The organism is Vibrio sp. (assembly GCF_047973365.1).
Lineage (GTDB): Bacteria > Pseudomonadota > Gammaproteobacteria > Enterobacterales > Vibrionaceae > Vibrio.
This window is the reverse complement of the sequence record NZ_JBKEBW010000078.1, coordinates 57672-114203: the sequence shown is the minus strand read 5'-3', so window position 1 is coordinate 114203 and position 56532 is coordinate 57672. Positions and strand designations below refer to the sequence as shown.

At 44.3% G+C, this 56532-nt stretch carries 67 protein-coding genes and 1 riboswitch (2 of these 68 running past the window's edge); of the genes, 31 read left to right on the top strand and 36 right to left on the bottom strand.

The features are described from left to right. The 6 genes from ACK5MF_RS10590 to ACK5MF_RS10565 form a co-directional block, all read right to left on the bottom strand. On the bottom strand, positions 1–1686 hold the 5' portion of the coding sequence (locus ACK5MF_RS10590) for a propionyl-CoA synthetase (protein WP_416921995.1). It extends 192 nt beyond the left edge of the window; the window shows 1686 of its 1878 coding nt (coding positions 1–1686); it begins with the start codon at positions 1684–1686; its stop codon lies off the left edge, out of view. A 62-nt stretch (positions 1687–1748) separates the two neighbouring features. Continuing rightward, entirely contained in the window at positions 1749–2933 is a 1185-nt protein-coding gene (gene prpF / locus ACK5MF_RS10585; protein ID WP_416921993.1) for a 2-methylaconitate cis-trans isomerase PrpF, read from the bottom strand. A gap of 10 nt (positions 2934–2943) precedes the next feature. After that, entirely contained in the window at positions 2944–5523 is a 2580-nt protein-coding gene (gene acnD, locus ACK5MF_RS10580) for a Fe/S-dependent 2-methylisocitrate dehydratase AcnD (RefSeq protein WP_416921991.1), read from the bottom strand. 80 nt (positions 5524–5603) lie between these two features. Further along, positions 5604–6743 carry a bifunctional 2-methylcitrate synthase/citrate synthase gene (gene prpC / locus ACK5MF_RS10575; protein ID WP_416921989.1) on the bottom strand — a complete coding sequence of 380 codons (1140 nt, stop codon included), beginning with the start codon at positions 6741–6743 and terminating at the stop codon, positions 5604–5606. Positions 6744–6977: 234 nt separating this feature from the next. Beyond that, positions 6978–7865, bottom strand: a complete 888-nt coding sequence (gene prpB, locus ACK5MF_RS10570) for a methylisocitrate lyase (RefSeq protein ID WP_416921988.1) — start codon at positions 7863–7865, stop codon at positions 6978–6980. Positions 7866–7875: 10 nt separating this feature from the next. Continuing rightward, positions 7876–8577, bottom strand: a complete 702-nt coding sequence (locus ACK5MF_RS10565) for a GntR family transcriptional regulator (RefSeq protein ID WP_416921987.1) — start codon at positions 8575–8577, stop codon at positions 7876–7878. A 546-nt stretch (positions 8578–9123) separates the two neighbouring features. Between ACK5MF_RS10565 and ACK5MF_RS10560 the strand changes: the two genes are divergently transcribed. Then, the gene (locus tag ACK5MF_RS10560) at positions 9124–9321 is read left to right on the top strand and encodes a hypothetical protein (protein ID WP_416921985.1); all 198 of its coding nucleotides are present in this window, start codon (positions 9124–9126) and stop codon (positions 9319–9321) included. Between the two features lie 363 nt (positions 9322–9684). On the opposite strand, the gene cobT is transcribed toward ACK5MF_RS10560, so the two are convergent. The 22 genes from cobT to ACK5MF_RS10450 all read right to left on the bottom strand — a co-directional run bounded on the left by cobT (position 9685) and on the right by ACK5MF_RS10450 (position 29920). Next, entirely contained in the window at positions 9685–10746 is a 1062-nt protein-coding gene (gene cobT / locus ACK5MF_RS10555) for a nicotinate-nucleotide--dimethylbenzimidazole phosphoribosyltransferase (RefSeq protein ID WP_416921983.1), read from the bottom strand. A 180-nt stretch (positions 10747–10926) separates the two neighbouring features. Then, complete coding sequence (cobS, locus tag ACK5MF_RS10550) at positions 10927–11694, bottom strand: adenosylcobinamide-GDP ribazoletransferase (RefSeq protein WP_416921982.1); 768 nt, start codon at positions 11692–11694, stop codon at positions 10927–10929. Then, the gene (locus tag ACK5MF_RS10545) at positions 11691–13265 is read right to left on the bottom strand and encodes a cobyric acid synthase (protein WP_416921980.1); all 1575 of its coding nucleotides are present in this window, start codon (positions 13263–13265) and stop codon (positions 11691–11693) included. The genes cobS and ACK5MF_RS10545 overlap by 4 nt, the downstream gene beginning before the upstream one ends. Beyond that, complete coding sequence (locus ACK5MF_RS10540) at positions 13262–14077, bottom strand: ATP-binding cassette domain-containing protein (RefSeq protein WP_416921978.1); 816 nt, start codon at positions 14075–14077, stop codon at positions 13262–13264. The genes ACK5MF_RS10545 and ACK5MF_RS10540 overlap by 4 nt, the downstream gene beginning before the upstream one ends. Further along, the gene (gene cbiQ, locus ACK5MF_RS10535; protein WP_416921976.1) at positions 14074–14751 is read right to left on the bottom strand and encodes a cobalt ECF transporter T component CbiQ; all 678 of its coding nucleotides are present in this window, start codon (positions 14749–14751) and stop codon (positions 14074–14076) included. Before cbiQ ends, ACK5MF_RS10540 begins: the two co-directional genes overlap by 4 nt. Next, the gene (locus ACK5MF_RS10530; RefSeq protein WP_416921974.1) at positions 14735–15019 is read right to left on the bottom strand and encodes an energy-coupling factor ABC transporter substrate-binding protein; all 285 of its coding nucleotides are present in this window, start codon (positions 15017–15019) and stop codon (positions 14735–14737) included. Before ACK5MF_RS10530 ends, cbiQ begins: the two co-directional genes overlap by 17 nt. Then, positions 15016–15720 (bottom strand): energy-coupling factor ABC transporter permease, encoded by a 705-nt coding sequence (locus ACK5MF_RS10525; RefSeq protein ID WP_416922023.1) that lies wholly within the window; start codon positions 15718–15720, stop codon positions 15016–15018. Before ACK5MF_RS10525 ends, ACK5MF_RS10530 begins: the two co-directional genes overlap by 4 nt. Positions 15721–15781: 61 nt before the next feature. Next, a complete protein-coding gene (locus ACK5MF_RS10520) occupies positions 15782–16483 on the bottom strand; it encodes a cobalt-factor II C(20)-methyltransferase (RefSeq protein WP_416921972.1) in 702 nt (233 codons plus the stop codon). Continuing rightward, positions 16480–17286, bottom strand: a complete 807-nt coding sequence (gene cbiK, locus ACK5MF_RS10515) for a sirohydrochlorin cobaltochelatase (RefSeq protein WP_416921970.1) — start codon at positions 17284–17286, stop codon at positions 16480–16482. The genes ACK5MF_RS10520 and cbiK overlap by 4 nt, the downstream gene beginning before the upstream one ends. After that, positions 17283–18107 (bottom strand): precorrin-6A reductase, encoded by an 825-nt coding sequence (gene cobK, locus ACK5MF_RS10510; RefSeq protein WP_416921968.1) that lies wholly within the window; start codon positions 18105–18107, stop codon positions 17283–17285. The genes cbiK and cobK overlap by 4 nt, the downstream gene beginning before the upstream one ends. Beyond that, positions 18104–18829 carry a precorrin-3B C(17)-methyltransferase gene (locus ACK5MF_RS10505; protein WP_416921967.1) on the bottom strand — a complete coding sequence of 242 codons (726 nt, stop codon included), beginning with the start codon at positions 18827–18829 and terminating at the stop codon, positions 18104–18106. Before ACK5MF_RS10505 ends, cobK begins: the two co-directional genes overlap by 4 nt. Beyond that, the gene (locus tag ACK5MF_RS10500; protein WP_416921965.1) at positions 18829–19899 is read right to left on the bottom strand and encodes a cobalt-precorrin 5A hydrolase; all 1071 of its coding nucleotides are present in this window, start codon (positions 19897–19899) and stop codon (positions 18829–18831) included. The genes ACK5MF_RS10505 and ACK5MF_RS10500 overlap by 1 nt, the downstream gene beginning before the upstream one ends. Further along, positions 19886–20650 (bottom strand): cobalt-precorrin-4 methyltransferase, encoded by a 765-nt coding sequence (locus tag ACK5MF_RS10495; protein WP_416921963.1) that lies wholly within the window; start codon positions 20648–20650, stop codon positions 19886–19888. The genes ACK5MF_RS10500 and ACK5MF_RS10495 overlap by 14 nt, the downstream gene beginning before the upstream one ends. Further along, entirely contained in the window at positions 20643–21215 is a 573-nt protein-coding gene (locus ACK5MF_RS10490) for a decarboxylating cobalt-precorrin-6B (C(15))-methyltransferase (RefSeq protein WP_416921961.1), read from the bottom strand. Before ACK5MF_RS10490 ends, ACK5MF_RS10495 begins: the two co-directional genes overlap by 8 nt. Beyond that, positions 21202–21807 carry a cobalt-precorrin-7 (C(5))-methyltransferase gene (locus ACK5MF_RS10485; RefSeq protein ID WP_416921959.1) on the bottom strand — a complete coding sequence of 202 codons (606 nt, stop codon included), beginning with the start codon at positions 21805–21807 and terminating at the stop codon, positions 21202–21204. Before ACK5MF_RS10485 ends, ACK5MF_RS10490 begins: the two co-directional genes overlap by 14 nt. Further along, the gene (gene cbiD, locus ACK5MF_RS10480) at positions 21804–22940 is read right to left on the bottom strand and encodes a cobalt-precorrin-5B (C(1))-methyltransferase CbiD (protein WP_416921957.1); all 1137 of its coding nucleotides are present in this window, start codon (positions 22938–22940) and stop codon (positions 21804–21806) included. Before cbiD ends, ACK5MF_RS10485 begins: the two co-directional genes overlap by 4 nt. Beyond that, complete coding sequence (locus tag ACK5MF_RS10475) at positions 22937–23572, bottom strand: cobalt-precorrin-8 methylmutase (protein WP_416921956.1); 636 nt, start codon at positions 23570–23572, stop codon at positions 22937–22939. Before ACK5MF_RS10475 ends, cbiD begins: the two co-directional genes overlap by 4 nt. A gap of 10 nt (positions 23573–23582) precedes the next feature. Further along, positions 23583–24536 (bottom strand): adenosylcobinamide-phosphate synthase CbiB, encoded by a 954-nt coding sequence (cbiB, locus tag ACK5MF_RS10470; RefSeq protein ID WP_416921954.1) that lies wholly within the window; start codon positions 24534–24536, stop codon positions 23583–23585. After that, positions 24533–25900, bottom strand: coding sequence for a cobyrinate a,c-diamide synthase (locus ACK5MF_RS10465; protein ID WP_416921952.1), 1368 nt, complete (start codon positions 25898–25900; stop codon positions 24533–24535). Before ACK5MF_RS10465 ends, cbiB begins: the two co-directional genes overlap by 4 nt. Positions 25901–26001: 101 nt before the next feature. Next, positions 26002–26191, bottom strand: a riboswitch (cobalamin riboswitch). A 411-nt stretch (positions 26192–26602) separates the two neighbouring features. Next, positions 26603–27508, bottom strand: a complete 906-nt coding sequence (gene pocR / locus ACK5MF_RS10460) for a transcriptional regulator PocR (protein ID WP_416921950.1) — start codon at positions 27506–27508, stop codon at positions 26603–26605. Positions 27509–27823: 315 nt separating this feature from the next. Continuing rightward, entirely contained in the window at positions 27824–28906 is a 1083-nt protein-coding gene (locus ACK5MF_RS10455) for a glycerol dehydrogenase (RefSeq protein WP_416921948.1), read from the bottom strand. Positions 28907–29101: 195 nt separating this feature from the next. Continuing rightward, complete coding sequence (locus ACK5MF_RS10450) at positions 29102–29920, bottom strand: MIP/aquaporin family protein (RefSeq protein WP_416921946.1); 819 nt, start codon at positions 29918–29920, stop codon at positions 29102–29104. A gap of 585 nt (positions 29921–30505) precedes the next feature. Between ACK5MF_RS10450 and pduA the strand changes: the two genes are divergently transcribed. The 24 genes from pduA to ACK5MF_RS10330 all read left to right on the top strand — a co-directional run bounded on the left by pduA (position 30506) and on the right by ACK5MF_RS10330 (position 49857). Beyond that, positions 30506–30790 carry a propanediol utilization microcompartment protein PduA gene (gene pduA, locus ACK5MF_RS10445; RefSeq protein WP_102941963.1) on the top strand — a complete coding sequence of 95 codons (285 nt, stop codon included), beginning with the start codon at positions 30506–30508 and terminating at the stop codon, positions 30788–30790. Next, a complete protein-coding gene (gene pduB / locus ACK5MF_RS10440) occupies positions 30787–31596 on the top strand; it encodes a propanediol utilization microcompartment protein PduB (RefSeq protein WP_416921945.1) in 810 nt (269 codons plus the stop codon). Before pduA ends, pduB begins: the two co-directional genes overlap by 4 nt. 21 nt (positions 31597–31617) lie before the next feature. After that, positions 31618–33282 (top strand): propanediol dehydratase large subunit PduC, encoded by a 1665-nt coding sequence (pduC, locus tag ACK5MF_RS10435; protein ID WP_416921942.1) that lies wholly within the window; start codon positions 31618–31620, stop codon positions 33280–33282. Positions 33283–33294: 12 nt separating this feature from the next. After that, complete coding sequence (locus tag ACK5MF_RS10430) at positions 33295–33951, top strand: propanediol/glycerol family dehydratase medium subunit (RefSeq protein ID WP_416921940.1); 657 nt, start codon at positions 33295–33297, stop codon at positions 33949–33951. Between the two features lie 14 nt (positions 33952–33965). After that, positions 33966–34481, top strand: a complete 516-nt coding sequence (gene pduE / locus ACK5MF_RS10425) for a propanediol dehydratase small subunit PduE (RefSeq protein WP_102941959.1) — start codon at positions 33966–33968, stop codon at positions 34479–34481. Positions 34482–34522: 41 nt separating this feature from the next. Then, on the top strand, positions 34523–36355 hold the full coding sequence (locus ACK5MF_RS10420) for a diol dehydratase reactivase subunit alpha (RefSeq protein WP_416921938.1): 1833 nt from the start codon (positions 34523–34525) through the stop codon (positions 36353–36355). Further along, the gene (locus ACK5MF_RS10415) at positions 36348–36728 is read left to right on the top strand and encodes a glycerol dehydratase reactivase beta/small subunit family protein (protein ID WP_416921936.1); all 381 of its coding nucleotides are present in this window, start codon (positions 36348–36350) and stop codon (positions 36726–36728) included. Before ACK5MF_RS10420 ends, ACK5MF_RS10415 begins: the two co-directional genes overlap by 8 nt. Before the next feature lie 27 nt (positions 36729–36755). Further along, positions 36756–37385: a BMC domain-containing protein gene (locus ACK5MF_RS10410; RefSeq protein WP_416921934.1), complete on the top strand. Its 630-nt coding sequence runs from the start codon at positions 36756–36758 to the stop codon at positions 37383–37385. 1 nt (position 37386) lies between these two features. Beyond that, positions 37387–38022 (top strand): phosphate propanoyltransferase, encoded by a 636-nt coding sequence (locus tag ACK5MF_RS10405; protein ID WP_416921932.1) that lies wholly within the window; start codon positions 37387–37389, stop codon positions 38020–38022. Next, positions 38019–38534, top strand: a complete 516-nt coding sequence (pduM, locus tag ACK5MF_RS10400; RefSeq protein WP_416921930.1) for a PduM family microcompartment protein — start codon at positions 38019–38021, stop codon at positions 38532–38534. The genes ACK5MF_RS10405 and pduM overlap by 4 nt, the downstream gene beginning before the upstream one ends. Further along, positions 38525–38809: a EutN/CcmL family microcompartment protein gene (locus ACK5MF_RS10395; protein ID WP_416921929.1), complete on the top strand. Its 285-nt coding sequence runs from the start codon at positions 38525–38527 to the stop codon at positions 38807–38809. The genes pduM and ACK5MF_RS10395 overlap by 10 nt, the downstream gene beginning before the upstream one ends. 11 nt (positions 38810–38820) lie before the next feature. Next, positions 38821–39831: a cob(I)yrinic acid a,c-diamide adenosyltransferase gene (locus ACK5MF_RS10390; protein ID WP_416921927.1), complete on the top strand. Its 1011-nt coding sequence runs from the start codon at positions 38821–38823 to the stop codon at positions 39829–39831. A 9-nt stretch (positions 39832–39840) separates the two neighbouring features. Continuing rightward, complete coding sequence (locus tag ACK5MF_RS10385) at positions 39841–41247, top strand: aldehyde dehydrogenase family protein (RefSeq protein ID WP_416921925.1); 1407 nt, start codon at positions 39841–39843, stop codon at positions 41245–41247. A 17-nt stretch (positions 41248–41264) separates the two neighbouring features. After that, positions 41265–42377, top strand: coding sequence for a 1-propanol dehydrogenase PduQ (locus tag ACK5MF_RS10380; RefSeq protein WP_416921923.1), 1113 nt, complete (start codon positions 41265–41267; stop codon positions 42375–42377). Further along, positions 42374–43762: a 4Fe-4S dicluster domain-containing protein gene (locus ACK5MF_RS10375; protein ID WP_416921921.1), complete on the top strand. Its 1389-nt coding sequence runs from the start codon at positions 42374–42376 to the stop codon at positions 43760–43762. The genes ACK5MF_RS10380 and ACK5MF_RS10375 overlap by 4 nt, the downstream gene beginning before the upstream one ends. Before the next feature lie 3 nt (positions 43763–43765). Beyond that, a complete protein-coding gene (locus ACK5MF_RS10370) occupies positions 43766–44314 on the top strand; it encodes a BMC domain-containing protein (protein ID WP_416921919.1) in 549 nt (182 codons plus the stop codon). Positions 44315–44324: 10 nt separating this feature from the next. After that, a complete protein-coding gene (gene eutS / locus ACK5MF_RS10365) occupies positions 44325–44678 on the top strand; it encodes an ethanolamine utilization microcompartment protein EutS (protein ID WP_416921917.1) in 354 nt (117 codons plus the stop codon). A 3-nt stretch (positions 44679–44681) separates the two neighbouring features. Next, the gene (locus tag ACK5MF_RS10360; RefSeq protein ID WP_416921915.1) at positions 44682–45149 is read left to right on the top strand and encodes a EutP/PduV family microcompartment system protein; all 468 of its coding nucleotides are present in this window, start codon (positions 44682–44684) and stop codon (positions 45147–45149) included. Between the two features lie 5 nt (positions 45150–45154). Then, positions 45155–46351, top strand: a complete 1197-nt coding sequence (locus tag ACK5MF_RS10355) for an acetate kinase (RefSeq protein WP_416921913.1) — start codon at positions 45155–45157, stop codon at positions 46349–46351. Further along, on the top strand, positions 46348–47133 hold the full coding sequence (cobA, locus tag ACK5MF_RS10350; RefSeq protein WP_416921911.1) for a uroporphyrinogen-III C-methyltransferase: 786 nt from the start codon (positions 46348–46350) through the stop codon (positions 47131–47133). Before ACK5MF_RS10355 ends, cobA begins: the two co-directional genes overlap by 4 nt. A gap of 11 nt (positions 47134–47144) precedes the next feature. Further along, positions 47145–48224, top strand: a complete 1080-nt coding sequence (cobD, locus tag ACK5MF_RS10345; RefSeq protein WP_416921909.1) for a threonine-phosphate decarboxylase CobD — start codon at positions 47145–47147, stop codon at positions 48222–48224. Next, complete coding sequence (locus ACK5MF_RS10340; protein WP_416921907.1) at positions 48217–49080, top strand: GHMP kinase; 864 nt, start codon at positions 48217–48219, stop codon at positions 49078–49080. The genes cobD and ACK5MF_RS10340 overlap by 8 nt, the downstream gene beginning before the upstream one ends. 90 nt (positions 49081–49170) lie before the next feature. After that, positions 49171–49407 carry an RNA recognition motif domain-containing protein gene (locus ACK5MF_RS10335; RefSeq protein WP_416921905.1) on the top strand — a complete coding sequence of 79 codons (237 nt, stop codon included), beginning with the start codon at positions 49171–49173 and terminating at the stop codon, positions 49405–49407. A gap of 219 nt (positions 49408–49626) precedes the next feature. Further along, positions 49627–49857: a PAS factor family protein gene (locus ACK5MF_RS10330; RefSeq protein ID WP_416921903.1), complete on the top strand. Its 231-nt coding sequence runs from the start codon at positions 49627–49629 to the stop codon at positions 49855–49857. 196 nt (positions 49858–50053) lie between these two features. Here the strand turns inward: ACK5MF_RS10330 and ACK5MF_RS10325 are convergent, their stop codons facing one another. The 3 genes from ACK5MF_RS10325 to ACK5MF_RS10315 all read right to left on the bottom strand — a co-directional run bounded on the left by ACK5MF_RS10325 (position 50054) and on the right by ACK5MF_RS10315 (position 51497). Further along, on the bottom strand, positions 50054–50356 hold the full coding sequence (locus tag ACK5MF_RS10325) for a type II toxin-antitoxin system RelE/ParE family toxin (RefSeq protein WP_416921901.1): 303 nt from the start codon (positions 50354–50356) through the stop codon (positions 50054–50056). Continuing rightward, on the bottom strand, positions 50344–50601 hold the full coding sequence (locus tag ACK5MF_RS10320) for a type II toxin-antitoxin system Phd/YefM family antitoxin (protein ID WP_416921899.1): 258 nt from the start codon (positions 50599–50601) through the stop codon (positions 50344–50346). Before ACK5MF_RS10320 ends, ACK5MF_RS10325 begins: the two co-directional genes overlap by 13 nt. 188 nt (positions 50602–50789) lie before the next feature. Beyond that, complete coding sequence (locus ACK5MF_RS10315) at positions 50790–51497, bottom strand: Fic family protein (RefSeq protein WP_416921898.1); 708 nt, start codon at positions 51495–51497, stop codon at positions 50790–50792. A 256-nt stretch (positions 51498–51753) separates the two neighbouring features. Between ACK5MF_RS10315 and ACK5MF_RS10310 the strand changes: the two genes are divergently transcribed. From ACK5MF_RS10310 to ACK5MF_RS10285, 6 genes are all read left to right on the top strand, one after another. Then, on the top strand, positions 51754–52038 hold the full coding sequence (locus ACK5MF_RS10310; RefSeq protein ID WP_005497249.1) for a type II toxin-antitoxin system RelB/DinJ family antitoxin: 285 nt from the start codon (positions 51754–51756) through the stop codon (positions 52036–52038). Further along, positions 52035–52313 (top strand): type II toxin-antitoxin system RelE/ParE family toxin, encoded by a 279-nt coding sequence (locus ACK5MF_RS10305; protein WP_416921895.1) that lies wholly within the window; start codon positions 52035–52037, stop codon positions 52311–52313. The genes ACK5MF_RS10310 and ACK5MF_RS10305 overlap by 4 nt, the downstream gene beginning before the upstream one ends. 273 nt (positions 52314–52586) lie before the next feature. Next, the gene (locus ACK5MF_RS10300) at positions 52587–52832 is read left to right on the top strand and encodes a type II toxin-antitoxin system CcdA family antitoxin (protein ID WP_416921893.1); all 246 of its coding nucleotides are present in this window, start codon (positions 52587–52589) and stop codon (positions 52830–52832) included. Beyond that, entirely contained in the window at positions 52832–53149 is a 318-nt protein-coding gene (locus ACK5MF_RS10295; RefSeq protein WP_416921891.1) for a CcdB family protein, read from the top strand. The genes ACK5MF_RS10300 and ACK5MF_RS10295 overlap by 1 nt, the downstream gene beginning before the upstream one ends. 172 nt (positions 53150–53321) lie before the next feature. Continuing rightward, complete coding sequence (locus ACK5MF_RS10290; protein ID WP_011080384.1) at positions 53322–53564, top strand: type II toxin-antitoxin system ParD family antitoxin; 243 nt, start codon at positions 53322–53324, stop codon at positions 53562–53564. Continuing rightward, positions 53561–53860, top strand: coding sequence for a type II toxin-antitoxin system RelE/ParE family toxin (locus ACK5MF_RS10285; protein ID WP_416921887.1), 300 nt, complete (start codon positions 53561–53563; stop codon positions 53858–53860). Before ACK5MF_RS10290 ends, ACK5MF_RS10285 begins: the two co-directional genes overlap by 4 nt. Before the next feature lie 131 nt (positions 53861–53991). Here ACK5MF_RS10285 and ACK5MF_RS10280 read toward each other — a convergent pair whose 3' ends face one another. From ACK5MF_RS10280 to brnA, 5 genes are all read right to left on the bottom strand, one after another. After that, positions 53992–54522: a GNAT family N-acetyltransferase gene (locus ACK5MF_RS10280; RefSeq protein WP_416921885.1), complete on the bottom strand. Its 531-nt coding sequence runs from the start codon at positions 54520–54522 to the stop codon at positions 53992–53994. Continuing rightward, the gene (locus ACK5MF_RS10275) at positions 54519–54788 is read right to left on the bottom strand and encodes a DUF1778 domain-containing protein (protein WP_416921883.1); all 270 of its coding nucleotides are present in this window, start codon (positions 54786–54788) and stop codon (positions 54519–54521) included. The genes ACK5MF_RS10280 and ACK5MF_RS10275 overlap by 4 nt, the downstream gene beginning before the upstream one ends. A 222-nt stretch (positions 54789–55010) precedes the next feature. Further along, a complete protein-coding gene (locus tag ACK5MF_RS10270; protein WP_416921881.1) occupies positions 55011–55325 on the bottom strand; it encodes a helix-turn-helix domain-containing protein in 315 nt (104 codons plus the stop codon). Next, entirely contained in the window at positions 55312–55644 is a 333-nt protein-coding gene (locus ACK5MF_RS10265) for a type II toxin-antitoxin system RelE/ParE family toxin (RefSeq protein WP_399424942.1), read from the bottom strand. The genes ACK5MF_RS10270 and ACK5MF_RS10265 overlap by 14 nt, the downstream gene beginning before the upstream one ends. Positions 55645–56310: 666 nt before the next feature. Beyond that, positions 56311–56532, bottom strand: the 3' portion of a protein-coding gene (gene brnA, locus ACK5MF_RS10260; protein WP_416921879.1) for a type II toxin-antitoxin system BrnA family antitoxin. Its footprint extends 21 nt past the window's final position; the window shows 222 of its 243 coding nt (coding positions 22–243); its start codon lies off the right edge, out of view — the gene reads right to left on this strand; it ends in the stop codon at positions 56311–56313.

Below are 56532 nucleotides of genomic sequence, written 5' to 3'. Positions count from 1 at the left end.
ACTATTGACCAGTTCAGATTCCAGCGATTCTAAGTCAACTTTTACACCGTCTTTCAAAACAACTAACCCTAATGGAAGCTGACCTTTGAGTTCATCATGCACACCGACAACCGCGCATTCAGCAACCGCAGGGTGTGCGCCAACAATCTCTTCCATTTCACCAGTGGAAAGTCGGTGACCAGCAACGTTAATGACATCGTCGATACGGCCCATAATGAACAGGTATCCGTCTTCATCGAGATAACCGCCATCACCGGAGACATAGTAATTCGGGAATTGAGAAAGGTAGCCGGTTTCGAAACGATCATGATTACGCCAAACGGTTGTCAAACAACTAGGTGGTAACGGTCTTTTCAGTGCCACAAACCCCTGTTGATTAGCAGGAAGAACCTCACCCACTTCGTTCAGAATTTCAACTTGATAGCCAGGAATTGGCTTAGTCGCAGAGCCTGCTTTTACCGGCATTAATTCAATACCTGTCGGGTTGCCCGCAATTGCCCAACCGGTTTCTGTCTGCCACCAGTGATCGATAACGGGTTTGTTGCTTTTCTCTTGTACCCATTCTAAAGTCGGAGGGTCTAATCGCTCGCCAGCCATGAAAATGGTTTTCAACTGACTGAGGTTGTACCTCTGTAGAAGTTCACCATTAGGATCTTCTTTTTTAATGGCACGGAAAGCGGTTGGCGCAGAGAACAAAGCCGTCACCTTGTATTCCTGACAAACTCGCCAGAAAGCGCCCGGATCTGGCGTTCTTACTGGTTTACCTTCGTATAAAATCGTTGTACAACCATGGATAAGTGGCGCATACACTATGTAGGAATGCCCTACCACCCAGCCCACATCTGAAGCAGCCCAAAACACCCCATCTTGTGGCATATTATAAATGCAATTCATCGAGTATTTGAGAGCAACAGCGTGACCACCATTGTCACGAACGACACCTTTTGGTTTACCCGTGGTGCCGGAGGTATAAAGAATATAAAGCGGATCTGTCGCCAAAACTGGCACACAGGCATGTGGCAGTGCTTTCTCGTATTGTGCGCTCCAGTCCAAATCGCGCTCATTATCGAGATCGGCCATACATTCAGAACGCTGGAATACCACCACTTTCTCTGGTTTCCAACGACTATCCATAATCGCTTTATCAACCATAGGTTTGTATGGAATAACCTTATTGATTTCAATACCACATGAAGCGGTCATTATCACCTTAGGTTCAGCATCTTCAATACGAACGGCTAATTCATTTGGCGCAAAGCCACCGAATACCACAGAGTGAATGGCTCCAAGACGAGCACAAGCTAACATCGCCATTGCCGCTTCCGGGATCATCGGCATATAGATAATCACTCGATCTCCCTTTGTAACGCTTTGGTCAGCTAACATACCAGCGACGCGCGCTACAGTGTCACGTAGTGCAAAGTAACTATAACGTTGTTTCTTACCAGTTACGGGAGAGTCGTAGATCAACGCGGTTTGGTCACCCCGACCTTGCTCGCAATGATAATCCAGTGCTAACCAACAAGTATTAAGCAAACCATCGGGATACCAGCGCTCTATACCGTTTTCGTCTTTCTTTAAAATAGTTTGTGGAAATTCAAACCAGTCGATTTTCTGGGCTTGTGCATGCCAGAATGATTCCGGTTTTTCTTTTGCCCATAAATATTCCTTCAAATACGCAGACATTGTGCTTCTCCTTTATACTCCAAGTTCTATACCCGAAGGCGACTTGGTTATAATACTCTGGCTTAACAAGCGTCTATGGTTTCAACGGGTACTCTCACCCAACCTTCCATCAACACTCGTGCGCTACGACTCATCACGGCTTTTTCTACTTTCCAACCGTGTTCTTCAGTGGTGTTGGCTTTTGCTCCGACTTTTAATGCTCCTGACGGATGACCAAAAGTAACAGATTCTTTTTCTCCACCACCTGCTGCCAAATTGACTAAGGTGCCCGGGACACAAGCTGCAGCAGCAATGGAAACGGCAGCGGTTCCCATCATCGCGTGGTGCAATTTACCCATGGAGAGCGCTCTAACCAGTACATCAACATCTGACTCTAGAACGGTTTTACCACTCGACGATTGATACGTTTTCGGCTTCGCAACAAACGCCACTTTGGGCGTATGCTGGCGAGTTTTCGCCTCTTCTAAATTTTGGATTAAACCCATTTTTAACGCGCCATAAGCACGAATTTTTTCAAACATAGCCAACGCGTTAACGTCGTTATTGATATCATCTTGCAGTTCAGTACCCTGATAGCCAATGGCAGCAGCATCGACAAAAATCGTTGGTATTCCAGCGTTGATCATGGTGACATTGAGCGTACCGATATCAGGCACGACTAAATCATCCACCAAATTGCCCGTTGGGAACATCGAACCTTCACCGTCCGCTGGGTCCATAAAATCGACCTGAATTTCAGCGGCAGGGAAAGTCACACCGTCCAGTTCAAAATCCCCCGTTTCCTGAACCATTCCATTAACGATTGGTACATGAACGACGATAGTTTTGCTGATATTCACCTGCCACACGCGCACTTCTACAATGCCGTTATCAGGAATCCGCGATTCAGGAATGAGACCGGCATGAATAGCGAACGGCCCAATAGCTGCAGACAAGTTGCCGCAATTACCACTCCAGTCAACAAATGGTTTGTCAATAGATACTTGGCCAAACAGATAATCAACATCGTGATTGGCATGTTCGCTTTTCGACACAATCACCGTTTTGCTGGTGCTTGAAGTAGCGCCGCCCATGCCATCAATTTGTTTGCCATAAGGATCAGGGCTACCGATAACGCGCATCAGCAGTTTGTCGCGCGCTTCACCTGCGACTTGCGCGGCTTTTGGCAAGTCATCAAGCTTAAAAAATACGCCTTTACTGGTTCCCCCACGCATATAGGTAGCAGGAACTTTGATTTGAGAAGCCATTCTCTACCTCCTACTGCGCTAAGAAATCTTGAGCGAAACGCTGTAATACACCGCCTGCGTTATACACATTCACTTCGTCGGCGGTGTCTAAGCGACAGGTTACCGCCACATCCAGTTTTTCACCGTTACTGCGGGTAATAACCAATGCCAAATCCACACCCGGTTTAATCTCACCCACCACATCGTAAAGTTCAGTACCATCCAAAGCTAAAGTGTTGCGATTCACACCGTCTTTAAACTGAAGCGGCAGTACGCCCATACCGACTAAGTTAGTACGGTGAATACGCTCAAAGCCCTCTGCGACAATCGCTTCAACGCCCGCAAGACGAACGCCTTTGGCAGCCCAATCTCGTGAAGAACCTTGCCCATAATCTGCACCAGCGACAATAATCAGCGGTTGTTTACGCTCCATGTAGGTTTCTATCGCTTCCCACATGCGAGTTACTTTACCTTCAGGTTCAATACGAGCCAGTGAGCCCTGCACCACTTCACCATTTTCCTTCACCATTTCGTTAAACAGTTTCGGGTTAGCAAAGGTTGCACGTTGCGCGGTTAAGTGATCACCACGGTGTGTCGCGTAAGAGTTAAAATCTTCTTCCGGTACATTCATCTTAGTCAGATATTCCCCTGCTGCGCTGGATGCCAGAATCGCATTTGAAGGCGACAAATGGTCAGTGGTGATGTTGTCACCGAGCACAGCTAAAGGACGCATACCTTGCAAAGTACGTTCACCCGCGAGCGCACCTTCCCAATATGGCGGACGACGAATATATGTACTCATTGGGCGCCAGTCATACAGTGGACTGCTGCTCTTTTGTGCGTCATTCAGTTTAAACATCTGAATGTAGACTTGATTAAACTGCTCTGGTTTAACGTGTTGACCGACGACTTGGTCAATCTCTTCATCACTTGGCCAAACGTCATTGAGATAGATTGGATTACCCTTTGCGTCATGACCTAGCACGTCGCGTTCAATATCAAAACGAATGGTTCCAGCTAAAGCATACGCAACCACAAGCGGTGGAGAGGCTAAAAATGCTTGTTTGGCATAAGGATGGATACGACCATCGAAGTTACGGTTACCAGACAATACCGCAGTAGCGTATAGGTCACGGTCAATGATCTCTTGCTGAATCACTGGATCTAACGCGCCGCTCATACCGTTACAAGTCGTACAGGCGTAACCAACGATACCAAACCCAAGCTGTTCCAATTCAGGGAGCAAACCCGCTTCTTCTAAGTAAAGCTTTGCTACTTTTGAACCTGGTGCAAACGAAGTTTTCACCCAAGGTTTACGAACAAGCCCGAGCTGATTGGCTTTTTTCGCCAGCAAACCGGCAGCAACCACGTTGCGAGGGTTACTGGTATTGGTACAGGAAGTTATTGCAGCGATTATCACCGCGCCATCTGGCATCTCACCTTCTTTCTCTTCCCATTGACCTGCAATACCGCGAGCGGCCAGTTGAGAAGTAGGTAGACGACGATGTGGGTTGGAAGGACCTGCTAAGTTACGCTCGACACTGGATAAATCGAACTGCAAAACGCGTTCATATTCAGCATTTTCTAGGCTATCAGCCCATAAGCCGGTTTCTTTTGCGTATTGTTCTACCAAAGCAACCTGCTCGGCATCGCGACCAGTCAGTTTTAGGTAATTGATGGTCTGCTCATCGATGTAGAACATACCCGCGCTAGCACCGTATTCTGGCGTCATGTTAGAGATAGTTGCACGGTCACCGATAGTGAGATCTTTAGCACCTTCACCATAAAATTCTAAGTAACATGAAACCACTTTTTCATTGCGCAGAAATTCAGTGATAGCCAGCACGATGTCCGTAGCGGTAATACCCGGTTTACGCTTACCAGTCAGTTTCACACCAACAATATCAGGTAAACGCATCATAGAAGGACGACCTAGCATGACAGTTTCAGCTTCTAACCCGCCAACACCAATGGCAATCACGCCCAATGAATCTACGTGTGGTGTATGACTGTCAGTACCTACACAAGTGTCGGGGAACGCAACACCATCTTTTAGTTGAACGACCGGAGACATCTTCTCTAGGTTGATCTGGTGCATGATACCGTTACCCGCGGGAATAACACTGACATTCTCAAATGCGGTTTTACACCATTCAATAAAGTGGAATCTGTCTTCGTTACGACGCTCTTCTATCGCACGGTTTTTATCACAGGCTTGTGGGTCGAATCCACCATGCTCAACAGCAAGAGAGTGATCAACAATTAGCTGAGTTTCAACCACTGGGTTAACTTTGGCTGGGTCACCGCCCTGCTCTGCAATCGCATCACGCAATCCAGCAAGGTCAACGAGAGCTGTTTGTCCCAAAATATCATGACAAACCACGCGTGCAGGATACCAAGGGAAATCCATATCGCGTTTGCGCTCAATAATCTGTTTCAGTGAATCGATCAGCGTATCAGGATCGCAGCGACGTACTAAGTTTTCTGCAAGCACGCGCGAAGTATAAGGTAGCTTTTCATAAGCATTTGGTGATATCTGATTAACGGCTTCACGAGTGTCAAAATAACTTATCTGGCTTCCCGGAAGCGTTTTTTTATATTCGTTGTTCATCGCTTCAACCTATTTTAATTGTAAACAGGCGCTGCACTTCTTGAGCACAACGCCCTCATTGCTGTTAAGTTCGTATATGGTTAACTGCGTTTTTCGATTGCAAGCCACTCTTGATGCTCTGGGCCTGTGTAATCTGCGCTTGGGCGAATAATTCGGTTATTGGCGCGCTGCTCATACACGTGAGCAGCCCAGCCTGTTAAACGACTCATCACAAAAATAGGTGTAAATAGCTTGGTTGGAATCCCCATAAAGTGATAAGCCGATGCATGGAAGAAGTCCGCGTTACAGAACAAATCTTTTTCACGCTTCATCACCGCTTCAACGCGCTCTGACACCGCATAAAGTTGTTTATCACCGACAAATTGAGAAAGCTCTTTTGACCAACGCTTGATCAGCGCATTACGAGGATCGCTCTCACGATAGATGGCATGACCAAAGCCCATAATTTTGTCTTTATTTTCAAGCATGCGCAGAATGTTTTGTTCTGCTTCATCCGGTGTTTGCCAGTTCTCGATCATTTCCATCGCCGCTTCATTAGCACCACCGTGAAGTGGCCCGCGCAACGTACCAATTGCAGCGGTTATACACGAATGCAGGTCAGATAAAGTAGAGGCACAAACACGTGCAGCAAAGGTTGAGGCATTAAACTCATGCTCTGCGTAAACGATAAGAGAGGTATGCATTACCTGTTTAAACAAATCGCTTGGCGCTTTTCCTGTTAGCATTTTCAGGAAATAGCCACCGATTGAATCTTCACTGCGGTCTTCAGTATCAATGCGCACACCATCATGGCTGAATCGGTACCAATAGCAGATGATGGCGGGGAACAAAGCTAGCATACGTTCAGTAGCGGCAACTTGTTGTGAGAAATCTTGTTCTGTTTCTAAGTTACCGAGCATTGAACAACCCGTTCGCATCACATCCATTGGATGTGCGTCGGCTGGAATCAATTCCAATGCTTCTTTTAGAGCTTGTGGTAAACCACGTAAGCCAATCAAACGAGTTTTATATTGGTCTAATTCAGCTTGGTTCGGTAAATGTCCAACTAACAATAAGTGGGCAACTTCTTCAAACTGTGCATGATTGGCTAAATCGGTGATGTCGTAACCACGGTAAGTTAGACCTGTTCCTGTTTTACCAACCGTACATAAAGCGGTGCTTCCGGCACTTTGGCCACGTAGGCCAGCTCCGCCTAGCTCTCCTTTAGGGGAATGAGGCATGTTGAACTCCTTTTGTCGCTTTGCTTCGGGTTATAAAAACCGACCTCATTGGGTCCACCTCATGGGTGCAGTCGCTCCGCAGTTTCACGTTATTGGATTATTAGCGAAAACGTAAGCTGTACGTTTTCTATGTTTCTTTGCTTATTTAAAAGCCTTGTCTAGACACTATTTCAGTTTTCTTGGGCTTCCCTACTCACTGCAAGACAATTAATAGCGAATAATCTTTAATTACCTCTACTTGCTAAACAGTTGGTCTAGCTTGTCTTCATAACTGTGATAGTTCAGATATTCGTACAGTTCTTTACGAGTCTGCATGCTATCGAGTAAGGCCTCCTGATTACCATTTTCTAAAATGTGGCTATACACCATCTCAGCGGCTTTGTTCATTGCACGAAATGCGCTCAGTGGATAAAGCACCATGTCGACTTTCGATTCCGCCAACTCTTCGCAGTTGTACAAAGGCGTTTGACCAAACTCAGTGATGTTGGCAAGAATTGGCACATGTTTTCCTGTCGCTGAATGTAGAGCGGTTGAAAAACGCTCATATTGTTGAAGTTCTGTCATCGCTTCAGGGAAGATCATATCCGCGCCAGCTTCAACACAGGCAATCGCTCTTTCAATCGCACTGTCCATACCTTCAACCGCAAGCGCATCGGTACGAGCCATAATCACAAACTCAGGATTATCACGAGCGTCCACCGCAGCTTTTACGCGGTCGACCATCTCTTCCAAACTAACAATCGCTTTGTTCGGGCGGTGACCACAACGTTTTTGCGCCACTTGGTCTTCCATGTGCACCGCCGCAGCACCCGCTTTTTCCATTGCTTTAATAGTGCGGCCAATATTGAAAGCACCACCAAAACCGGTATCAATATCTACGAGAAGCGGCAAATCACAGGCGTTAGTAATGCGCTCAACATCGACTAGGACATCGTTCAAGGTTGTAATACCTAAGTCTGGTAAACCGTAAGAAGCATTAGCAATACCGCCACCGGAAAGATAAATGGCTTGATGGCCGAGTTTTTTCGCCATCATGGCGCAATACGGGTTAATGGTGCCGACAATTTGCAATGGGTTATTGGTTTTAACTGCAAGTCGGAATTTTGCTCCTGGGCTTAACATGTGATTCTCCTTAATCTAGATCTTTAGTTTCGCTTAGAATCTGTTGTTCTATTAAACGTCGGCTCCTTGATATGTGGCGACGCATCAGCATTTCTGCTAGCTCTTCATCTCTGTTACGAATGGCTTGCAGGATAAATTTGTGTTCGTCCAACGCTTCGACCGGACGAGACTGTGCACGTGGTGACTGATATCGATACATACGCAACAAGTGATAAAGCTCATCACACAACAACGCAATCAACTGGCTGTTACGGCTTGCTTTTATGATGCGATAGTGAAAATCAAAATCGCCTTGTTGATGAAAATAAGATGCTCCATCTACCTGATCGATATGCGCAGAATGTGTCGACAATAGTGTCTCTAAGCCGGCAATTTCGATCTCGGTGATATTGCGTGCAGCAAGACGCGCAGCCATCCCCTCCAGCGCTTCACGCACCGCATATAGTTCAACCAATTTCGCAGATGAGAATTGAATAACGCGAGCGCCTACGTGAGGAATCCTTTCAATCAGCCCTAACCCTTCGATGCGCATTAGAGCTTCTCGCAAAGGACCCCGGCTTACTTCAAAACGCTTGGCGAGCTCAGGTTCAGAGATTTTGCTACCGGGAGCAATCTGCCCTTCTACAATCGCTTCAATCAAATACTCAGTCAGGTTTTCTGATTTAGTATTTTCTTTTTCACCAATAAACGATTTTCTCAATTCACGGTTCATCTTGTCTTCTTAATCGTACTAATGAGTTCTTTCTAACAAGCTCTCAAGGAATGAACACACTATAGATGCACAGATTGTCGACAATCAAGATAATTGTCGACAAATTAGACTAAGGTATAAAGTCTAATTTTGATCCATCAGTCAACAAAATGGTTGTATCTATTTGTTTTAACTAATTTAATTGGTATAAATTTAGAATTAAGAAAAATTAAACACCTAGCGGGAACAAGCAATATGTCGACAGTTTAAGGAAAAATGGAATGGCTATTCTATGAGGATGCGGCTGTTGATAATGGTGCCAACGTAATTTGGTTACACTTGCAATCAACTATAGTTGAATTTACTAAAAATATTTTTAATGCATAACCGATTGTATTTTATAGATATTTTAGTAAAAAGCTGTTTCATTTCAAAAATAACCGCTTTTAGACTATTGATCTCGATCATATTTAGGAATAAAGTGTGAGCACAGTCACAGTGAAGCATTGAGAAACGATTTACTTCATTGTCTAGTTCACAAAATAGATACTAAGTCGAGGTTGCGTTATGAACACTTTAAAAATTGAAAATCAAGCATCTATCCGTCTAGCTACTAAATTTGCTAACTTTCTTACTTCATTTTTCACAACTAGAAACAAAAACAAAGCTACTAAAGTAAGCGACGAAAGTGAGTCATTCTCATCTGTGCTAACAACTGCACAACGTATCGGTTGTGACATGGCACACTTTAACTATATTTCTTAAGCGATAACTTAGTATCTATTGCCATCGCTTAAATTGTTAAAGTACAGCTGTAACATAGCAATGTAACGCCAAGTTCCCTTGCAACAATGTAATAGGCAGTTGTAGACAAGATTTGGAAATCCGCGCTAGATAATAGTGCGGATTTTTTCTTTTGTATGTAATGACCACTCGTTAAGTTGTTTTAATACTAATCTGAAAAACTTTCTGATCAGTGAATGGGTGTCGATAAGCAAACCCGCCGAGCCATGGATGGCTCGGCGGAGCCCCATGGAAGGGTTTATGCGTGTTTGCGTTCGATACCCATTTACCGTTACATCAATGCTCAATCTGATCACATTTTAATTTAGAATAGTATAACCTCGATTAAGCTGGACTCGGCAATTCAACACCATCATCTTGCATCTTACCCATGCGATTCATCATAGCGTGCGCAGCATCAATAAAAGGCATTGCAAGCGTAGCACCACTGCCTTCTCCTAGTCGTAGATCCATATGTATAAACGGTTTTAGGCGTAAATGTTCTAACGCAACCACTGCTCCTTTTTCCGCCGATTGATGTGATGGTATCAAATAATCCCAGACATTCGGTTCAATCATGCAGGCAATCATTGCTGACGAGTAAGATAAAAAGCCATCTAACACCACAGGAATACGCATGGCAGCTGCACCTAGAATCACACCAGTCATACCTGCTAAATCAAATCCGCCCACTTTCGCCATGATATCGATAGGATCGGTAGGGTCTGGGTGATTGAGAGCAATCGCAACTGAAACAACATCAACTTTGTGTTGAAGTTGGCTACTCGGTAAATTTGCGCCAAGACCAACCACATGCATCGGTAACTGATTGGTTACAATACTGACAATAGCAGCCGCGGGTGTAGTATTGGCAATGCCCAACTCCCCTACACCAATTACGCTTAACTGTTCACGGTCGATAACTTGTTTTACATAGTTTGCCGTATCAAAGATAAGCTGCTCTGCTTGGTCGTAGCTCATTGCCGGACCTTTAGCTATGTTTCCACAACCACGCGCCACTTTCATATTGGTGATGCCATCGATTGGGTCACAATCAATCCCAACATCCACCATTTCAACATCGACACCCGTGGTGAAACTCAGCGCAGCAACACCCGTTAAACCTTTTACCGTGTTCACTGCTTGCATGGTTGTGACTTCTTTAGGCGTCACCGCCACACCTTCATCAAAGACACCATGATCCCCCGCCATAACGAAAATTTTTTTCTTTCCTGTCTGCCATTGAATGGTGCGATAAATCGCCGCTAACTGACAAGCCAGTTGCTCTAATTGCCCTAGACTGCCAATCGGTTTAAACAGTTGGTCAATATGCTGCTGTGCTCGTTTACGAACCTTTTCATCGACAGGGATAATCGATTCTTTCAAATCATTTAACAACGTACTCACAAGCTATTCTCCTTCCATGTATGCTGGCTGGGTACAGCTAAGCAATGGATATAGAACGCAAACACACATCAATTCATCCTTGAAGTTCCGCCGAGCCATCCATGGCTCGGAGGGTTTGCTTATCAATATCCATTGCCTGTTTGAACAGTCGCTGGATTCACTTTCTAGTGATAAAAAGGTCTAGAGATTAAGCGTCCAAACACTGGTCATAGCCATTAAAAAACATAATTCAAACAATTCGTTACCAGCACCAAGCGTGTCCCCAGTTTGCCCACCGATGGTGTTATTGATATAGCGGCGATAAATCAAAGCGAATCCCCCTGTTACACAAAATGCAATCAGGCTTTGCCAGCCTAGCATCCAAGACGCGATAGCAGCGCCAATAGCGAGGGTGAAATAAAATTGATGGGACGAAATTCTGTTGATGTAGATATGTCCTAACCCTGATTCACGAGCATAGTTTTGCTTATACATAAGAAGTGACATCCAAGCGCGACTAATGCACGGTGCAATCACTAATATAAGTAGCGCTTCTTCGGGCTCTGTATCTAGAATCTGTGTGACGGTGAGAATCTTTAACGTAAGAACAAAAAACAGTGCCAGCGCTCCATGCGTTCCCAAACGGCTATCTTTCATGATTTCTAACATACGTTCTGGGGTTCTGGCAGAAAATATCCCATCACAAGTATCCGCTAGCCCATCCAGATGAAAGCCACCTGTTAACAATGCCAGCGAAAACACGTAAACCGCGGCACTCAGCGGACTATTCCAACCCAGCCCCATATACAGAGAGACCGATATCGCAGCGGCGATAATACCCAGAATGGCACCGACAATCGGGAATGTCACCACACCACGATAGGTCTGTTCAAAATCGTAATCGCTGGTCCAGCTTTGGGGAACGGGAATCCGTGTAATAAATTGCAAAGTAACGAAAAATGGCTTCATACCAAGCATTCCTGGTCTTTATTCGCCAGTGTTAGCGTAAACTCATCCATGATTTTCTCAAGCTGGTCGATATCTAAGACTTCTCTTAACCCATCTGCCAGAAGATCAAACTGCGTGCTCTTGTAGCTTGCATAATCGAAAGCATTCTCCGCTAATGGCGTTAAACCTTTTCTCAATCGCAGCTGATTTAAGAAATGGCGAGTAAAAAGCCCATGGTCAAATAAACCGTGAATATAGGTGCCCGCAATCAAACCATCTTCTGTCACTGCGCCATCTAGAATGGTTACGTTTTGCTGATTGCGCACCTGTATTTCAACGAATGGTTTCATAATGCCGGTTATTTCGGTTTCCCCCATGTGGATCTCGTAACCGCTGAGTTCCATCCCTTCAACGCCGCAGAATAACCCACGACTGTGGTTGAGGATCTTCCCTGTTACTTGCGTGGTGTGTTTTGATTGGGCGAATGTGGTTACCGTATCAAGCAAACCTAGCCCATCCATCTGTTCAATACCAGATTCAACACCATCAACCAGTGTTTTGCCGAGCATCTGATAGCCTCCGCAAACACCCAATACTGCACAGCCCTGTTTTGCTTTGTTGATAATGGCAGATGACAAACCACACTCATTCAGATGAGTGAGATCAGCTAAGGTGTTTTTACTTCCGGGCAGGATAATTAGGTCAGGATTGCCAAGCTGAGACACTTTAGCAACGTAACGTAAATTCACGTCGGGCTGAGCGGCTAACGCATTAAAGTCTGTGAAATTGGAAATGCGAGCAACTTTGATCACAGCAATATCAAGTTTGTCTGCATCACTTTCAATTCCTAGTTGATGACGTAACTTTTCAGGTTGTAACGCCACACCATCTTCTTCTTCCAGGTCGACATCAAGGTAAGGCACGACTCCGATAACCGGAACTTGTGTCAGTGCTTCAATTTGCTTTATTCCCGGTTTGAGCAGTTCTACATCACCGCGAAACTTGTTAATAATTACACCTCGAACACGCTGCCGTTCTTGTTCTGACAACAACATCAACGTGCCGTAAATAGAAGCAAACACACCACCTCGGTCAATATCAGCAATAAGGATCACTGGCGCATTAATCAGCTCAGCCATGCCCATGTTGACGATATCTCGGTCGCGTAAATTAATTTCCGCGGGGCTGCCTGCGCCCTCCAGAACGACGATGTCGTTTTGCTCTGCAAGCTCAGTAAATGCACGGAAAATCTTCTGTTGCAGTTGGGGTTTGAATTGGTGATACGTCACCGCATCCATGTTGGTCAGAACTTTTCCCATCACAATCACTTGCGAATGACGATCGCCTGTGGGTTTGAGTAACACTGGATTCATTCTTACATCAGGCTCAACGCCTGCCGCTTCAGCCTGAAAGATTTGCGCTCTGCCCATTTCATCACCGCTGCGCGTGATCCCTGAATTCAGTGCCATATTTTGTGCTTTGAATGGCACACAGCGATAGCCATTTTGTGCCAAGATTCGACAGATACCCGCGACCAGAACACTTTTGCCAACATCAGATGCAGTTCCTTGAAACATGATTGCACGACTCATAGTGACTCCTTATTTAGACAACGCTCAGCGACCATTTCATCTTCGTGGCGAAACAATGGCATACCAAACTCTTGGTGCATTTTTACCAACCAAGGCTGTTCCAGACCGACTTGCTCAATAAAGCATTTATCGAGAAAGACTGTCTGTGGTTCGCCTTGATAAACCATCTCTCCCCGACTCATGACGTAGACGTAATCACATACGTCGTAAATTAAATTGATGTCGTGACTCGACATCACTACGTTCTTACCGAGATCGACGATAGAACGGATCAGAGTTTTCATCTGCCTAGTGCCGATTGGATCAAGACCTGCTGTCGGTTCATCGAGCAGCAAATAATCAGAATCCATAACCAACGAGCCCGCCAATGCGACACGTTTTTTCTGACCATAACTAAGATATTGAATAGGCTTATGCGAGAAACTGTGACCATCCACCAGAGCTAATGCGCGTTGAATCCTTTGTTCGATTTCATGTTCAGCTATACCCAGATTTCTCAGACTGAACGCAATATCGTTATACACATCGGTATAGAAGATTTGCTGATCCGGTTCCTGAAATAATAGAGTGACATTTTTGCGATGTTCGATGAGTGCTTTCTTGCTGTAATCTATGGGCTGCTGCAACCAATTAACACTACCTTCTGTTGGCATATGCAGACCAAGTAGCAGTTTGAATAAAGTCGATTTACCGCATCCATTTGCCCCAACCACACCAATAACAGAGTGAGATGAAAAATCCATATTGAGATTACTCAACACAGGCTCACCTTTTTCATAAGCAAAACTCATTGAGTTCACTGATAACGTCATTGATGAAACTCTCCTTGATACAACTTAACTGCCAGAGCACTTTGCATATGTTGGTGACGAATCATGACTCTTTGTAGTAACACGCCCACTAACATCGCTAATGATTTCAACCATAACCCACGTTTGATATAGCCAAACCTCAGTGTTTGAGCGGTATAAATGGCATGCGCTTCTTCGATAAAGATAAAAATGAATCGGTAGGTTAATAACACTTGCTCAACCAAAACTGAGGGTAAACGCGCTTTTTTTAGTAACGTCACGCACTGATTAAAGGGCGTGATGATCACGAAACACAAGGTCGCGGCAATAGAACATAAACACCGAAACAATGTTGTCAGCGCAGTATCAACCGTTTGAGTACTTACCCCTACGTAGCCATCGAACAGTGGTAAACTTGCAATCAAGCTCGCTGAGTTTTCACTGTATGTGACAAGCATCGCGATAAGGCTCATGGCTAAAAAGCCAAAAGGTAAACTTAGCCATTGCAGATACTGCTTCGAAGTTAACCTGCCCGTGTAACAAGTGACGATACTGAGCAAAATGAACAGAGCGAATTGCCACGCTATCGGTGTCATCATGGCTGTCACCAAAACCGCAAGATATGCCCACCATTTATAGCTTGGCGAAACATCAACCCAACGGTTTTGATAGGCGTACTTATCGATGATCAGCATCGGTTCTTCTTCTGCCGTAGTAGAAGCCTAAGATGTAAAAGATCACCGCCGCCCCCAAAGAGCCTTGAAGCGTAAACAGTAAACTTTCTATCTCACCACTCGCAGGTTCAATTAAAGGCTCAATCCAAGGCTTATAGTTAGGTGCCACTTGATTAATCAATGACTCAGCTTCTCCATCGGAGCCTGCAAACTCAGCGCCCGGATTCATTAGCAATGGAACGACAACTAAAGCGCACAACATAGCCATCAGTATTAGGCTTTTTTTCATCGTAATACCCTCTCTTGAAATGAAATGAGATCGCGTTTGGTCAATTGTTCATAGATAAGAACAGTGAGCAAACCTTCAGCAATAGCAATTGGCAATTGAGTGAACAGGAAAATGCCCATGAACTTACTCATAGAAGCCATTACACCGAACTCAGGATCTGGGAATGCGGCACCAAGCTGCAAAGAGGTGACCGCATAGGTGGCAATGTCCGCCACAAACGCGACTAAAAACACAGCAATATCTTTACGCAAATTCAAACGATTAGCGGCAATCCAGACCAAGTAACCGATCATCGGACCAATGACGGCCATCGACATGCCGTTTGCACCTAAGGTTGAAATTCCACCATGAGCAAGCAATAACGCCTGAAACAGCAAAGCAATACCACCAAGCACAGGTACCACCATAAATCCGAACAAAATGACGGCTAAACCAACACCTGTGGGATGGGAACAACTGCCAGTAACCGAAGGAAGTTTGAGTGCAGAAAGTACGAAAATAAACGCAGCGCAAAGGGCTAGCAGCACTTTTTTGTTTGCATCATCGGAAACGATCTGTTTTAAATTTCTAACACTCATGATCACAAACGGAATAAATAAGGCCCACCAAGTTAACGCCCACGTCGGCGGTAAAAAACCTTCCATAATGTGCATTGCATTGGCATTAAGTGGTGACATTGCAACAGCGCCTACCCACGCCATTAGCGCAATACGTTTAGTATTAATCTTCAGTGACATACACGAACTCCTTCTAGTGACGTTTTCAGCTACGGTTTACGACTATGGTTGAGAAGTAAGGCAGAGCTTCACCCTCTGCCACTTGAGATAAATCAGGATAAAAGATCTCATTCTCCATTGAGGCGTTTGCCATCAAAACAGCATGTTCAAGCAAACCTTGCTCAATCAACAATTGACGCACTTTGTCAAAACGCCCGTAGACTTTCATCAGTACCACTGCTTCATGGTCTATCAAAGCACGGCGAAGTACTTCTACCTCTGCGGTACATGACATCACCGCCAATGACTGTTGCTCCATGCAAAGTGGAAAGTGCGCTTGTGAGGCGATACAGGAGAAAGAGGTAATTCCGGGGATAATGTCGATATCAATTTTGTTTTCGAGACGTTCGAGCAGAAATACCCAAGTACTAAACAACATGCTGTCACCTAAGGTAATGAAACCCACTTGTTTACCGTGATCCACATCTGCTTCGATTTCCAATGCAACGTCATCCCACGCTTGCTGCTTTTCTTGCGCATCATTGGTCATTGGGAAATGGCGCTCTTTGATCAGAACTTGCTTGCCGATATATTCACGAACAATAGACAATGCAAGGCTATCGCCGCCTTTACGACCCGCAGGTGCATACAAAATATCCAATTTATCAAGAAGTCTTGCTGCCCTTACAGTAATAAGATCGCTTGCGCCCGGCCCTGTGCCAATCGCATAGAGTTTTCCGTTATTCACGCAATTTTCTCCTTAACCATTTCCCTATTTGTCAATTCCGTAGCAGCTAAGTGATCGACAAACATCTGTCTGATAAGTGGATTTTCTCCCAATCCCTGAACAATCGGTTCGGCAACGATGCCTGCTTTTTGAATCAACGTTTTCCATGAGTCAGGTTCATCAGAAGCCATATCATTGATGGCGTGATCACCAGCAACCAACATCAGCGGCATGAGATACACTTTATTAACGCAATCATTTTCAAGCCGTGAAATCACGCTCTCAATCTCCGGATAGCTTTCCACCGCACCAACCACATAAGGCAAATTTCTCGCCATCATCATGTGGTCAAGACAAGCGTAAGCAGAAAAGGCATGGTGTGTTGCTCCGTGCCCCATAAGCACTAAACGTTCGTCATGTTTCAGTGAGGGTGCTTGATATTGAATGGCTTCCACAAGCTGGTCGTAGTCTTCCATACAACTCAGTAAAGGCAGACCTAGCTGCAAGTTGTCGAAGTCATCACGATAGCATTCCACTTGCTGAGCGATCTTTTCGTATTCGTCACCATTGATGATATGTAGAGATTGAATAACCACATCACGGAAACCTGCCTCTTTCAGACGTTGCAGAACCTGTTGTGGGTTATCGATATGAATACCATCGCGCTTCTCCAGTTTCTTGATGATCATCGAAGACGTAAATGCTCGGAAGAAGTCTCGGTTAGGATAAGCTCGTGCAAGTTCAGCTTCACATGCTTCGATGTTTTTCTTCATCGCATGGGGATAGCTAGTGCCAAAGCTAATCACAACTAATGCTTTTTTCATACTAAACATGCCTCTTGTTGCCAACTGTCAAACAGCGCTTCGCAGTCGGATAAGTTGGTTTGATAACTCACGTATTGGTTAATCGATGTTGTCTTCGGCCGTTCAATCACAATGCAAGGGATACCTAGCTCGATACACGGCTCTACTTTTTCCCCAAAGCCACCAACGCAGCCCGATTCCTTTGTGATCACGACATCCGGCTGCAGCATTTCATACAGCGCGCGGTTCATGTTTCGAGTAAAAGGACCTTTCATCGCTATGATATTTTCAATACCGAGCCCCAGTCTGTTGCATTCGCTGATCACTTCAGCAACTGGCAACACGCGTGCAAACAGCACTTTGTCCGCAAGCATTCGTTTAAACGTTTCTAAATCTTTACTGCCAGTGGTGAGTAAAATTCGTTGCTGGTTGTCTGAAATTTTTCGACAGGCATCCATCACGTTGCTTGCCTTGATGATTAAAGATGGCCCCTCAATACAGTTCTCATCTTCAAATGTTGAACTGTTACAACTTGGGCGCTCATAGCGCATAACCGGGCACTGAATGCCTTCACATGCCACCACTATCGTGAGCCGAAGAACCTGAGCGTACGGATGAGCAGCATCAATAACGTAATCCACGTGGTTGCGTTGGATAAATTCGCGCATTGCGGAGCTGTCCATACGCCCTAAGATAACGTTGGATTCAAATTGTTTTGCGCTGTGTTTACCTTCTTCGGTTGCAACTGACAAAGTAAAATGAATGTGGCGCGCAGCCAGTGCTTCACACAGCATCAATGCGTCAGAAGTTCCTCCGAAAACAAGCACATGGTCTGGTCTCACAATGAATACCCTCTTGGCGTAATCATCATGCCCTGCTCGAAATAGGTAGACTGATTCCCCACCACAACCAGAGTGCGCATGTCGACCAATTCAAAATCCATCTCTTCGAAAGGCATAATCCATTTTTCTTCTTTACGTCTACCCGCTTCTTTGACGATACCAACAGGCGTATTTGGATTTTTGAATGGCGCCATCAACTCAAAAGCGCGTTTTAGATGCCCTTCTCTACCGCGACTTCTCGGGTTGTAGAAACAGATAACAAAATCGGCTTCTGCTGCATTAATGATGCGCTTTTCAATTAGCTCCCAAGGCGTTAATAAGTCACTCAAACTGATGTGACAGAAGTCGTGCATCAGTGGGGCGCCAAGTACGGAACCGGCAGCAATACTGGCGGTCATTCCCGGAACCACTTTAACTTCAACGTCCCATTTTTGCTTAGTGACCATTTCGAGAATTAACCCAGCCATACCATAAACGCCGGAATCACCGCTGCTGATAATGGCAACAGTTTTGCCTGATTGAGCCAACTCTAATGCCGTCTGACAACGCTCAATTTCTTTGCACATTCCGGTTTTAATTACCGGCTTATCACCCACCAACTCTTTAACCAAATGAGTGTATGTTTTATAACCCACAATCACTTCAGCCGCTTCTATGGCTTCTCGAGCTTGGTAAGTCATCATATCGAGTCCACCCGGACCAATTCCTACCACGTATAACATCAGTTCAATACTCCATAGGTAATAGTGATTCCTTGCTGTTTGATGGTGTCACCCAGCAGAGAACCGTTACTCAATAACCACGCCGAAGGCTGAGATACCGCACCTACGCCCACGGTTTTGGCTACAAAATCAGAATGAGGGAAACGGTCTGCACATTGATTGAGTTCCTCTGCGCTAAACACTTCAAAAGGCACGTCATAGGATTTCGCCAAATTGACGATGGCATCTTCATTGCGTTTAATATCAATGCTGCCGATAATGCACAGCGCTTTAGGATGAATGTTCAGAGCCTGTAACTGGCTATTGAAAAGCGACTTCAGGAGGTCTGGTTCAACACCTTTTCGGCAACCGATCCCCGCCACTAAGCGTCTAGGGATTAACTGGAAAGTAGGAACAGACCAATTAGGACGGGTTGATTGCATAGAGACATCAATCAAAGCATCCAGTGAATGCTGACTAATCGTCTCATCATCAACAATCGTTAAGCCTCGAATATCAAAGCTGTGAATATCGAAATCAATTTGATTGACAAGAAACGGGTCAACAATGATGCCGACCTGCTTACCACTGACCAACATCTGGTTAATGGTTTTGGTCGCGACACGAAAATTGATGCTATCAGCGCACATCTGCTTGGCTAGCAAGTCAAACGAGCATGTTTGATTGACATCCGTTGATGTGGTAATCACAGCCGTACCGTCAATCAGGTGAGACAGATAACGTGCAAGCTCATTGGCACCACCAACATGCCCGGATAAAAGACTGATGACGTGCTTGCCTTTTTCATCAATAACCAACACCGCGGGATCGGTAAACTTGTCCTGAAGTAGCGGTGCAATAGTTCGAACCACGATGCCACATGCTCCAATCACTATGATTGCACTGTCACGCAGGAATGCCTGACTCAACGTATTTTTGAAGCTATCAACAAACGGTTTGAATCCATCCTGCAGATATTTTTCTGAGCAGTAGCACTCCATCGGCAGGTGTTCGCGTAGCTTATTCGCCACCTGCTGACCACCGGGAGTGAGTGTAAATAAAGAAACCGATTCACACCTAACGGTATTCATGGCAGAACTCCGCGTCATACAGTTTGGAGTAGTGATACTCTTCTCCGAGAAAACGCCCAACCAAAATCAATGCTGTTTTATAGATGCCCGCTTCCGTTACCTTTTGTGCGATATCGGACAGTGTGCCTCTCAAAATTTGGCAATCTTTCCACGTGGCTTTGTAAACAATAGAAACCGGAGTATCGGATGGATATCCGCCCGTCATCAGCTTATCGACCACTTCCCCAATCCCTTTCACCGATAAGAAAATTGCCATAGAGGTTTGATGCTGAGCAAAACTTTCCAGTGACTCCAGTTCTGGAGTCGGCGTTCTGCCAGCCATACGAGTGATGATGAGACTTTGAGAGACCTCTGGAACCGTGTATTCCACGCCAAGTTCAGATGCAGCGCCAAGGAAAGACGAAACACCCGCCACTGAGCGAAAACCAATGCCCAGTTTTTCCAACTCTTCACCTTGTTCACGGATAGAGCCATATAAAGAGAGATCGCCGGTTTGCAGACGCACCACTAATTTTCCTGCATTTACACCTTCTGCCATCATGTTAATGATCTGCTCTAAATGCATATACGCACTGTCATGACATTGTGCTGTTGGTTTGCAGTAATTAAGCAACTCAGGGTTAATCAATGAGCCGGCATAGATGACGATATCGGCCTGTTTTAGCAAGTTGTAACCTTTCAGAGTGATCAGCTCTGGATCACCGGGTCCTGCGCCAACAAAGTAGACTTTAGAATGATCAAAGTTATCCATGACGTTGATTCCCCTTAATGCATGAAACGATAAATGTTGGATTATTTGGTTTGAAGTAATAGCTAGTGCCAAGAGAAGTCATTGAAGAGACTTGGATTTGGCTACACTCGAATTCGTCGATAGCACACGTTTTTAAATGGTCTAATGCTTGGTTAAGACTGCCGTGTAAAATAAAGTTCATCACTAGACGTCCGCCCTCTAATAGATGGTCTAACGCCCAATCAATAATCTGTTCTAAATTGCCACCTGAGCCGCCAATGAATACCGCATCGAATTTTCCGGTCAGTTCACAAGGAGCCATCTTGTTGACAAGATGAATATGGTTACAGCCCAAACGCTCCATATTTTGCTGCATGATGTCTACGGCGAGCTCATTCTTTTCAATGGCATACACGTGTAAGCGTTCAAAGCTCAACGCGGCTTCTAAAGCGATACTTCCCGTTCCGGCGCCCACATCGACAAAACGGCTGGCAGAAGCTAGTTGCAACTTATCAAGTACGATGGTGCGTACCTCTTGTTTGGTCATCGGCACTTTGTCTGCACGCAGAAATTCACTGTCTTTCATTGATCACCACCACCACGTTCATGTCATACTCACGCTGTACTTGCTCTGGTTTAAGTACCGAAATTTTCTGATTTTCATAACCCAGGTTTTCACCAACGATAACGCTGCATTTGAGATTGCGTTTTATCGCCTGCTGAGCAATTTCATAAGGACCAAGGATCGTGTCTGTCACCAGAGCAACCTTTTTATGTAAGAACAGAAAGTCGAAGTCAGGCTGTTTGCCGTGGCTGCTGGTAATGTAGAGATCGTTCATATCAATCCCAACTTCCGAAAACAGCATTTGAATAGAGCTGATGCCCGGAACACATTTGCGTTGCTCTGGCGTAAAGTGCTCACTAATACGCTTACCAATACCAAACAACATTGGATCGCCCGACGCCAATACAACCACCAACTGAGATTTGAATTCTTCTAATGTGGCTAACGTGTTCTCAATGCTTCCCGACAGTTCAATTCGTTGCCCTTTGAAATCGCTAAAAGCACTTAATAAGCGAGGCCAACCTACGAGGATATCGGCCTTCGCTATTAAGTTTTCGCCTGCGACAGTCATAAGATCTCTGCGTCCCGGCCCGGTTCCTACTACGTAAATCATTGGAAATCCTCCACGATTTGTTCAACAGGACGATTACTACCCAACACTTGGTTATCAAAAGAAAACAACACCACGTCACACTTAAACTGATGTTTGGCATACTTCAACATTGCCTCAACTCTGCGTTCTATCTCTTGAGCGATATTTTGATAGACCGCTTGATAACCATGTTCTTCAATCAGCTCAAGTGCTTCTTCGGTGGTTAAGCAGTGATAGATTCGGCGAAGTAAATCATGGGGTGCATTGAGTAACGCCAAGTGGGTAACCAAGGTTTCTAAACGGGCATCAGCAATATGAGAATGGGTATGAAAAACCCCTGCTGCGATTTTGACAAGCTTACCTAAGTGTCCCACGATAAGAACATGTTCGAACTTCAGACGATTCGCTTCTTGCAACATGTAACCGACGAAATTACTCATGGTCACCACTATGTCTTGTTCGATATTGAGTTGTTGTTGAACAAAACGTTCGCCGTGGTTGCCCGGGACTAAGACGATTTTGCTGTGTCCCAATGCACGTTTTTGTTCGAGTTCTATCGCAAGTGAACGCTTCCAGCTTTCTTCCGACATCGGTGTCACAATACCTGAGGTGCCGATGATCGAGATACCGTGCTCAATTCCCAATCGTGAGTTGTAGGTTCTCTCAGCGCGCTCTCTGCCTTCAGGCGCAAAGATGGTAACAACCGCGCCTTTGTTAGGGCCAATCACATCACGCACTTCTTGTTCTATGGTGTGGCGCGGCGTTTTGTTAATCGCAGCAACTCCAACAGGTAAACCAACGCCTTTGCGTGTCACCACGCCCACACCTTCACCACCAAGTATTTCAATGAGTTGAGTATCATTCACCGTTACCCGGGCATAGATCAACATGCCATGGGTGGCATCCACATCATCACCGCCGTCTTTACGTATCGCAGCAACCGCACTATGCAATTCCACCGAAGCATCTTCCACATTTAGATTTAGCGCCACACCGGACGGTGTCACAATGGAAACTTGATGAATAGGTTGCTGACGCATCACCATTAGTGCTGCCACTTTGGCTGCGGCAGTCGCACAAGAGCCTGTGGTATAACCCGTGCGATATGATTTCCCTCTGTGCCAAACAATATCCGCTTCAGCTGTTTGACTCATAAAGCCTCCCGCATGTGATAAAGCACAGCGTTAACGATGGCAGCCGCAACATTGCTGCCACCTTTTCTGCCCAGAGCCGTGATGAAGGGGAAATTGCTTTCGTAAAGCGCTTGTTTGGATTCTGCCGCGCCAACAAAACCAACGGGTACACCTATGGTCATGACAGGTTTGTTAGCCGCACTTTCTAACAGTTGAAACAAAGCTGTGGGTGCATTACCGAACACAAACACTTTGTTACCTTCATCTTTTAACGCCTTTTCTACCGCAATCATTGAGCGTGTTTTGGATTGCGCTTTCGCTTGCTCTGCTACCCAAGGGTCAGCGATGTAACATTTAATGTCACAGCCAAACTGCTTTAAAAGGCTCTTATTGATGCCAGACAGAGCCATTGTGGTATCGGTATAAAATGTACAGCCTTGATTGATGGCAGTTTGCAAGGTAGTCAAAGCGTCCGGTGAGAACTTTAGTATTTCTAGCCAGTCAAAATCGGCCGTGGTATGCACAGCGCGAGTAATGACTTTCTTTTCCAGTTCATTAGCGAACTGATAATCAGGAAATTCAGTGGCAATGATCTGGTCGATGATTTCAAAACTCGTCGATTCAATTCGTTGTGGCTGCTGAATAAAGTTCATACGGCTATCCCTAAATAACAATGATGTAAGCGAGTGAAAATAGAATTAGAGCTAAGGTCGACGTTAAGTACATTAAGCGCGTCGATTTCCCGATGTCCTCGGGCTCGATTTCTCTGATGAAGTCTCCTATCCAAGGTTTTTCAACTAACTGACCAAAGTAATTACTTGGACCACCAAGTTGTACACCAAGCGCGCCCGCTACCGTCGCTTCAGACCAGGCACTGTTGGGGCTTTTATGTTGATATCGGTCTCGCCAACCAATAGTGAAGGCAGATTTGCCATTGCAACCCATCAGGAAGGCAGACAAAGAGAACAGCAGCCAAGAAATACGAGCCGGAATAAAATTCGCTACATCATCCATTCGCGCTGAGACAAAACCCAACTCTCTGTAGCGATCGCTTTTGTAGCCAACCATAGAGTCAAGGGTATTGATCGCTTTGTATGCCATCGCAAGTGGTACACCTCCGATAAACAGGTAGAGCATCGGTGCAATCACACCATCTACTGTATTTTCAGCCACGGTTTCGACTGTCGCGCGGGTGATCTGTTTTTCATCCAGTTGGCTGGTATCACGTCCAACGATGTAAGAGACTTTGAGGCGTGCTTCTTCAAGGTTGTGAGCACGTAGTGGGATAAGCACGTTATAAGCCGCATCTTTTAAACAGCCTGTCGCGAGCACGGTAAAAGTAAGCCAAAGCTCGACAGCGGTTCCAAGTAGCCAGTGGATGTCATAACTCAAATGAATCACTGCCCAAGTAATTAAACCTGCAGTACCAACAATCCAGAACCACAAAATGCCACCTGCGATATAGAGCCATACTTTGCTGCTAAATATTTGTCGGATTCGTTTCTCCATATTGGAAATTGAAATCCCAATCAAACGTACAGGATGCGGCCAACTGTGAGGATCACCAATCAACAGATCCATAAAGAACGCGGTGAAATAAAGAGTTAAGGTCATCATAGGCTTCGCGCCCTCTTAAACCACTCAAGCAGCATCTCCGGAGACTGGGCAAAATGCACATGGAGATACATCGCTAAGGTGTTCCCTACTTGATAACCACCGCGCCAAGTTGCAAGCACTTCACCTTCATGGACTTTCCTTAATGTGAATGCAGGTTCCATATCCGTCACAAAATCAGAATAATGAAATTCATGACCACGTAACTGATTGCCCGACTGACATAACAAGGTGTCTACGTCTGCACGAGCATTGCAGTAGCCAAAACGATTCAGCTTGTTGGTCATAACGCTTTGGCCTGACAAGATACCGACCATGGGATAGATGTTATCTTCACTGTCAGACAGTGAACTCCCTAAATACATCAAGCCGCCACACTCAGCATAGATTGGCAAATTGGCTTGATGAGCCGCTAGGATCGATTGCAACATTGAACGGTTTTGCGCAAGCTGTTCAGCGTATAACTCAGGGTAGCCACCACCGATATACAGCAAATCACATTCAGGTAATTGTGCGTCCGTTAGAGGGCTAAAATATCGAATTTCGACACCACTACGGGTTAACAGATCAAGATTCGCTTGGTAATAAAAGTTGAATGCCTTATCCATTGCTACAGCGACAACTAGACCTTTACCCTTACCTTCTATCGCTTGATAAATGGTCTGCCTTGAACCTTGGTAAAGTTGGGAGCAAGCTGCACTCAGCAATCCATCGACATCAACATACTGTTCAATAGCATCAGCCAGTTCATCCCATTGTGAATCCATATCTTGTGATTCTTGAGCAGTCATCAAACCTAAGTGACGAGAAGGAAGTTCAATATTGGGTAACTTAGGTAATCGACCAAACGCTGGAATATGGCAATAGGTTTCTACAGCCTGTTTAAGAAGCTGGTAGTGCTTATCTGAATTGACGTGATTAAATACAACACCTGCAATGTTGACCTCTTTGCCGAACTGCTGAAAACCCATAACAATCGCCGCTGCCGATGTCGACATAGCTTTACCGTCTACGACTAAAATCACTGGGCATTTGAGTGCTTTGGCTGTACCTGCGCTGCTGCAATAGTATGGATCGCTGCCATAACCATCGAATAGCCCCATTACACCTTCTATCACAGCGATGTCGGCATTTTGTGCTTGTTGATGGAATAAGGCATTCACCGTCTGCTCATCGAGCATAAAGGAATCTAGATTATGCGATGGAACGTTGGCGACTTTGCTGTGCCATGCGGTATCAATGTAGTCCGGGCCAACCTTAAAAGGCTGAACCTTTAGCTCACGGCGACACAAGGCTCTTAGTAAACCTAATGTGAATGTTGTTTTGCCACTTCCACTGTTTGTGCCCGCTATAAGTAATGCTTTCATAGTCCACTTTCAGTTACGTTTCTGAACGGACGATGGGCAAGTGAAAAGTCGTAGGGTCTTGAGACAGGAACCTACTTCTCTCACTCTCTTCCCACCGAAGGAGTTATTGAGTTCAACTTGATTCGTCTTCTGGCTTAGCTTCATCCTTCTTGGCTCCTTCCCGTTTCAGTGGTATAACCAAGTCGTCAGCATTACAGCAGCGGGGGCTGCGGAGGATTCTCACCTCACTTCCGTAATCCCTTGCGGGATAGATGCCCTGTCTGGGGCATAACCAAATTGAAATATCGTGTTTCGACAACTAAAACTAACTATACCCAAACTACTTGGAGTTGCAGGTAGGCGGCAAGTGAGTGAATCCCCATGAGCATAGATAAACTATGTGATTGGGGTGAGCAAACGTAGCCAACACCGCTGCAACTTCAAGTAGGAAGGGTATACATATCTTGTTCCTAAATCTCACTATAAGCTTGTAGTAAATAAATTCTGGCTACCATGACGATGAATTCCTGCCAATTTATCACCTCCAATGGTAATAAATTGCCATACCGACTTAAACAACCATTTAAAACAGTATATTACAGAGTTAATTAAAACATACAAATGGTAATTTCTTGTCATTGCACAATATTCAAATATGTTAAGTGGCACCGGTTATTAAACTCGAGTGCCACCTAAAAATGAATCTTTTATTTATACTTTCCACTAATCGTGAATTACCGCATCTTGATAATGTTTATCTCTATATTCCTGTGGGCTCATACTGCAATTTTTTCTAAATACTTTGCAGAAATAACTGGTCTGAGAAAAGCCTAAATTTTTCGCAATTGTCGCCACAGGTATACCGCTGCTTTTTAACATTTTCTTAGCGTGCATAATACGACAATTATTTAAGTAAGCGTTGAACCCAATACCTAGGTGTTTCTTGAATAGCTTTGAGAAGTAGTAAGGGCTCAGATAGATATGTGCAGCAACATCTTCCAATTTGATGTCGTCACTAAAATGATGCTCAATAAAGCGCAGCGCCTTTTTGATCTTATGATCGTTGTTATTGATGGAAAGCTTTTGTTGATCGTTAATACTAGTATCGTCAATTACCACAAGGTTAATATGTTTACGAATACAGTTCTCAACGATAAGCTGTAGCAACTCGGCAGAAGCCAACACTTTCTGATAATCGACGACAGGAATATCTTCAAAGCAATGACGAAGCTCTTCGTCTTTTTCCCACAGATTTTGTGTATGAGCCATTCCTTCGATGGATTCATCTTCATGGCCAATAAGCCTCACTTGCCCGCACAACACAAACCCCACCAAATGTCCTTCAACAATCAATGGGATAGAGAAATCGGTAAGACCAGCATGACACTGATACACACAAGGTTTGTTATCTACAGAGGCTTTAAGACCACCTCTTTTATCGCTGAGCATACATTGATTATAGAGCTCAGGATTCTGTCTGATTTTCTGACAGAAATCTGAAAAGTTAAATCGTTCTGATATTTCCTCTCCATGTATATTTACGACGACCACGGCTAATTCTGTCGCTTGTGCAAAGTCTGAAGCGATTTTTCTTATTAATGCTGAGTCTAACGAGGTAACAGAAGACATAACCACCTTCTTAGTCCATTGATACGATACAAAATACTTCGTTCCGAAATTTGATTTTATATGTAGCATCAAGATGAGGATAAATAAGTGATCAGCAACTAAATTGACTAATTTATTTCATCAGAATTGTGTAAAGAAATTTTAATGGTTAATATTTTGATAACCAATTGTTAAAATGAGGCGTATTTACTAAGAGAAAGAGAATAGTTTAATTTATTCATATAACGAAATTAAAAATAGTCCAAGTGACATAAATATGAACAAATTAATTCATATCACCCAGACAAAATTTAAACTTTAGATTTATTTCTATATTTAACTACCTAATTCATGAGCCGTCAGAATCGCAGAAAGTACTAATTCTGGTGTCACTTTAAATGGCATGTTGTGAATAGTTTCCCCTTCCGCACATGCCGCTTTGGCTACGTTGAATAGCTTATCTCTATCTATGTGCAGAACCCCCATATCGGTTAAGTTGGTTGGTAAACCCACAGAACAGCAAAATTCAATCACTTCATTGATCTCGTCCATAGGCGCATTTTCTAAAACCAACTGAGTAATGGTGCCAAACGCCACTTTTTCACCGTGATACAAATGATGACACTCTTCTAAAAGTGTTAGTCCATTATGAATCGCGTGTGCCGCAGCCAAGCCAGAGTTTTCGAATCCAATACCGGAAAGATAAGTATTAGCTTCAACAATATTTTCCAAAGCGCGACTGGAAAGATTGTTGTCACAAGCGACTTTTGCTTTCAATCCATCACTCATCAGTATTTGGAAACAGAGTTTTGCTAACGCTTGCGCTGCTTTTGTTGGTGCGCCTCCGGCCATAGTGCCTTTGCCGGAACGCTCGTTTGCCCTTGCTTCAAAATAGGTAGAGAGTGCATCCCCCATACCAGAAACAAGTAAACGGGTCGGAGCTTGCGCTACGATCTGAGTATCCATAATCACCACATCAGGGTTTTTAGTGTAGAAGCGATACTTACTGAACTCGCCTTGTGGCGTATAAATTACGGATAATGCGCTCGTTGGCGCGTCGGTTGATGCTATGGTGGGTACTATTACCACGGGAATACTAAGCTCAGCGCCAACTGCTTTTGCAGTATCAAGTGTTTTACCGCCACCGATACCAACAACAGCATCTACCTGTTTTTCTTTGGCAACTAAAGTTAAACGGTCAATTTCAGGCTGTGAACATTCACCGCCAAATAAGGAAAAGTAACCCTTAATACTTTGCTCACTAAAACTGACAGCCACTCTTTTTTCTACCAACTGAGTAACGAAGTTGTCAGCGAGAACAATCACTGAACGACCTAGAGGCTTAACGTATGCCCCTAGGTTGTCTATTACATTAGGCCCTTGTACGTACTTACTAGGGCAAATAATAATGTTATCCATTATTGCTCCTTAGGGCTTGCAGCCCCAGTGTTACTGTAAAAATAATCTCAATGAAATACTTAAAGCTGCTATTGCAAGAAAGCAATAGCATCACCTTCTACAACTCGCAGCTTCAAATACCTGTGCACAGGATCATTGTTGTCTCAGTTCTACTCGTACGTAGAAACTGATTGTCGAGAACGACTGTTGTCTAAATCAAAGTTGTGTCTGACTTTCCGTTTTCTTTGCTGCAGGTTTCTCCGCTTCAAGACCTCTACCGATAAAGAACCGGTAACCAGCTCCACCGACACAAGCACCGATAATCGGTGCAATAATAGGCACTAAGAAATAGGGAATTTCACGAGCCCCGGTCATAGAAACATTTCCCCAACCCGCCAGGTATGTAAATAATTTAGGTCCAAAATCACGAGCTGGATTCATCGCGAAGCCTGTTAGCGGTGCGGTGGCAGCACCAATAACGGCAACCAAAATACCAATCAAAAGTGGTGCCAGAGCACCTCTTGGCACACCATTACCATCATCGGTCAGCGCAAGAATCAACGACATTAATGTTGCTGTTATCACGATTTCAACAAAGCCGGCTTGAAATACTGATATTTCAGGATGAGGGAAGGTACTAAAAATACTGGCTAAATAAAGGCTCTCTTCCGAACCTCGTACCATGGCATTCGTCGCTTCATAAGCCGTAAAAAGGTCGTTATAAATAAAGTACGTCATTGTTGCGCCAAAAAATGCCCCTGCGATTTGCGCAAGACTATACGGAATCACTTTATGTTTAGGAAAACTGGCAAACAGCCAGAGTCCGACCGTGACCGCTGGGTTCAGATGTGCGCCTGAAACACCGGCTGTTAAATACACAGCAAGCGCGATACCAAGACCCCACACGATACAGATTTCCCACAGACCATATGCTGCACCGGCAACTTTGATTGCGGATAAACAACTGGTACCAAAAAATAAAAACAGCCCTGTTCCGAAGAACTCGGATATACATTCGTTTCGTAGGTTACTCATGACATTATGTTCCTTTTTATAGAAATAAACGCTGCTTTATATAAGGTGTTTATTTAATTAAATATAAATACAACTCCTAATCCACAAAGCCAATTTACGGTTCATGAAATGAAAAACTTCGACATAAAGTATATTTTTTTAATTTATTACTTTTTTGTCATCAATTCACACTTTGTGGGTATTTTTTAAAGTCACATTAGCAAAAATACATTAAATTAAATTTATTATCCATAAATATCATATAGTTAAACAACCACCGTCAGGGTAAAATATTGCTGATACTAAATTTTTATTATTGATACAGAAGTCCCATAAATCCGCCATTTATGACTAACTTCAAATAAATTTCAACTTTGCTAGACGTCACAAAAATAAACAATAAAAAAATGGAGGAATAGCAATTTTTTACCAACAGTATATTTCTCTCACCCCATGAGTTTACTTATATCTTCATTTTGATAGTGCAATTTTTTCACATATAACGCTAATTAGTCGTAATTAAATCTCTTAAACTAAACCATTATTTTTCGTCTGACTTTTCTAATATCTCTGCGCAACATTACGAAAATACTACGAGGTATAAATATGCAACAAGAAGCACTAGGAATGGTCGAAACCCGTGGTCTAACAGCCGCAATTGAAGCTGCAGACACCATGGTCAAATCGGCAAACGTAGTCCTTGTCGGATACGAAAAAATCGGTTCTGGCTTGGTAACAGTGGTTGTTCGTGGCGATGTCGGAGCAGTTAAAGCTGCAACTGACGCTGGCGCATCTTCAGCTGCCAATGTTGGTGAAGTGGTCGCTACACACGTTATTCCTCGCCCTCATACGGACGTTGAAAAAATTCTGCCAAAAGGACTTAACGAATGAGTGACAACCCATTAGTTGAACAAATCATGAATCAGGTGATCGCTCGGGTTCAGAAAGGTTCACCTGATGTCTCCTCAGCGAAAAACAATCGAGGTGAAACAATGGATAAAAAAACATGCAGCCTTACTGAGTACGTCGGTACTGCGATTGGCGACACCATAGGCTTAGTCATCGCCAACGTTGACGCTGCTCTATTAGATGCAATGAAGTTGGAAAAACGCTATCGCTCCATCGGCATTCTTGGTGCTCGTACTGGTGCAGGACCTCACATTATGGCTGCTGATGAAGCCGTAAAAAGTACCAATACAGAAGTTATCGCTATTGAACTACCACGCGACACCAAAGGTGGTGCTGGCCATGGCTCTTTAATCGTATTTGGTGGCGATGATGTTTCAGATGTGCGCAGAGCCATTGAAGTCGCATTGAAAGAGCTTGATCGTACTTTTGGTGATGTTTATGGCAACCAAACAGGACACATTGAACTTCAGTACAGCGCGCGCGCAAGTTATGCACTGGAAAAAGCCTTTGGTGCTCCATTGGGTAAGGCATGTGGCGTTATTGTTGGCGCTCCTGCATCGATAGGTTTGATCATGGCGGATACCGCACTTAAATCGGCCAATGTGGATGTTATCGCTTACTGCACTCCAGGAAATGGCGGAACAAGTTTCAGTAATGAAGTCACGCTGGTTGTATCTGGTGATTCAGGCGCAGTACGTCAAGCGGTTATCTCCGCTCGTGAAATTGGCAAAACATTGCTGGGAACTTTAGGTGACGAGCCAGTCAATGACCGTCCTTCTTACATCTAATCATATTAACGAGGTTGGTTCATGCGTTCAAAACGATTTGAAGCACTGGCAAAACGTCCAGTTAACCAAGACGGATTTGTAAAAGATTGGGTCGAAGAAGGCTTTATTGCAATGGAAAGCCCTAATGACCCAACGCCATCCATAAAAATAGTCAACGGAAAGGTTGTTGAACTGGATGGTAAACCAGAATCCAAATTCGATTTAATCGATCACTATATTGCACGTTACGGAATTAACCTTGCCAACGCAGAAAAAGCAATGGCAATGGACTCCGTTAAAGTCGCAAACATGCTTTGCGATCCAAACGTCAAGCGCGCAGATATCATTCCGCTCACGACTGCAATGACGCCAGCAAAAATTGTTGAAGTCATGTCGCACATGAACGTGGTTGAAATGATGATGGCAATGCAAAAAATGCGTGCTCGCCGCACTCCATCTCAACAAGCTCACGTTACCAACGTGCGCGATAACCCTGTGCAGATCGCTGCTGATGCTGCGGAAGGTGCGTTGCGCGGTTTCGATGAACAGGAGACCACAGTAGCCGTTGCGCGTTATGCACCATTTAACGCTATTGCGCTACTTATCGGCTCTCAAATCGGTCGCCCAGGCGTTCTGACTCAGTGTTCACTGGAAGAAGCAACTGAGCTAAAACTGGGTATGTTGGGCCACACCTGTTATGCAGAAACTATCTCTGTTTACGGTACTGAACCTGTATTTACCGACGGTGATGACACCCCTTGGTCTAAAGGTTTCTTGGCATCATCTTATGCATCACGCGGCTTGAAAATGCGCTTCACTTCGGGCTCAGGTTCTGAAGTACAAATGGGTTATGCGGAAGGCAAATCCATGCTTTACCTAGAAGCTCGCTGTATCTACATCACTAAAGGTGCTGGTGTGCAAGGTCTACAAAACGGTTCAGTAAGCTGTATTGGTGTACCTTCAGCGGTACCATCAGGTATTCGCGCGGTGCTTGCAGAAAACCTTATCTGTGCAGCTCTCGATCTCGAATGTGCATCCAGTAACGACCAAACATTTACCCACTCAGACATGCGTCGTACCGCACGTTTGTTGATGCAGTTCTTACCAGGTACTGACTTCATTTCTTCTGGTTACTCTGCTGTTCCTAACTACGACAACATGTTCGCAGGTTCGAACGAAGACGCTGAAGACTTTGACGATTACAACGTTATCCAACGTGACCTTAAAGTCGATGGTGGCTTACGCCCAGTTCGCGAAGAGGAAGTGGTTGCGGTTCGTAACAAAGCAGCACGTGCAATGCAAGCTGTGTTCGCAGGCCTCGGTTTCCCAGTCATCACCGATGAAGAAGTGACAGCAGCGACTTACGCTCACGGTTCGAAAGACATGCCAGAACGCAACATCGTTGAAGACTTGAAAGCAGCTCAAGAAGTGATTGAGAAGAGCTTGAGTGGTCTAGACGTAGTGAAAGCGTTAGCCAAAGGTGGTTTCGAAGATGTAGCAACCGACATGCTGAACATTCAGAAAGCGAAGATCTCAGGTGACTACTTGCATACTTCAGCCATCATAGTTGGTGACGGACAAGTGCTTTCGGCTGTCAATGATGTCAACGATTACGCAGGACCAGCTACTGGTTACCGTGTACAGGGTGAACGTTGGGAAGAAATTAAGAACATTCCAAATGCCCTTGATCCTCAAGATCTTGGATAAGGAAGGCGAAAGATGGTTGATATCAATGAAACACTGTTGCGTCAGATTGTCGAAGACGTACTAAAAGAAATGGCAGCCGCTGATAAGCCAGTTTCTTTTGCTAAATCAGCTCCGGCTGGCAATGAAGACTCATTCCTACGTGAGTTAGCACCAGCCAAAAACGGTAACAGCAAGGATGAAGTGATTATCGCGGTTGGTCCGGCATTTGGTTTAAGTCAAACAACCAACATGGTTGGTACACCGCATAAAGCAATCATTCGTGAGCTCAAAGCAGGCATTGAAGAAGAAGATCTAAAAGCACGTGTTATCCGCTGCTTCAAATCTTCGGACGTTGCGTTTATTGCCGTTGAAGGTGACCGTTTGAGTGGTTCCGGTATTTGTATCGGTATCCAGTCAAAAGGTACCACGGTAATTCACCAAAACGGTCTTCCACCGCTTTCCAACTTAGAGCTTTTCCCTCAAGCACCACTATTGACGCTAGAAACTTACCGTCAAATCGGGAAAAACGCCGCTAAGTATGCAAAAGGTGAATCGCCACAACCTGTTCCAACACTGAACGACCAAATGGCTCGTCCTAAGTACCAAGCAAAATCTGCGGTATTGCACATCAAAGAAACCAAACACGTTGTGCAAGGCAAAGGTGCTGTGGAACTTGAGGTCTTAGATTAACGAAAGGAAATGCTATGAATTCTGAATCTATCGAATCCTTAGTTCGCGACGTGTTGTACAAGATGAGCAACACAAGCGATGCGCCGGTTTCGTCAAGCACAGCTCAATCTAACAGTTCAGTGACTGTTAAAGATTATCCTCTAGCGAACAAACACCCTGACTGGGTTAAAACCAGCACAGGTAAAACACTAGACGATATCACTCTCGCGAACGTGTTAAACGGTAGCGTGAAATCAGCAGACATGCGTATCACTCCTGAAATTCTAAGAATTCAGGCAGACATCGCACGTAGTGCTGGACGTGAACGCTTGGCGATTAACTTTGAACGCGCGGCAGAACTGACTGCTGTACCTGATGATCGTGTTCTTGAGATTTACAACGCACTCCGCCCTTATCGCTCCACCAAGGAAGAGCTGATTGCAATCTCTGACGAGCTCAAATCCAAATACCACGCGACGATCTGTTCGCAGTACGTTCGTGAAGCGGCTGATTTGTACGTCGAGCGTAAAAAACTCAAAGGCGATGATTAATCTGAAAGCGCATAAGAAGTTGACGTTAAAGGAGTATGGTGATGGCGTATATAGTGGGCATTGATATCGGTAACTCTACCACCGAAGTTGCATTAGCCGTTCAGGAAGCCGGGGAAACTCGCTTTGTGGCAAGTGCAATTACAGAAACGACTGGTATCAAAGGCACCAAGCGTAATTTGTTTGGTATCTATACTGCGCTGGATCTCGTGGTTAAAAAAGCCAATTTAACACGTGAAGACATTGACATTATCCGCATCAATGAAGCCACGCCGGTAATTGGTGATGTAGCGATGGAAACCATTACGGAAACTATCATTACTGAATCAACAATGATCGGACACAACCCCAAAACACCTGGTGGTTTAGGACTTGGGGTTGGCATCACCATCACCTTTAACGACTTATTACACTGTGACAAAAACAATGCTTACATACTCGTCGCACCCGGCGAGCTAGATTTCGCAGACATTGCCGCCATGATCAACGCTGCAACACAAGCAGGCTACAAAATCGAAGCTGCCATTCTGCAAAAAGACGACGGTGTACTGGTCAGTAACCGCCTCAACAAAATTATTCCTATTGTCGATGAGGTAAAATACATCGACAGAATTCCGATGGGCATGCCCGCTGCGGTTGAAGTCGCCATGCCAGGGCAAGTGATCTCTACCCTATCCAACCCCTACGGCATTGCAACTGTGTTTGAACTCGACGCAGATGAAACCAGAAACGTAGTTCCAGTAGCAAGAGCACTTATCGGCACTCGTTCCGCGGTTGTGGTCAAAACGCCTGAAGGTGATGTAAAAGCCCGTACGATACCCGCAGGTCACATCACCCTCTATTCAGAAGGCAGAACAACAACCATAGACGTTGCTCAAGGCAGTGAAAAAATCATGCAAGGGGTTTCTGCCTGCAAAACATTGGACAATGTGACTGGCGAAGCTGGCAGTAACATTGGCGGTATGCTGGAAAATGTTCGCCAAACCATGGCCGAACTCACCAACAAACCAAGCAATGAAATTTACATCCAAGACTTGTTAGCTGTAGATACTTTAGTGCCTATTAATGTCACTGGCGGTTTAGCTGGCGAGTTTTCTCTTGAGCACGCAGTCGGTATTGCCTCAATGGTGAAATCAGATCACTTACAGATGGCACGTATCGCCGAAGAAATTCACGGCACTCTCAACGTCAAAGTACAAATCGGTGGTGCAGAAGCAGAAGCGGCTATCCTCGGCGCACTTACCACTCCCGGCACACAAACGCCGTTAGCGATTCTCGATTTAGGCGCGGGTTCTACAGACGCTTCCATCATTGACGGACAAGGCAGGATGACAGCTATACACCTAGCAGGCGCAGGTGACATGGTCACGATGATCATTGCTTCCGAGCTGGGATTAGAGGATACCTACTTAGCTGAAGACATAAAAAAATACCCACTGGCTAAAGTAGAAAGTTTGTTCCACTTACGCCATGAAGACGGCACGGTGCAATTCTTTGATAAACCTTTACCAAGCGAAATTTTCGCACGCGTCATCGTCGTTAAAGAAACCGGATTTATTCCATTAGCAGGCGAAGAATCGATTGAAAAAGTGCGCATGATTAGACGCACGGCCAAACAACGCGTCTTCGTGACTAACGCACTTCGCGCACTTCGTGCCGTCAGCCCAACTGGTAATATTCGAGATATACCTTTTGTTGTCCTTGTCGGTGGTTCTTCACTCGACTTTGAAGTTCCGCAATTAGTCACAGATGCATTGTCGCACTACAACCTTGTTGCTGGCAGAGGCAACGTTCGTGGAACGGAAGGCCCACGTAACGCTGTAGCGACTGGATTGATCCTTTCCTATCACACTAGCAAAGGAGAAACCCATGCATAGCCAATTACAAGAAGTTCCAGCCATTTTGGTTTATCTGCAACAAGTGGACAACAAACAACTTCATCAGATGCTTTGGGGAATAGAAGAAGAAGGCATTCCCTTTAAGGCAACTGAAAAACAGATAACCGACATAAAAAAAGAAGCACATAACGCGGCATCTCTCTCACCACTAGCGGTTGGGATTGCATGCACTCATCAGGAGATTGTGGTGCATTCGCGCAATCTCACTCCTGACAACCCGTTATTTCAAGTTTCACTGCACACACTTGGCTCCCAAGGTGAACTGTATAAGCAATTACGCAATCTTGGCTGTAACGCCGCTCGCTTGGTGAAGGGGCTGCCTTTTAAACCCGTGAACGATGCAAACCAATAACGTGACATTCAAACCAAGGAGGCACGTGTGAGAAAGTCATTAGGATTATTAGAAATTAAAGGATTAGCTAGCGCTATTTTGGTCGCAGATGCAATGGCTAAAACCGCGTCTGTCACTATTGTGGGGATCGAAACCTGTAAAGGCGGTGGTTGGCAAACCATCAAGGTGGTTGGCGATGTCGCGGCTGTTCAAGCATCGCTCTCTTCTGGCAGTGAACTGGCGAAACGTCACAACGCATTTGTAGCCATGAAAACGCTTTCCAGACCCGATCAAACCGTTATGGATACGTGGGGCACGCCAGAAAAAAAGGCATCCGCAACGCTGAATAAAGCCGTTAGCAGCAAAGTAGCAAGCAAGAAAGCTGAGGTAAAAAAGGCTGAATTGAAAACAAAAGATATTGTGTTAGAGCCAAAGGTCACACCTGTAGAAGTTGAAGAATCCGAAGAACCTGTGGTTGTGAAAAAGCCTGAAAACAACCAATTAGGATCTGAAAATGAGCCTGTTTCTGAATATGACATCGTTGTCGAAGAAGTTATTGCTGAAAATCAACTGCTAGCAACAGAAGAAGCGACTTGTAACCTATGTGGTGATCCACTTTGTGAGCGCGTGAAAGGCGAACCTCACACTAAGTGCATCCACAATACCAAGGTGAAATAACGTGAATATTGTTGAAGTTAAGCAAGCCGTTTGCAACGTGTTGAGTCAGATGCGAGAAAGACCTATCCCCGTGGGTATTTCTAATCGCCATTTGCATCTGTCTCAACGCGATTATGACTGCTTGTTTCCAAATCAAGCGATGTCGGTTCGCAACGAGTTAAAGCAACCGGGCCAATACGCTGCGGATCAAACCGTAACGCTCGTTGGTCCAAAAGGGAAATTGGAAAAGGTTCGAATTCTGGGTCCTGTGCGTAGCTCTACTCAGGTCGAAATATCCAAAACCGATGCACGCACATTAGGCATTGCCGCACCTATCCGTTTGTCTGGCGACTTAAACGATACTCCCGGAATCAAACTGGTCAGCGAAATGGGTGAAGTGAACCTGACTAAAGGGGTTATTGTTGCACTAAGACATATACACATGTCGCCTCTTGATGCTTTGTTGTTTGGGGTAAAACACGGTGATTCGGTATCGGTTGCTATTGAAGGCACACCAAGAGGAACCGTGTTTGAAGAAGTATCGATTCGTGTGTCTCCCGATATGGTGTTAGAAATGCATCTCGATACCGATGAAGCCAACGCTGCCGACGCGGACAATCCGCAAGCGTTCGCGAAAATATTGAAGGTGTCATCATGATGAAACTGGATGACAAAGTTATTACAGCCATTGTTGAACGTATCGCAACCCTACTAAGCGAGCGTGAACATGCTGTCTACACCGCCACGCTTCCAGCGCTGGCTACACCTGTTGAACTCAGTGTTCTCGCCCGTCATGGCAAGATGATGGTCGAGTCTGTTGATGCCAATAGCATCTTAGCACTGGCTCGTTGCCAAACAGAGATACCAGAAGTGAAACACTTACTGAAAGTTGTGAGTTTTGGTGTTGCGGTTACTTTAGTCATCCCCCCTTCTCTTTGTTCAATGCTGCCTGTTAAGGCTTTGACTAACTTGCCATTTAATTGGCAAACCAAAGAGGGTCAGCCTGTTGTTTTATGGGGACGTTCTGTTCTGGCTTATGGCGACGTCTGCCAACTTACCCATTCCGTCGTGGTAACCAGACCAAACACTATAGTTACAGCAATGGCAAAAGACGTAATGACCAAAAATCACATTACTTGGTCCTGCTCGGAGGACACATTATGGATTTAGCAAAAGTAGTCGGCTCAGTGGTTTCGACTCAAAAATCAGAAAGCTTAATTGGACGCAAATTGCTGCTTGTTCAGCCAGTTGGCACCGATGGTCAAAGCCCTAAGATGCCCGGTTTCCCACCCGAAGTAGCCGTTGATTGTGTGGGCGCAGGTGACGGTGAATTTGTCCTACTCACCAGAGGGTCATCAGCAAGAGCTTGTCTGAACAACGATCGCTCCGCAGCCGATTTATGTGTGGTTGCCATCTTAGACTCTTTGTCTGTGTCGGATAAATAAGGAGAAGTCTCGTGGGCATTTACACCAAAACCGGAGACAAAGGCACGACTTCTCTTGTCGGTGGCGTTCGCATAGCAAAAACTGACATACAGGTTGAAGCTTACGGAACGGTCGATGAGCTCAACGCTAACATCAGTGTTGCTCAGAAATTGGCGACGGTTGAAAGCACAAAACAGCTGCTTGATAGCATTCAATATCAATTGTTTTATATCGGCGCTGAATTAGCCTCCCCAGAGCTCAACGTAAAATCGGACAATCAGCAGCAAGTGGGTGAGCAAGAGATCAAAGCGCTAGAAGACGCAATCGATGATGCTATGGCTCAAGTGCCCGCACTGCACAGCTTTGTGTTACCGGGAAGTTCGATTTCAGGGAGTCAAATGCATCTTGCTCGCGCAGTATCTCGTCGCGCAGAAAGAAGAGTACTGGCAGTAAACGAAATCAAACCGGTTCGCCCAGAGTTAATGAAATATCTCAATCGACTCTCTGATGCACTCTATGCCTTAGCGCGACTCGAAGATCACGAAAATCAAATAAAATGTGTGATTAGCAAAGTGGCTCAGCGTTACCAAGCTCTCACAGTAAACGGCGTACGCCACTCTTCTGCTCAGGACAACTCTTCTGCTCAGGACAAAGCAACACAGACAGCGTTGAAACTGTTACAGCTCGCAATCGCAGAAGCCAAACAGATCGGTATTGCTATTGTTTTTGCGCTGGTCGACGCCCATGGCAACACTATTTTAAGTTATCGCATGCCACATGCTCTGTTAGTCAGCAGCGAATTGGCGCTCAAAAAAGCCTATACCGCTGTGGCTCTAAAAATGGCAACTCACGAATTACATAACCTTGTTCAACCCGGTCAAGCTCTGTTTCAAATCGAAGCCAGTTGCAGTGATCAATTGGTCTCTTTCGGTGGCGGCTACCCTATTTTCGCTGATGGAAAAATCATAGGCGGCATTGGTATTAGCGGCGGCTCGGTAGAAGAAGATATGCAAATTGCGCAAGCCGCATTAAGAGGACTCTAAGGAATCATTATGAATAGCACAGAACTCGAAGGAATCATTCGTACCATCCTGACTGAAAAGCTTGCCAGTGAAACAGGGAAAGTATCAAACAGTGACGCGCCGAAAAGCATCGCTATCTTTGACGATGTCGACAGCGCTATTAAGGCAGCCAACGATGCCTATCATCGTTATCATGAACTGCCATTGAAATGTCGTAGCGCAATCATCGCGACTCTGCGTGCGGAGCTAGATGCTGATATTCCTTATCTTGCAGAAGAAGCCGTCAAAGAGACCGGTATGGGTAATGTCGGTCATAAGATCTTAAAAAATAAACTGGCTCTGGAAAGAACACCGGGCATTGAAGATCTCAAAACCACGGCATTGACCGGTGATGACGGTATGGTGTTGTTTGAATATTCACCTTTTGGCGTGATTGGTTCAATCACACCAAGCACCAACCCAACGGAAACTATCATCAATAACTGTATCAGTATGCTTGCGGCGGGTAATGCGATTTACTTCAGCCCTCATCCGGGTGCGAAGAATCTTTCAATCTGGCTAATCAAACGTATTGAGAACCTAATTTATAAAACCTGCGGTGTTCATAACTTAGTCGTGACGGTTGCTACACCAAGTTTTGAAAACACTCAGCTAATGATGCAGCACCCAGGCATTGCCGTATTAGCGATCACCGGTGGACCTGCGATTGTGACTATGGGTCTAAAAAGTGGTAAAAAAACCATTGGCGCCGGAGCGGGAAATCCTCCATGCTTAGTTGACGAAACTGCCGAGATCACTAAAGCCGCGCAGGACATCGTTTCAGGTGCATCCCTTGATAACAACATCCCATGTATTGCTGAAAAAGCGGTTGTGGTAGTTAACCAAGTTGCTGATGAACTCATCACGCAAATGGTCGATTACGGAGCCTTACTCATTCGCAGTTCAGAAGATGTGAAAGCGCTTAAAGCAGCCTGCATTATTGACGGTGGAATCAATAAAAAACTGATCGGTAAAAGCACCACTGCCATTCTTGAAGCGGCTGGTCTGCCTGTGCCGTTAAAAGAACCAAAACTACTCATCGTTGAAACCGCGAAGGATGATCCACTTGTCATTCATGAACAGCTCATGCCTGTGTTACCAATAGTGCGAGCAAAAGATTTTGAACAAGCGTTAGCAATATCACTTAAAGTCGAAAACGGCCTGCACCACACTGCTATTATGCATTCACAGAACGTCTCACGTTTAAACAAAGTCGCGCAACTGATGCAAACGTCGATATTTGTCAAAAACGGACCTTCTTATGCAGGTATCGGTTTCGGTGCCGAGGGGTTTAACACCTTTACCATTGCAACGCCAACGGGTGAAGGAACAACGTCAGCCAGAACCTTCTGTCGTCTAAGACGTTGCACGTTAACTAACGGCTTTTCAATCCGTTAATTTTGGTGGCGAGTACCATGAAACGTTTTTCTATATCAACCGCCATATTTAGTGGTGAAAACAGCCTGAAACGCTTGAACAAATATCAAAACAAGCGCGTTTGGATTGTCTGTGATGAATTCTTAGCTAAAGGCACGCCAATCGAGCGTGTCAAAGCTGAACTCAAAGGCAATGAAGTCCGGGTTTATACCGATATTCAGCCTGATCCCAATGTGGCAACTATTGTTGCAGGGATGAAAGATCTCATCGCATTCAGACCCGATGTAGTGATCGGTTTTGGCGGCGGCTCAGCCATTGATGCAGCGAAAGCAATGGTCTTCTTTGCCACCAAATTCGATATCAAACTCGAACGTTGTGTTGCGATTCCAACCACCAGCGGTACGGGTTCGGAAGTGACAAATGCAACCGTGATCACCGATGAAAACAAAGGCATTAAATACCCAATATTTGATGCCACCATCTACCCCAATGAAGCGATATTGGACCCTTCATTTGTTGTCACTGTACCTGCCCATATCACTGCCAATACCGGGATGGATGTGCTTACCCACGCCATCGAAGCTTATGTTGCTACCACAGCCAATGACTTTAGCGATGCCTTAGCGGAGAAAACCATTTCGTTGGTGTTTGAGTATCTACCTACCGCTTGTGCCAAAGGTAGTTGTGAAAAAACTCGAGAAAAAATGCACAACGCATCGTGTATGGCGGGCATGGCATTTAGCCAATCAGGTTTAGGAATAAACCATGCAATTGCTCATCAGCTAGGTGGCAAATTCCACGTTGCCCACGAGTTGGCAAACGCAATTTTACTGCCACACGTGATTCGCTTTAATGCCAAAAATGATATCCGCGCACGTAAACGTTACGCACGCATCGCCAAAGCGTGCCGCTTCTGTCATCCAGATGCATCCGCCGAAGCTGGTGTCAATCAACTGATCCACCACATTGTCAGACTACAAAAAGAAGTGAAGATAGCCACGTCACTACACGCATTAAAAATTACCCGCAGAGACGTTCTCGCCCAGATGGATATGTTAGTGGAATCTACATTACACGATTCCACCATGGCAACCACTCCATATAAAGCGAATTCGCTGCAGGTGAAACAAATCATAGAGGCAATCCTATGACGGTAACTAATAGCATGACGGTAACCAACACCACAGAAGCACCGCTACGTGAAATAAAGTCACTGTCCGCAGAAAAAATTGCAAATATTGCGCGTGAATCTGGCATCGTCGGAGCAGGCGGTGCAGGTTTCCCAACTTATGTGAAGCTGCAATCTAAAGCTGAGATATTTCTGGTCAATGCCGCTGAATGTGAACCCATGTTGAAAGTCGACCAACAGCTCATGGTGAGCCACGCGCGTGAGCTGATTCAAGGCATTCGTTATGGAATGAAAGCAACTGGTGCGAAAGAAGGCATCATTGCTCTCAAAGCTAAATACAAAAAAGCGATTGCCACACTTACCCCTCTGCTAACCAACAACATCCGCATCCACATTCTGCCAGATGTATACCCTGCGGGAGATGAAGTCATTACCATTTGGCTAGCGACAGGTCGACGCGTGCCTCCGGCACAAATTCCTATCAGCATTGGCGTAGTGGTAAACAATGTTCAAACCCTGATTAACCTAGCCAAAGCGATTGATGAGCAGAAGCCCGTCACTCATAGAACGCTCACCATCAATGGTGCAGTGAACAAACCAATGACGCTTACTGTCCCTATTGGTACAAAAATGAGTGAGTTGATTGAGCTTGCTGGAGGTTGCACTGTCGACAATCCAGAATTCATCAATGGCGGCCCAATGATGGGCAAATACATCTCTGATATCAATGCGCCTGTGAGCAAAACCACCGGTGGTATTTTGGTATTTCCAAGAGAACATCTGCTGATTCAGCGTCGTCTGAAAACCGATCAACAAATCATCGCGATGGCAAAAACCGTTTGCGAGCAATGCCGCCTCTGTACCGATTTATGTCCAAGACACATCATCGGTCATGAATTGTCACCTCACGAACTGGTTAAGTCGATGAGTTACAAACAGTTTGCTAAACCTTCAACCTTGCTATCGGCGTTAACCTGCTCGGAATGCAGTGTTTGCGAAAGCTATGCATGTCCTGTTGAGATTTCACCTATGCGTATTAACCAGATCTTAAAAGGTGAATTACGCGCTCAAAAAGCAAAATACGAAGGTGAATTAGAGCCACAAGATCCGATGGCTGAACATCGTTTGGTCCCTATTGGACGTTTGGTTAAGCGTCTCAATTTGCTGCCCTATTACCATGAAGCACCAATGGTTGAGCCTCAATGGCAACCCGAGTTTGTTTCCATACCACTGCAACAGCATATCGGTGCCCCTTCAGTTGCTATTGTCAGTGTTGGTGATCATGTTGAAGCCGGAGATTGCATCGCCAAAGCTGCACCTGATGCGTTAAGTGTTGCTCAACATGCAAGTATCACAGGGACAATTACAGAAATTGGCACCAAATTTATCACAATGCGTCGGGGGTAATGTATGCATCATGCAATTGGATTAGTAGAGCTCAACAGTATCGCCAAAGGAATCGAAGTTACCGATACGATGCTAAAAAGTGCCAGTGTAGAACTTTTGACAGCGAAAACCATCTGTCCGGGTAAATACATCGTTATGGTTGGCGGAGAAATCGCAGCCGTTAAACAGTCGGTAGAAAACGGAGAACGACAAGGTGAACACATGGCGATTGATAGCTTTGTATTGCCCAACGTTCATGCCTCTATTCTGCCCGCTTTAAGCGGAGTGACAGTGGCCGACCATAAGCAGTCAATTGGCGTAGTGGAAACCTACAGTGTAGCAACTTGTATAGAAGCTGCTGATGCGGCTATTAAAGCCTCCAACATTGAACTGCTAAGAATTCATATGGCGTTTGGTATTGGCGGTAAGTGCTATTTCGTTGTCAATGGTGATGTTTCAGATGTGCAAACCGCCGTCACTGTCGGCAGTAACAGAGCAAGCGATAAAGGCTTACTGGTTCACGGCTCTGTGATTGCAAAACCACACCCTGATTTATGGCACCAGTTAATGTAACGAGGTTTCTATGTTCGATAGCTTAGAAAAAAAAGAGCGTGTCATTCAGGAATATGTGCCAGGTAAACAGGTGACATTGGCACATCTTATCGCCAATCCAAATAAAACGGTTTACAAAAAATTGGGTTTGAATGAAACCGCGAATGCCATTGGTATTATGACGATAACGCCTAGCGAAGGAGCAATCATCGCTAGCGATGTGACGACCAAATCCGGCAATGTCGAAATAGGTTTTATCGACCGATTTACCGGAGCAGTAGTGATCACTGGCGACGTATCTTCGGTGGAATATGCACTTAAACAGGTGATTCATGTTCTCAGCAATCAACTTAAGTTTACGCCATGCGATATTACTAGGACCTAAGCAATGAAACGTCTGATGTTGGTAGGGCAAACATTAAGCGGCAAAACCACGCTACTGCAAAAATTGCGCGGCTTACCATTACATTATCAAAAAACTCAGTCGCTTGAGTGTGAAGATTTATCCATCGATACCCCAGGGGAATACTTAGAAAACCGCTGTCTCAACAGTGCTCTGATCACCACATCATACGATGCCGATATCATCGGATTGGTTCACAGCGCAACAGCCATGCAACAAATGTTCTCGCCGTTATTTTCCAGTGCGTTCACCAAGCCCGTGATCGGCATTGTCACTAAAGCGGATGACCCTGATGCCAGTATTGGTGAAGCCATCGCTCATCTAGCCAATGCAGGCGCAGACCCAATTTTTGTGACTTCCGCCTTCAATGGCGATGGTATTGACGATTTGGTGGAGTATCTTAATGAAGCTAAGGATCAGCAAGCTTTAGCTCTTGTTACAGAAAGGAATTAATTACGATGCATGTTACACAAACCTCTCAGAAGATTATCGCCATTAACGCTGGCAGCTCTTCTCTTAAATTTCAGTTGTTTTCAATGCCTGATGAAGTTTCTCTATGCCAAGGTTTGGTTGAACGTATTGGTTTAGCCGATGCGATTTTTACCATGAAATTCAATGGGCAAAAAGTGAGTAAGACCATCAGCATTGCCAACCACCAGCAAGCGGTGGACATGCTGCTTACCAGTTTGATTGAGTACCGAATTGTTGCTGATTTAAAAGAGATACAAGGAGTTGGTCATCGTGTTGCACACGGAGGAGAATATTTCCCCGACAGCGCCATCATCAACGATGACACGATTGAAAAAATCACTCGACTAAGTGATTTAGCCCCCTTACATAACCCGGTCAATTTAACCGGCATACACGCGTTTAAACAGGCGTTACCCGATGCTAAAGCTGTTGCTGTGTTTGACACATCTTTTCATCAGACCATGGCAAAACCTGATTACATCTACCCTATTCCGTATGAGTATTACCGCAAGTATGGCATTCGCCGTTATGGATTTCACGGTACGAGTCATAAGTACATTGCAAACTATTATGCCGAAATGATTGGCAAACCGATTGCTGATTTAAATCTCATCACCTGTCACTTAGGCAATGGTTCAAGTATTTGTGCAGTTAAAGGTGGTGAATCGGTTCATACTTCGATGGGATTTACACCGCTTGCTGGAGTAATGATGGGGACACGTTGTGGAGACATCGATCCTTCTATTCTGCCGTTCTTAGCTGAAAAAGAATCGTTAACCTTGTCTGAGTTGAACGAGATGATGAATAGCCGCTCAGGTTTTCTGGGTGTATCAGAACTATCTCATGACTGCCGCGATATACAACAAGCATCAAAAACCAATCAACAAGCAAAGCTTGCATTGGATATCTTTGTTGAACGTGTCCGAGCTTATATTGGTCAATATCTGGTGAAATTGGGTCGTGTGGACGCCATTTTATTTACCGGTGGTATCGGGGAAAACTCTACCGATATCAGAGAAAGCATTTGTTGTTCGCTAGAATCATTAGGAATATGTATCGATGTGAATAAAAACCGTTCTAAATCAATGATTTTTTCCACACAAAAGAGTTCAATTTCGTTAGCGGTAATTGAAACTAATGAAGAACTAATGATTGCTAAAGACGTCATGAGGGTATCACTATGAAAGGCAAAGTTTGGCTAGTGGGTGCAGGTCCGGGTGATCCAACACTATTAACAGTAAAAGCACTGTATTGCATCCGTGAAGCTGACGTTATTGTTTATGATAGATTGGTAAGCAAAGAAATTTTGCAACAAGCACCAAGCGCATGCCAAATGGTCAATGTGGGTAAGTTACCGAACTTTCACCCAATTCCTCAAGATGACATCAATGAAACCTTAGTGAATTTCGCTCAACAAGGCTACAATGTCGTGCGTTTGAAAGGTGGCGACCCTTATGTATTTGGTCGTGGTGGTGAAGAAGCCGATGCCTTGGTCGAACATGGAATAGAATTCGAAGTCGTTCCGGGGATTACTTCTGCCATTGGTGGTTTAGCTTACGCTGGCATACCAGTAACCCATAGAGATCATGCCTCCTCCTTTCACGTAGTAACAGGACATCTAAAGCAAGGTAAAGATCCACTCGATTGGTCTTTGTATTCTAAACTAGATGGAACTCTCGTTATTTTGATGGGTATGAGTCAAATCGAAAACATCTGTCAGCAATTGGTCAACGGTGGTAAAGCGACGGATACTCCCGCTGCGGTCGTTCGTTATGCTAGCCGTGATAACCAACAAGTGGTTACCGGAACAATTACAGATATAGCACAGCGCGTGAAAGAACAAGGTATTACTTCGCCAGCCTTGATAGTGATTGGCGGCGTTGCTCAGAAACACGCAACACTTTCGTTTAAAGCCACATGCCGTCAAATTAGCGAGTTAGCACAACTTCAACTCGATTTAGCTTAAAGGCAGTCAATATGGCGATAAGTGGACAACACGGTGGTAATGTCCTGCAAATGGCAAATCAATTTGCTCTCGCTCCGAGCGATGTCATTGATTTCAGTGCCAACATCAATCCTCTGGGTATGCCCGGAGGATTGAAGCATCTGTTGGTAGAAAACCTATCACGCTTAGAGCAATATCCTGATATTGATTACCACCTGCTGCATCGTCAGTTGGCTCGTCACCATCAGTGTTCACAAAATCATGTGATTGCAGGTAATGGCGCCACTGAGTTAATCTTCCTTTGGGCGCAATACGTAAAGCCAAAAAAAGCCCTACTCGTTGAACCAAGTTTCGGCGAGTATCGCCGCGCACTCTCGCGAGTGGGTTGCAAAATCACCAACTACTTGCTGTGTGAAGAGGAAGAATTTTGTGTCACCAAACGTATTCTCTCCGCTCTTTCGCCCGATCTTGATTGCTTGTTTTTGTGTACGCCTAATAATCCGACAGGCCTGCAACCCGACCCAGATTTGCTGATCGAAATCTTAAATCGTTGTGATGTTATGGGCATCAAGTTGTTCGTTGATGAGTCATTTCTCGACTTTATGCCCGAAACGAAGAGTCTTTGCAGATATTTGCCCTGTCACTCGAATCTTTACATCTTGCGTTCATTGACCAAGTTTTATGCTCTACCTGGTTTACGCTTAGGCTATATGCTCTCTTCCGATGCAGAGCTTATACAACAGATCCGCGAGCAAAGAGAACCTTGGACAATTAATGCCCTTGCTGCATTAGCCGGAGAAGTACTATTTGATTTCATTACCTACCACCAAGCAACCTACAACTGGCTTGCCAAAGAGCAAGGATATCTATTAGGTGAGTTGCAACAGTTTGAACAAATCAAACTCTATAAACCTTCAGCGAACTACATCTTTTTTAAACATTTGGATAGTCAGTCGACGCTACAATCACAGTTAATGAAACACGGCATTTTGATTCGTAGTTGTGCCAACTACATAGGTTTGGATAAGTGTTTTTACCGTATGGCAATTAAATCAAGAGCAGACAACGAACGCTTAGTGTCAGCCCTTAAAAAGGTGTTTAGTCATGGCTGAAGCGAGCTGCCCTGCTTCGTGCGGAGAGCTAATTCAAGGATGGATATCCGGCGGTGAAAAGTTAGTATCTTGCCCTATTGATTGGTTTAGTACCGTTGAAGTCAGCTCTGGTTTGGCGTCGCTTAGTAATCAAAGACCAATGATGCGCAAAGCTTTGGAGTTGACCCTAAAGCAGCTCAATATACCAAGCACAGAATCTCAGCAATTAAAGATCGATTTTCACTCTACGATTCCCATCGCTAAAGGTATGGCAAGCAGCACCGCCGATATCGCAGCCACAGTTGCTGCAACCTATCGCTACTTTCAGTGTGACTACATAGCAGAACACCTTGCTTCGCTGTGCGCGCAACTCGAACCCACCGACAGCACCATGTTCAATAGTTTAACCTTATTTGATCACAACCAAGGGATTGTGGCAGCACAATACGGTTCGATGACAAATCTTGATGTCTTGGTCTTGGAAAGCCCAATACAACTAGACACGGCGGCTTACCACAAAATGGATCACCGCCATTCATTAATGAATTCTTCATTGAAATTAGATACGGCGAACACTGATCTGGCAGATGCCATTAAATTGCACAATCCGGGTCAACTTGGCAGAGCAGCAACCGCAAGCGCCGTTGAAAGTCAGGTCATTTTGCCTAAGCCATGCTTTGAACAACTACTCAACATCGTCGAAAAACACGACCTATACGGGTTAAATGTGGCTCACAGCGGCAGCGTGGTTGGACTGCTTTTTGACGCACGGATACACGACATTGAACAGGTTATTTTCGATATGGACAATCAGGGAATAAGACATTCTTACCCACTTTTTCACCAATGTAAGATGGTTGACGGTGGCATTCGTTGAACTATTTGATACTAAAATCAAACTATCGCTTGGTAGCCACTGCCTTTATTGAGACAATGCTCAACATTACTTCAATACCAACGGACATCTATGAAAATCTTAGTTCGCAACCTTGCTCGCACTACAACTGAACACGACATTCGTAAACTGTTTTCTGAATACGGCGCAGTGACTGAATGCACATTAGTTTTAGATAAAGAAACAGGCTTATCAAAAGGTTTTGCTTTCGTCGAAATGCCTGACGTTTCAGAAGCGAAATCGGCGATTGCCGCACTCAATCTAGCAAGTGTTGCTAAAAGCAAAATTCGCGTTAAAGAAGCGCAATAGTCGATCTGTTTAAACCAGCGGAATGAAATGACGCTGGTTTTTTCAGATACTCAGAACATCGTGCAATTACCATTGCCACTAAAACTCATTTAAACTAAATCCATCGAGCGTTGGTATTCCGTCTCAAATGCTTTGTTATGTGATTGTTACGTTAGTATTACTGTCGCTTGAAGAGTACAATCTTATGCACCCTGTTAACTATAATGAAATGGACATCACATGAAAGCCCTAATTTATGAAACTCTTGTAAGCCTTGCAAATCAAGCCCCCGAACAACATGCGAAAATTCGACAAAATCTTTACGAACAGCTAGATTTGCCCTTTGATAAACAGCTCGCCTTGTATACTCGAGCACTTGGACCAGCCAGTTCAGGCATGCTGGAAACGGAACAAGCTATGAATAACGCCGTTGAAAGTGCTGTTCACTTGCTAGAAATTCCAGAGCGTTAAGTTGAGTTACAAATTATAACGGCCCACACCCCCAAGGGCCGTTTTAGTTTCCTAATCACATACTCAGCTAAGGGATTGGCAACGCATTACACGTAATCTAAATAAGCCACCGTAAACACAAAAGCCAAATCAAACCAAAACCGCCGAGCGTTGTGAATCCGTCTTGAAGCGTTTGTTCGCCGCTCATTCTCAAAAGTTATTGCATACTTAATAGGAACTTACGCAAATCTCTTTCGACACGCATAACAAACAGAATAAATACTTTATCTGCGTTTTGTTTATAGAACACACGACATGGATTAACGACAACCTCACGGTAACTTAAATGTTCTAACTCAGGTGGAATACGTCCTGATTCCGGAAAACTCTCTAGACGTTCAACTCTAGCGAAAATCGTTTGAACCAATCGCTTTGCTGCAACGATATTTTCAAGTGCAATATATTCAGCTATATCATTGAGGTCGGATAACGCTGGCTCAGTCCAGATTATTTCAGCCATTTTAACATCTTGTCCTTGGCTGTATCATGACTAACCACGTTCCCATCAGCTAGTGCACGTTCTCCTCGTGCAATACCCTCAAGAATTAACAAACGGTTTTGCATAAACTCATAATCATCAACATCAACCAAATATGCTGATGGTTTTCCATGCTCGGTAATTAACACTGGTTCTTTAGTATCGTGTAGATCAGCTAGGATCTTAGTTGCTTGACGCTTAAGTGATGTGACTAATTCTACTTTCATGAGAGCAGCTCCAAACGAATACTAAAGTGATACTATTCTATCACTCTACGTATAGCAAGATCTATGACGGCTAACGCTAAGCTAAGTGGTGAGCAACACTACAACCATACTCAATTATTACACCGTAAACACAAAAGCCAATTCAAACCAAAACCGCAGAGCGTTGCGGATTCGCCTTAAGGCGTTTGTTAGCCAATTTTTAAGTCTAATTGAAAGTTCCTAATTATTTTTTCATCGATACAACTGCGTAAAAACTTATTCATTGGATCCATGTCATTACTTGAGTAAAACTCTAGCATTAATGTATTAAATTCTTGTTGTCGTTTAGCTGGAACATTAATTATGGGAAAACCACATGAAAGTAGAATCCCATTCATCATGAAGCGACCTGTTCGTTTATTAACATCCCAGAAAAATTGAGCTCTAACCATTTGTAAAAAAGCCGTAATCGCCTGATCATAGATGTCTTCGCTAGACTCAACTAAAGACTGAACTTCATCCCATTTATCATCTAGTTCGTGTGGTGCTGGTGGCTCATAGTCAGAGCCAGTTATTGATACATAACCAGAACGAAATTTGCCCCACTCTAAAGCCTCGTCTTCACCAGCGATATTGTGTAATAACAACGCAATTTCTTTATTAAAAGAGAATTCTCCGGAATCCACTAACTCAAAAATCCGTTCCCAAGTTTTAGCTTGATTCATAGCCATATTTTGATCACTGATGCGATGCCCACCCACCGTAATACCATCCAAAATAGTTTGAACTTCAGGGAGTGTCATAGCCACTCCTTCTAGGTTAACTGCATCGTAAACTAACGCTGGGACATCTCTTTTAGCTAGCTGTTTTGCAAGAGGAATATTCGGTTTCATTCCCCATTTAGATTCAGTGAACATATTTAATTAACTCGCTCATACATTATGCTCAAAAGTATACACCTTTTAATAAATCACTGGAAAACTCAAATTTGGGAGAAGTTGGCTAACGCCTGCTTAAGTGGTGAGCAACGCTACCACCAAACCTAACCCATTCATTAAAGCTGAACCAAACTAAAAATATCAAGCGTTGTGAATCCCTCTTAAACGCCTTGTTAGTTGCCCAACGTTAAACCCAGTGCTAACATTTGTACACACATAAGATATGGAGTGCATCATGGACACTAGAATTCAATTTCGTGTTGATGAAGAAACGAAGCGACTAGCCCAACAAATGGCTGAAAGCCAAGGCAGAACACTAAGTGATGCTTGTCGTGAACTGACTGAGCAACTAGCTGACCAACAGAGAAAGACTTTATCTCACGACGCATGGTTAACTGAACAAGTTAACTTAGCTTTTGAGAAGTTTGACTCAGGAAAAGCCACTTTTGTTGACCATGAGTCAGCTAAATCTCGTATGGCGGAGCGTAAAGCTAAAATCCGTAACCGAGGCAAATTATGATTTTGTGGGAAGAAGAGTCTCTCAACGATCGCGAAAAGATCTTTGAGTTTCTCTACGACTTCAACCCCGAAGCTGCCAACAAAACCGACGATATTATTGAAGCAAAAGTTGAGAACCTTTTAGAGCAACCTCATATGGGAGGCCAACGTGACGGAATTAGAGGGCGATTGCTCATTATTCCTGAGATTTCGATGATTGTTTCCTACTGGGTTGAAGGTGATATCATTCGAGTTATGCGTGTGCTACACCAAAAACAAAAATTCCCAACGGAGTAATTATGTCGACTGGGCAACTAACGCCCTGCTAATGGACAAAAAACATTCCGCTGCGCCCAATCTGACCAGCCGTAATTCCAAAACAAACCGAACCTTTTCTGCCGCTTTATCTGGTAAAGAATTAAGATACTGGTCTAGATAGATTCTACTTTTTGCATCCATGATTTCAGCTCGAAAGTTGATTAAAAATATAACGCTAAGCTAAGCGCCTTGTTATGTGCTTATACTAAGCCTATACTTAATGCGCAAAAAAAATACGCATAGGTTATCATTATGAGAAACACATATAGTACACAAACCCCAAAAAAAGCGGCAAACTTAAGTTTGAACAGTGAGTTGCTAGCTGAGGCCAAACGATTAAACATAAATCTTTCAGCAACTATGGAAAAAGCTCTGGAAAAAGAAGTAAGTCAGCGACTCAAAGCTGAGTGGTTAGAACAAAATGCAGATGCAATTAGCGCTTGCAATGAGCTAGCCGAAACCCACGGACTATTCTCTGATTCTTATCGAGTATTCTAATGTCACAATTTGCACTGTACAAAAACAACGATAAAAGCACATCCAACGCATACCCTTATTTTGTTGACGTTCAAAGTGAGCTACTTAATACATTAAATACTCGACTAGTTATCCCGCTAATTCCTGTCGAATTATTAGAAAAGAAAGCACCAAGCCATCTGTGCCCCGTCATCCATATTGACGAAGGTGATTTCATCATTTTGACTCATCAAATGGCTAGTGTTCCCACAAAGATCTTAGGTGAAAAGGTGAATCAATTAAGTAAATTCAGAAACGAAATTATCGCTGCTATCGACTTTTTGATTACTGGCATATAACGCCAGCTTAAGTGGTGAGCAACGCTACCACTGAACCTAACCTATTGTGCTGTAAACACTAAACTGAAAATGCCACACGCTGCGAATCTGCCTTAAGCGTTTTGTTATGCGCCTTGCATTCAAGCTTAACTAGTACCATAATTAGGTATCTGTTGGTATTGAGGACTATGTCATGGCTAAGAACACTAGTATTACTTTAGGTGACCATTTTGATGGCTTTATTGCTAACCAAATCCAAAGCGGTCGCTACGGCTCTGCAAGTGAAGTGATTCGTTCCGCTTTACGTTTACTTGAAACCCAAGAAACTAAAATGAACACTTTACGCCAATTGCTTGTTGAAGGTGAAGAAAGTGGAGTTGCGGATTATGACCTTGATTCGTTTATCAATGAGTTAGATAGCGAAGAGAGAAAATGAGACCATTTCAGTTAACTAACAAGGCGAAATCTGATTTAAGAGATATAGCCTTGTTTACCTCTCGACGTTGGGGTCGTGAACAGCGAAATATTTATCTAAAACAGTTTGATGACTCATTTTGGCTGTTAGCCGAAAATCCTGACATCGGTAAAGCCTGTGAGGAAATTCGCGATGGCTACAGAAAATTTCCACAAGGAAGTCACGTAATATTTTATCGTCAGATCGGCAGCCAAACTATTGAGATTATCCGCATCCTCCACAAAAGCATGGATGTGAATCCAATTTTCGGCACATAACGTCCTATTAAGGGGTGAGCAACGCTAACCACCCGACCCACACATTGTGCCGTAAACACTTAAGCTAATTCAAACTAAAACTGTCAAGCGTTGTGAACCCCTCTTGAATGCTTTGTTATATTCGTAGCCTATTAATTAAAAAGCTGTTCTACCGTTTTCATTGGTAAGAACATACGAATACGCCCATTATGTTCGCACAGCACTTCAAAGCCGAACTTTGTATAGAACGCTTGAGCGGAATCTGTAAGACAGTCAACAACTATTGCGTATGCTCTCATATGGTGATTCACTTCCCACAAGTACTTCAATGCTCGAATTAGACTAACCTTTCCGAGCCCAGAGCCATGAAACTCTTTGTGCACAGCTAATTGAGCCAAAAGAAAAACAGGGATTGGATACCTAGGGAGTTTCTTTGCTAGTTGTGTTGGTAATGTTTCTCGGCTGATTGAACTCGGTGCAACACTATAGAAAGCACAAATAGCGAATTTTTGATTTAACAGTGGTTGAGCACTAGGTAAAACCATTGTTCGGCTAATACCTGCTTGCATGTGCTTTGCAGCTTGAGTTTTGATAAATGTGTTGAGCTCTTGCTCACCACAATCAAATGAGTTGCGATCATGCTTTGATTTACTAAGTTCTACGAACTCTTTGCCACAACTCACTTAATACCACTCTCATCTGTAAATTTGGCAGCTTCAAGCAAAGCTTGATTCGGTGCTTTTGCTTTATTGCACGCAGCCATAAACTCGTCAAAAACACTGTCTTTAATCATAATACTTTCATGCTGCTCGATAACATGAGTCGCATCTTCGTCCATAAGTCTCACTACATATTCAGTGAGACTTTTTAAACCAAGTAAAGCCGATGCTTTTTCGGCTTTTGCCTTGATCTCTTCATCAAGGCGGATATCTAAACGTGCCGTTGCCATAGCCCCTCCTACGTACAGATCTATTCCGTAACTTAAGAGAGTATAGTACACCCTTAAAACTCATTCAATTTGTACGGAAAACATACGGAATGTGAGAAAAATATAACGCCCGCTTAAATGGTGAACAACGCTACCACGAAACTTAACCGTACCACCGTAAACACAAAACCCAACGATGGAATGAAAAACGCCATGCGTTGGGAATCACACTTAAATGCTTTGTTATAGCTCAGCTATGTGCGACAGAGTTTCTGGATGATGCTGAACCAACTTTAGAAGGGTTACTGCTTGTCCATTTGGTGCGCTACGCCCTTGCTCCCAGTTCTCTAACGTACGAGACGATGTGTGCAACAAACGAGCAAACACACCACGAGACATATTAAACTGCTTTCTAATACTCACGATTTCATCAGGGGAGATATTTAACTCACTGATGTCGTTAACTTGATGAGTTTTAAGCGTACGCTTACCCTCTGAATGCTCTTTAGCCTCAACAAGTGCTGAACTTAACTCTACAAATAGATCACGATTGCTCATTACGCCACGCCTCCATAAAAGCCTTTAGTTGTTTCTTTTGGTCTGCTGTTAAGTCGGATATTTCATTCTTGCCGTAAATAGTCAGCAAGTAGAAACGACGCTTTTCATCGAGGAAGTAATAGATAACGCGAGAGCCACCACGCTTGCCCTTACCTTTACTTGCAACTCGAATCTTCCGCAAACCACCTGTACCTTGAATCACGTCACCCTGCTTCGGGTTAGACATTAGCTCAGCTTGAAAAAGCCTAAACTCATCATCGCTGAGATATTCATTACGGTACTTTTCAAATATGGTTGATTCGACAAATACACTTTTCATACGCAAAGTATACGCAAGTAACGTACAGATAGCAAAACCATACGTGATTAACGTGGCTATGATTTTTGGAGCGGTGATTCTGACATGAGCTATAACGCCGCATTAAGTAGTGAGCAACACTACCACTGAACCTAACCTATTGTGCCGTAGCCACTAAAGCCGATTAAAACCCAAAATGCCACGCGTTGTGAATCTGCCTTAAACGCTTTGTTAGCACTATTCCCACAAGTCAGGGATGTCATCATCGGAGCTGTTCAAGAAATCTGCTTCCCCTAGATACTCATCACTGACACAATAAAATGGATCATTTCGAGATAAAAATTCGTTGATTGAAAGCCCTTCAACTTCGGGGTCTCGCTTTATACGAACTTGCTTACCATTAATTAGTATCGTTTTAAATCTCTTCTTGCGCTCAAGTCGACTTTGCCGCTTTAGCTCTCTTTGCGCTTTAGTTAATTTTCGTTTCACAACTTTTACATGATGAAGATTAAAAAAGATATTCTAGACGAACAAATATTCATGGCAACACCAATTAGTGCTAACGCCGTATTAAGGTGTGAGCAACTCTACCACGACACTAAACAATTGTGCCATAAACACGAAACCCAACGATGGAATGAAAAATACCATGCGTTGGGAATCACTCTTAAATGCTTTGTTAGCCGTTTAGTTTGAAGCATGGTGATGAGCTACATTTTCAAGCCTTTCAGCTAACCAAATCTTAATGATCGACTGTCGTGTAACACCTACTCGGCTAGCTTCACGGTCTAACGACTCTAACATCCATGCTGGAAAGTCAACGTTTACCCGCTTCTGTTTTTGCATAGGATGCTTAACTTTAGATAAATCTAGATCACCTAAAATGTCATCGTCACTTTCAAACTTGGC

Coding starts and splice junctions, on each gene's coding strand:
- prpF (WP_416921993.1), bottom strand. CDS start 2,933: ATGGCTTCTCAAATCAAAGTTCCTGCTACCTATATGCGTGGGGGAACC.
- acnD (WP_416921991.1), bottom strand. CDS start 5,523: ATGAACAACGAATATAAAAAAACGCTTCCGGGAAGCCAGATAAGTTAT.
- prpC (WP_416921989.1), bottom strand. CDS start 6,743: ATGCCTCATTCCCCTAAAGGAGAGCTAGGCGGAGCTGGCCTACGTGGC.
- prpB (WP_416921988.1), bottom strand. CDS start 7,865: ATGTTAAGCCCAGGAGCAAAATTCCGACTTGCAGTTAAAACCAATAAC.
- ACK5MF_RS10565 (WP_416921987.1), bottom strand. CDS start 8,577: ATGAACCGTGAATTGAGAAAATCGTTTATTGGTGAAAAAGAAAATACT.
- ACK5MF_RS10560 (WP_416921985.1), top strand. CDS start 9,124: ATGAACACTTTAAAAATTGAAAATCAAGCATCTATCCGTCTAGCTACT.
- cobS (WP_416921982.1), bottom strand. CDS start 11,694: ATGAAGCCATTTTTCGTTACTTTGCAATTTATTACACGGATTCCCGTT.
- ACK5MF_RS10545 (WP_416921980.1), bottom strand. CDS start 13,265: ATGAGTCGTGCAATCATGTTTCAAGGAACTGCATCTGATGTTGGCAAA.
- ACK5MF_RS10540 (WP_416921978.1), bottom strand. CDS start 14,077: ATGACGTTATCAGTGAACTCAATGAGTTTTGCTTATGAAAAAGGTGAG.
- cbiQ (WP_416921976.1), bottom strand. CDS start 14,751: ATGCTGATCATCGATAAGTACGCCTATCAAAACCGTTGGGTTGATGTT.
- ACK5MF_RS10530 (WP_416921974.1), bottom strand. CDS start 15,019: ATGAAAAAAAGCCTAATACTGATGGCTATGTTGTGCGCTTTAGTTGTC.
- ACK5MF_RS10525 (WP_416922023.1), bottom strand. CDS start 15,720: ATGGCGTGGGTAGGCGCTGTTGCAATGTCACCACTTAATGCCAATGCA.
- cbiK (WP_416921970.1), bottom strand. CDS start 17,286: ATGAAAAAAGCATTAGTTGTGATTAGCTTTGGCACTAGCTATCCCCAT.
- ACK5MF_RS10505 (WP_416921967.1), bottom strand. CDS start 18,829: ATGTTATACGTGGTAGGAATTGGTCCGGGTGGACTCGATATGATGACT.
- ACK5MF_RS10500 (WP_416921965.1), bottom strand. CDS start 19,899: ATGAATACCGTTAGGTGTGAATCGGTTTCTTTATTTACACTCACTCCC.
- ACK5MF_RS10495 (WP_416921963.1), bottom strand. CDS start 20,650: ATGGATAACTTTGATCATTCTAAAGTCTACTTTGTTGGCGCAGGACCC.
- ACK5MF_RS10490 (WP_416921961.1), bottom strand. CDS start 21,215: ATGAAAGACAGTGAATTTCTGCGTGCAGACAAAGTGCCGATGACCAAA.
- ACK5MF_RS10485 (WP_416921959.1), bottom strand. CDS start 21,807: ATGATTTACGTAGTAGGAACCGGGCCGGGACGCAGAGATCTTATGACT.
- cbiD (WP_416921957.1), bottom strand. CDS start 22,940: ATGAGTCAAACAGCTGAAGCGGATATTGTTTGGCACAGAGGGAAATCA.
- ACK5MF_RS10475 (WP_416921956.1), bottom strand. CDS start 23,572: ATGAACTTTATTCAGCAGCCACAACGAATTGAATCGACGAGTTTTGAA.
- cbiB (WP_416921954.1), bottom strand. CDS start 24,536: ATGATGACCTTAACTCTTTATTTCACCGCGTTCTTTATGGATCTGTTG.
- ACK5MF_RS10465 (WP_416921952.1), bottom strand. CDS start 25,900: ATGAAAGCATTACTTATAGCGGGCACAAACAGTGGAAGTGGCAAAACA.
- pocR (WP_416921950.1), bottom strand. CDS start 27,508: ATGTCTTCTGTTACCTCGTTAGACTCAGCATTAATAAGAAAAATCGCT.
- ACK5MF_RS10455 (WP_416921948.1), bottom strand. CDS start 28,906: ATGGATAACATTATTATTTGCCCTAGTAAGTACGTACAAGGGCCTAAT.
- ACK5MF_RS10450 (WP_416921946.1), bottom strand. CDS start 29,920: ATGAGTAACCTACGAAACGAATGTATATCCGAGTTCTTCGGAACAGGG.
- pduA (WP_102941963.1), top strand. CDS start 30,506: ATGCAACAAGAAGCACTAGGAATGGTCGAAACCCGTGGTCTAACAGCC.
- pduB (WP_416921945.1), top strand. CDS start 30,787: ATGAGTGACAACCCATTAGTTGAACAAATCATGAATCAGGTGATCGCT.
- pduC (WP_416921942.1), top strand. CDS start 31,618: ATGCGTTCAAAACGATTTGAAGCACTGGCAAAACGTCCAGTTAACCAA.
- ACK5MF_RS10430 (WP_416921940.1), top strand. CDS start 33,295: ATGGTTGATATCAATGAAACACTGTTGCGTCAGATTGTCGAAGACGTA.
- pduE (WP_102941959.1), top strand. CDS start 33,966: ATGAATTCTGAATCTATCGAATCCTTAGTTCGCGACGTGTTGTACAAG.
- ACK5MF_RS10420 (WP_416921938.1), top strand. CDS start 34,523: ATGGCGTATATAGTGGGCATTGATATCGGTAACTCTACCACCGAAGTT.
- ACK5MF_RS10415 (WP_416921936.1), top strand. CDS start 36,348: ATGCATAGCCAATTACAAGAAGTTCCAGCCATTTTGGTTTATCTGCAA.
- pduM (WP_416921930.1), top strand. CDS start 38,019: ATGATGAAACTGGATGACAAAGTTATTACAGCCATTGTTGAACGTATC.
- ACK5MF_RS10395 (WP_416921929.1), top strand. CDS start 38,525: ATGGATTTAGCAAAAGTAGTCGGCTCAGTGGTTTCGACTCAAAAATCA.
- ACK5MF_RS10385 (WP_416921925.1), top strand. CDS start 39,841: ATGAATAGCACAGAACTCGAAGGAATCATTCGTACCATCCTGACTGAA.
- ACK5MF_RS10380 (WP_416921923.1), top strand. CDS start 41,265: ATGAAACGTTTTTCTATATCAACCGCCATATTTAGTGGTGAAAACAGC.
- ACK5MF_RS10375 (WP_416921921.1), top strand. CDS start 42,374: ATGACGGTAACTAATAGCATGACGGTAACCAACACCACAGAAGCACCG.
- ACK5MF_RS10370 (WP_416921919.1), top strand. CDS start 43,766: ATGCATCATGCAATTGGATTAGTAGAGCTCAACAGTATCGCCAAAGGA.
- eutS (WP_416921917.1), top strand. CDS start 44,325: ATGTTCGATAGCTTAGAAAAAAAAGAGCGTGTCATTCAGGAATATGTG.
- ACK5MF_RS10360 (WP_416921915.1), top strand. CDS start 44,682: ATGAAACGTCTGATGTTGGTAGGGCAAACATTAAGCGGCAAAACCACG.
- ACK5MF_RS10355 (WP_416921913.1), top strand. CDS start 45,155: ATGCATGTTACACAAACCTCTCAGAAGATTATCGCCATTAACGCTGGC.
- cobA (WP_416921911.1), top strand. CDS start 46,348: ATGAAAGGCAAAGTTTGGCTAGTGGGTGCAGGTCCGGGTGATCCAACA.
- cobD (WP_416921909.1), top strand. CDS start 47,145: ATGGCGATAAGTGGACAACACGGTGGTAATGTCCTGCAAATGGCAAAT.
- ACK5MF_RS10340 (WP_416921907.1), top strand. CDS start 48,217: ATGGCTGAAGCGAGCTGCCCTGCTTCGTGCGGAGAGCTAATTCAAGGA.
- ACK5MF_RS10335 (WP_416921905.1), top strand. CDS start 49,171: ATGAAAATCTTAGTTCGCAACCTTGCTCGCACTACAACTGAACACGAC.
- ACK5MF_RS10330 (WP_416921903.1), top strand. CDS start 49,627: ATGAAAGCCCTAATTTATGAAACTCTTGTAAGCCTTGCAAATCAAGCC.
- ACK5MF_RS10325 (WP_416921901.1), bottom strand. CDS start 50,356: ATGGCTGAAATAATCTGGACTGAGCCAGCGTTATCCGACCTCAATGAT.
- ACK5MF_RS10320 (WP_416921899.1), bottom strand. CDS start 50,601: ATGAAAGTAGAATTAGTCACATCACTTAAGCGTCAAGCAACTAAGATC.
- ACK5MF_RS10315 (WP_416921898.1), bottom strand. CDS start 51,497: ATGTTCACTGAATCTAAATGGGGAATGAAACCGAATATTCCTCTTGCA.
- ACK5MF_RS10310 (WP_005497249.1), top strand. CDS start 51,754: ATGGACACTAGAATTCAATTTCGTGTTGATGAAGAAACGAAGCGACTA.
- ACK5MF_RS10305 (WP_416921895.1), top strand. CDS start 52,035: ATGATTTTGTGGGAAGAAGAGTCTCTCAACGATCGCGAAAAGATCTTT.
- ACK5MF_RS10300 (WP_416921893.1), top strand. CDS start 52,587: ATGAGAAACACATATAGTACACAAACCCCAAAAAAAGCGGCAAACTTA.
- ACK5MF_RS10295 (WP_416921891.1), top strand. CDS start 52,832: ATGTCACAATTTGCACTGTACAAAAACAACGATAAAAGCACATCCAAC.
- ACK5MF_RS10290 (WP_011080384.1), top strand. CDS start 53,322: ATGGCTAAGAACACTAGTATTACTTTAGGTGACCATTTTGATGGCTTT.
- ACK5MF_RS10285 (WP_416921887.1), top strand. CDS start 53,561: ATGAGACCATTTCAGTTAACTAACAAGGCGAAATCTGATTTAAGAGAT.
- ACK5MF_RS10275 (WP_416921883.1), bottom strand. CDS start 54,788: ATGGCAACGGCACGTTTAGATATCCGCCTTGATGAAGAGATCAAGGCA.
- ACK5MF_RS10270 (WP_416921881.1), bottom strand. CDS start 55,325: ATGAGCAATCGTGATCTATTTGTAGAGTTAAGTTCAGCACTTGTTGAG.
- ACK5MF_RS10265 (WP_399424942.1), bottom strand. CDS start 55,644: ATGAAAAGTGTATTTGTCGAATCAACCATATTTGAAAAGTACCGTAAT.